The organism is Nostoc sp. CHAB 5836, assembly GCF_020829445.1.
Lineage (GTDB): Bacteria > Cyanobacteriota > Cyanobacteriia > Cyanobacteriales > Nostocaceae > Nostoc.
In genome coordinates this window covers 1-45901 of the sequence record NZ_JAIVFV010000041.1, presented here as the reverse complement: position 1 = coordinate 45901, position 45901 = coordinate 1, and the positions used below count along the sequence as shown (strand labels likewise).

The 45901-nt window shown below is 41.0% G+C and carries 32 protein-coding genes and 1 pseudogene; 8 read left to right on the top strand and 25 right to left on the bottom strand.

All coding sequences use genetic code 11. The features are described from left to right. A partial coding sequence (locus tag LC605_RS11000) for a cytochrome b/b6 domain-containing protein (RefSeq protein ID WP_229547582.1) occupies positions 1–588 on the top strand: 588 nt, incomplete at its 5' end. Between the two features lie 487 nt (positions 589–1075). Then, on the top strand, positions 1076–1255 hold the full coding sequence (locus tag LC605_RS10995) for a high light inducible protein (protein WP_069071239.1): 180 nt from the start codon (positions 1076–1078) through the stop codon (positions 1253–1255). A gap of 85 nt (positions 1256–1340) precedes the next feature. On the opposite strand, the gene LC605_RS10990 is transcribed toward LC605_RS10995, so the two are convergent. The 6 genes from LC605_RS10990 to LC605_RS10965 form a co-directional block, all read right to left on the bottom strand. Beyond that, a complete protein-coding gene (locus LC605_RS10990) occupies positions 1341–2432 on the bottom strand; it encodes a hypothetical protein (RefSeq protein ID WP_229547581.1) in 1092 nt (363 codons plus the stop codon). A 180-nt stretch (positions 2433–2612) separates the two neighbouring features. Next, positions 2613–5588 carry a molecular chaperone gene (locus LC605_RS10985; RefSeq protein WP_229547580.1) on the bottom strand — a complete coding sequence of 992 codons (2976 nt, stop codon included), beginning with the start codon at positions 5586–5588 and terminating at the stop codon, positions 2613–2615. 105 nt (positions 5589–5693) lie between these two features. Continuing rightward, entirely contained in the window at positions 5694–5993 is a 300-nt protein-coding gene (locus LC605_RS10980; RefSeq protein ID WP_309143261.1) for an Rpn family recombination-promoting nuclease/putative transposase, read from the bottom strand. Between the two features lie 8 nt (positions 5994–6001). Continuing rightward, positions 6002–6790, bottom strand: coding sequence for an Rpn family recombination-promoting nuclease/putative transposase (locus tag LC605_RS10975; protein ID WP_229547578.1), 789 nt, complete (start codon positions 6788–6790; stop codon positions 6002–6004). A 30-nt stretch (positions 6791–6820) separates the two neighbouring features. Beyond that, positions 6821–9364 (bottom strand): proteasome protein, encoded by a 2544-nt coding sequence (locus LC605_RS10970; RefSeq protein ID WP_229547577.1) that lies wholly within the window; start codon positions 9362–9364, stop codon positions 6821–6823. A gap of 641 nt (positions 9365–10005) precedes the next feature. Beyond that, positions 10006–11325 carry a response regulator gene (locus LC605_RS10965; protein ID WP_229547576.1) on the bottom strand — a complete coding sequence of 440 codons (1320 nt, stop codon included), beginning with the start codon at positions 11323–11325 and terminating at the stop codon, positions 10006–10008. A 590-nt stretch (positions 11326–11915) separates the two neighbouring features. Here LC605_RS10965 and LC605_RS10960 point away from each other — a divergent pair. Together LC605_RS10960 and LC605_RS10955 are read left to right on the top strand one after the other, a co-directional pair. Then, positions 11916–12953 carry a terpene synthase gene (locus LC605_RS10960; RefSeq protein WP_267868494.1) on the top strand — a complete coding sequence of 346 codons (1038 nt, stop codon included), beginning with the start codon at positions 11916–11918 and terminating at the stop codon, positions 12951–12953. A 52-nt stretch (positions 12954–13005) separates the two neighbouring features. After that, positions 13006–13245, top strand: a pseudogene (locus LC605_RS10955) (cytochrome P450); the annotation flags it as partial. A 396-nt stretch (positions 13246–13641) separates the two neighbouring features. Here the strand turns inward: LC605_RS10955 and LC605_RS10950 are convergent. Further along, positions 13642–19335, bottom strand: a complete 5694-nt coding sequence (locus tag LC605_RS10950; RefSeq protein ID WP_229547575.1) for an ATP-binding sensor histidine kinase — start codon at positions 19333–19335, stop codon at positions 13642–13644. Between the two features lie 290 nt (positions 19336–19625). Continuing rightward, positions 19626–20288, bottom strand: a complete 663-nt coding sequence (locus LC605_RS10945; protein ID WP_229547586.1) for a response regulator — start codon at positions 20286–20288, stop codon at positions 19626–19628. Between the two features lie 321 nt (positions 20289–20609). On the opposite strand from LC605_RS10945, the gene lipA reads away from it, so the two are divergent. Both lipA and LC605_RS10935 read left to right on the top strand, forming a co-directional pair. Continuing rightward, positions 20610–21539: a lipoyl synthase gene (gene lipA / locus LC605_RS10940; protein ID WP_229547585.1), complete on the top strand. Its 930-nt coding sequence runs from the start codon at positions 20610–20612 to the stop codon at positions 21537–21539. 208 nt (positions 21540–21747) lie between these two features. Beyond that, a complete protein-coding gene (locus tag LC605_RS10935; RefSeq protein WP_229547574.1) occupies positions 21748–21885 on the top strand; it encodes a photosystem I protein PsaX in 138 nt (45 codons plus the stop codon). A gap of 21 nt (positions 21886–21906) precedes the next feature. Here LC605_RS10935 and LC605_RS10930 read toward each other — a convergent pair whose 3' ends face one another. After that, entirely contained in the window at positions 21907–22773 is an 867-nt protein-coding gene (locus LC605_RS10930) for a branched-chain amino acid ABC transporter permease (RefSeq protein WP_229547573.1), read from the bottom strand. Positions 22774–22976: 203 nt separating this feature from the next. Between LC605_RS10930 and hrmK the strand changes: the two genes are divergently transcribed. Together hrmK and larE are read left to right on the top strand one after the other, a co-directional pair. Beyond that, positions 22977–24836 (top strand): hybrid histidine kinase/response regulator HrmK, encoded by a 1860-nt coding sequence (gene hrmK / locus LC605_RS10925; protein WP_229547572.1) that lies wholly within the window; start codon positions 22977–22979, stop codon positions 24834–24836. A gap of 275 nt (positions 24837–25111) precedes the next feature. Next, complete coding sequence (gene larE, locus LC605_RS10920; RefSeq protein ID WP_229547571.1) at positions 25112–25939, top strand: ATP-dependent sacrificial sulfur transferase LarE; 828 nt, start codon at positions 25112–25114, stop codon at positions 25937–25939. Between the two features lie 579 nt (positions 25940–26518). Here the strand turns inward: larE and LC605_RS10915 are convergent. From LC605_RS10915 to LC605_RS10840, 16 genes are all read right to left on the bottom strand, one after another. Further along, entirely contained in the window at positions 26519–27574 is a 1056-nt protein-coding gene (locus tag LC605_RS10915) for an SGNH/GDSL hydrolase family protein (protein WP_229547570.1), read from the bottom strand. 539 nt (positions 27575–28113) lie between these two features. Beyond that, the gene (locus tag LC605_RS10910) at positions 28114–28866 is read right to left on the bottom strand and encodes a GAP family protein (RefSeq protein WP_229547569.1); all 753 of its coding nucleotides are present in this window, start codon (positions 28864–28866) and stop codon (positions 28114–28116) included. 458 nt (positions 28867–29324) lie between these two features. Then, a complete protein-coding gene (gene ispD, locus LC605_RS10905) occupies positions 29325–30056 on the bottom strand; it encodes a 2-C-methyl-D-erythritol 4-phosphate cytidylyltransferase (RefSeq protein WP_229547568.1) in 732 nt (243 codons plus the stop codon). 261 nt (positions 30057–30317) lie between these two features. Continuing rightward, entirely contained in the window at positions 30318–30800 is a 483-nt protein-coding gene (ispF, locus tag LC605_RS10900) for a 2-C-methyl-D-erythritol 2,4-cyclodiphosphate synthase (protein ID WP_229547567.1), read from the bottom strand. An 85-nt stretch (positions 30801–30885) separates the two neighbouring features. After that, positions 30886–32073, bottom strand: a complete 1188-nt coding sequence (locus LC605_RS10895; RefSeq protein ID WP_229547566.1) for a 1-deoxy-D-xylulose-5-phosphate reductoisomerase — start codon at positions 32071–32073, stop codon at positions 30886–30888. A 100-nt stretch (positions 32074–32173) separates the two neighbouring features. Next, entirely contained in the window at positions 32174–32755 is a 582-nt protein-coding gene (locus tag LC605_RS10890) for an AAA family ATPase (protein WP_229547565.1), read from the bottom strand. Between the two features lie 32 nt (positions 32756–32787). Continuing rightward, the gene (gene ispE / locus LC605_RS10885) at positions 32788–33738 is read right to left on the bottom strand and encodes a 4-(cytidine 5'-diphospho)-2-C-methyl-D-erythritol kinase (protein ID WP_229547584.1); all 951 of its coding nucleotides are present in this window, start codon (positions 33736–33738) and stop codon (positions 32788–32790) included. A gap of 254 nt (positions 33739–33992) precedes the next feature. Then, the gene (locus LC605_RS10880; RefSeq protein ID WP_229547564.1) at positions 33993–35210 is read right to left on the bottom strand and encodes a 4-hydroxy-3-methylbut-2-enyl diphosphate reductase; all 1218 of its coding nucleotides are present in this window, start codon (positions 35208–35210) and stop codon (positions 33993–33995) included. Between the two features lie 306 nt (positions 35211–35516). Continuing rightward, positions 35517–36581: a Rieske 2Fe-2S domain-containing protein gene (locus tag LC605_RS10875; protein WP_229547563.1), complete on the bottom strand. Its 1065-nt coding sequence runs from the start codon at positions 36579–36581 to the stop codon at positions 35517–35519. 45 nt (positions 36582–36626) lie between these two features. Next, on the bottom strand, positions 36627–37544 hold the full coding sequence (crtE, locus tag LC605_RS10870; protein WP_229547583.1) for a geranylgeranyl diphosphate synthase CrtE: 918 nt from the start codon (positions 37542–37544) through the stop codon (positions 36627–36629). Between the two features lie 211 nt (positions 37545–37755). Further along, positions 37756–38463 carry a hypothetical protein gene (locus tag LC605_RS10865; RefSeq protein ID WP_229547562.1) on the bottom strand — a complete coding sequence of 236 codons (708 nt, stop codon included), beginning with the start codon at positions 38461–38463 and terminating at the stop codon, positions 37756–37758. A 284-nt stretch (positions 38464–38747) separates the two neighbouring features. After that, positions 38748–39971 carry a (E)-4-hydroxy-3-methylbut-2-enyl-diphosphate synthase gene (gene ispG / locus LC605_RS10860; protein ID WP_229547561.1) on the bottom strand — a complete coding sequence of 408 codons (1224 nt, stop codon included), beginning with the start codon at positions 39969–39971 and terminating at the stop codon, positions 38748–38750. A 554-nt stretch (positions 39972–40525) separates the two neighbouring features. Beyond that, positions 40526–42439 (bottom strand): 1-deoxy-D-xylulose-5-phosphate synthase, encoded by a 1914-nt coding sequence (dxs, locus tag LC605_RS10855; RefSeq protein ID WP_229547560.1) that lies wholly within the window; start codon positions 42437–42439, stop codon positions 40526–40528. 278 nt (positions 42440–42717) lie between these two features. Next, positions 42718–43185 (bottom strand): small multi-drug export protein, encoded by a 468-nt coding sequence (locus LC605_RS10850; RefSeq protein ID WP_229547559.1) that lies wholly within the window; start codon positions 43183–43185, stop codon positions 42718–42720. 99 nt (positions 43186–43284) lie between these two features. Continuing rightward, entirely contained in the window at positions 43285–44316 is a 1032-nt protein-coding gene (locus LC605_RS10845) for a fatty acid desaturase (protein ID WP_229547558.1), read from the bottom strand. 105 nt (positions 44317–44421) lie between these two features. Beyond that, on the bottom strand, positions 44422–45195 hold the full coding sequence (locus LC605_RS10840; protein ID WP_229547557.1) for a hypothetical protein: 774 nt from the start codon (positions 45193–45195) through the stop codon (positions 44422–44424). Positions 45196–45901: the final 706 nt, after the last annotated feature.

Genomic DNA, 45901 nt, shown 5'->3' with positions numbered 1-45901 from the left:
CAAATCGCGGATATTCAAGGCATTCACGGCACTTTTGCTTTATGTTTCTTGCTTGTTCTGCCAACTTTTGCCCTCTATAGCTTTCATGCGGGACAAAAGCGCTTGCCCCAATCTGATTTTTTACAGCAACTAACCCAGGTTGGCAAGCCCATTTGGTGGGTTAGCTTGCAACGTCTGGCAAATACTCTTATGCTCATTGCTGCTGTTTTGGCTGTGAATTCTGGCAGGATGATGAAAGAAGAGTGGCTCCCCACAGGGCAGTTCTATCATATTTGGTATTACCTCCACCTTGGTGCGTGGGTTGTCATGGTTTGCTGTGTGGCGATTCATCTTTTGATGTCTACCAAGGTGGGTGGTGCGCCGTTGTTACTCTCTATGTTTTCATGGAAGTTTCGCCCAGAAGATAGCCCTGGTCAATGGTCTAATCGTTTCCGTGCCTGGTTGACTACTTTACAAGCTAACTTTGGTGCGGGAATTAATAATCTTATGCAAAATAATTTTCCCCTCAGAATTATTGAGGTGATTGTGCTGAGTGGAATTGTGACAGCCTTTGTATTACCTATATTTTTTTCCGGTAGTGAGTCATAGGCAGGGCTATTTCATTCTAGACATAAACCACCCGGAACTGAAGTTCCTGGCTCATAGCTAAAGTTCGTTAAAACGGACTATAACCTTTCCTCAGTCGTCTTTAGACCAATACACTTGGGTTAAGCATTTCCTCCTTCTCTCTTCTCTCTTCTCTCTGTGTTCTCTGCGCCTCTGTGGTTGGTAAAAAAAAGAGTTTCAGCCCTTTTGTGAACCGTATTGGTCTAAAGACTACTTTCGCTATAAGAGAGGTTAATTCATTCTGAGGCGGGCTAGATGAGAATGAAATAGCCCTGGATTCCTAGGTAATTGGCTGTTGCTGCGTAGCTTGCTGTCGTAGGTATCGCAAACCTATTCGGATAAAACTACGTACTTATAATATATATTACTGAATAATATATTGAGTTTATGTTGCATTTTCGTAAAAATCTGTTACATTACTTTACAGGCAGTTATAACTGTTACAACATCAAAGCTCGGAGTATTATTTATGGCAGACGTTAAGAAGACTACGCCTTCGGTTTCAGAAGATCCTAATGCTTTGCGCTGGGGCTTTACTCCTCAGAGCGAAAACTGGAACGGTCGTTTTGCAATGATTGGTTTTTTATCTGCTGTTGCGCTTGAAGTGTTTTCTGGTCAAGGAATTTTACACTTCTGGGGCATCCTATAGATTTAAAAGTTTCTAACTTCATTAGATGATGAGGCAAGGCAGCGATTCGTAAAATCGTTTGCCTTTCCTTTTGCAGAGAATTTTCTTAGCGTGATGAGCGAAATATTACACGACCTGGAGATTCTTCCTGATTAATTCGCGCGTATATGCGAAGACAAGTTAAGACTTCGCCAGGAATACCACCACAGTCTAGTTGTAAGTCATCCTTGGATAAAGCACAGATATCTGCATAAAGTCCCGATAATTGGCGAATTCGCACTTCATTACCTGCATTATTTGCCTCATCAGTGACTTTCTTCAGGATACGTCGTGATTCGTTTTGTAGCTTTCCCCACCAAGAATAGCGTTCGGCCGGTGGTACAAATACTAGTGAATGTATTGCTTCGTCCATGTCAATCCAGGCACGCAGAATTAATAGGGGATCAGTATTTTTCTCTGCCTTTTGGATGCGTTGGAAGCGATCGCTTAAAGCCTCAATGTATTGATGGCGGCGTTCTGGTTTGGAGTGGAAAGAGATAATATCAAAGCTAAAAACGCTTTTTAAAGCATGATGTAAATCCGGGTCAATTTCAATAAATTTTATATATAAATATAGGAATCCCGCTAGTATATCTGATGTATTTCCTTGAGGAATTTGAGAATTTGAAAGTGCTTGTTGAGACAAGCTCAATCCTTGAGTTTTAACAGTACCACTAAGTCCAGGGTAGATAATTTCATCGCGGATAAAGGGAAGTTGATAGAGATTAGAATTATCTGCGATCGCACCAACTTCTTGAGCCAAATCCAAGGTGCGCTGTTGCCAAGATGCAGCCAAATCCTCTGGGACTCGCAGCAGTTTGCGTTGAATCTCATTCCACAAATCTGAGTCTGTTTGGCTTTGCAGTTGAGAATTACCCAGGTAATAACTAAGTTCTGAGTCAGAATTAAAAGCTTCTCGGAGGTGACTTAGCTTTAAATCATCTGGCGGATTTTCCCAGCTAGTATTTTGCTGTAGGGGTAAAGGTTGCAACAGGTTATGAAGTTCTTGCAGCACATCATCGCATACCTTGGCTCCTGGATCTAGTGGAAATTCTGTGCGAGCCTGATTTAAAGTAGCCTCCAGTCCATACAGACTAAATCGCAGTAACCGGGCTAACTCCGAGTTTTTTATTTCTAATAATTGACACAAGTGCTGCATGAATGTTACCTGAATGTGATTAGTAGCGAATTAAACTTGGCAAACCTCTGCGTTTCTTTGCGTTTACTTTGCGCCCCTTTGCGTTTAAAAATCTTAATTTTTTCAACGCAGAGGAACGCATTCGCGAAGCGTCTCGCAGAGAAGGTTAGCGCAGAGGAACGCAGAGGTTTAATGCAAGAGTTAATGTATGCCGCAAAATGGATCGCGTTCTTTATCAACTTCATTAGGTTGCAACTCTAATTCAGCACGATAAACACATCCTTCTTCTTTGAGACATTCTTGATTTTGTGATGTCCAGTAAGGGACTTCACCAGCGTGCATCCGCAAAATGCCTTGATCATCGAGGGTTACACGATATTGGCAAGGGTAATCTGTGGTTATATCTGGTTTACTGAGTGCGCCAATTCTTATCCATTTTTTGCTGTTGGTTTCAGCATCTGTTTGATAAACATAGAAAGTGTGCTGGCCAGTTTGTGGGAAGGGAGGTAAGGGATTACTAATTAACCCAATTCCTGGTTGTGTCACACCATCGCGCAAATAGTGGAATTTTTTAAATGTTCTACTACCATCATTTTCTACTTCAAATACAAGATGATAGGCATCTGGTTGATCAACGGTTGCTGATTCAATAACGTTGACGGCAATATCACCATTATTCAAGTTTTTATGGAAGCGTTCTACGGCGATATTCCAATTCAAGTTACCATCAGTAAATAGTGCTGATGTTTCTGAAACTACTGATTCTAAATCAATACCAGGAATGTCTATTAAATAATGAGGATTTCCTTGACAAAGTAAGACGTTAAATTCTAGGGTTTGGTCGATTTCAAACTGGATTTTGATTTTTTTCAGAAACTCTGCTTCTTGTATATCCAGTTGATTCATCAGGTTTTTGCCATCAAAGCTTCCCCAAAGTCGTAAATCTCCCTCTTCGTAGTCTTGACGGTAGATAATGTTAGTTAATTGTATGCCTTGCCATTGAGTACGAACTTTGGCGACAGTTTCCCAAGGTGCGAGTTGATATAGTTCTTGTCCGGCTTTGAATATAGTCAGTAAATCGTTGCTTTGGGTTTTGCGTTTGAAGTTACAGGGTAAATAATAAAACAGGTTTTTGACATCAATTTCTAGCTGGTTGGCTCCCTTACGCAGCAAGCTTTTGGACTCTTCTGGATCGAATCTCAATCTTCGCAGTTTCTCGGCATAGCAAGCCCCGGCGGAGGTGGCTAGCTTGGTAAATTCCAGCACAAAGGTAATCCGTTCTGGATTCCAGACAAAATATGGAGACTTACTAAATTCTTGGTAGATTTGGCGCTGAACTATATTGAGATTACAAGTTTTCCCAGACAAAATTAACCAATCAACTTTTTGAGAATTCCCAGAATCTTTAGTGATATCATCGGGACGCAAACGACTTTCCATCAATCCTTTGGCAATTCCGATCGCTTCTTTAATTCCGGAAGCGGCGGCTCGTTCAAATTGCTGGTTGTCTAGGGTGATGCAGATGCTATTTGGATCTTTGACTTGTAATTTAATACTGCTTTGGGTGAGCAGTTCGGAAATTTGCTGCTCAGAAAGTGTGAAGGTTAATAGAGAATTTTCTGCTGGTGCTTTTTGCCCAAGTTTCAGTTTAGCGGCTTCTGCATAATCCCAGAGAATATAAAAAGATTGCAGGCGTTGGGGTGCTTGTTGCCAACGGGTGGGTAATACTTTCTCGGCAGTATCTAGGGCATCTTTGTAAGCAATGTCACCTTCAGGATTTTCTTTATCTAAACATTTTAAAATACTGCCAGATTTAAATTTTCCTTGTTCTAAGAAGCGTTCGTTTAACTCAGAGTTAATTAAATCTTCTAGCTTTTCACTTTCTTGATCACCTGTTGTTACTGCTGTCAATAAAAAGTCTGCGATCGCCACTTTTAATAATCGGAAAATTCGCAGTGTAATTAACTCACCGCCTAGCTGTAAGTGACCAGATGAACCTAATAGTTTGGGGGTAAGTTTATAGTAACGTCCTCCCAAACCCCGGTCTTCATAATCAGCAAAAGTCGGGGTTTTATCTTCTAAAGTCAGTTCAATTAAAGCTAAGTCTGTAGTTCCGCCGCCAATATCCAAGACGAGGACATTTTGTGACCATTTGTTTCCTGCTTGGCGACAACGGGTTTTGAATGACTCAATACCAATGTTGAGATTACCGCCAAATTCTCGCCATAAAAAGAATATTGCCACAGAAACGGCTTCATCATAAGCAGTTTGCACATCATCGATCCCTAACTGCTCGACCAGTTCCTTAACTTCTTTGCGAACAACTGGTGGGGCGACAGTGGGATAGGTGACAACTGCTGTCAAAAAATTCCCTTCTGAAAATCTGCGTTGTGCGCGTTGGCGATAATCTTCAGTTAACTCGATTAAATGCGCCCAAGCAGATTGGATTAGCTGATTTGCAGTAATTGTTTCTTCTTCACCATCCAAAATAACTGAAAACGATCGCTCCTGACCAAAATAGCGTTTGGGTGAATGGTGAAACCTGCTGATAATTTCCTTTAAAGAACCGCTTGTACCTTGAGCGATCGCTTTTTTTCTGTTATCTCTAGCTTCCCTACCCATCCGCAGTTTTAAATCCCCTAACTGCGAAATTTCCGACTCGCTAGGAATTTCTGTATCGCGACGATCAATATCCAGCACAACTGGAATCAGATTTTGCGACTCTAGGGTAGGGACGCGGAACACTTCATGATAAATTTGGTAAAGTTTTTTGCTGACAGCACGGCGAAATCTCTCGCTGTTTCCTAAAGAAAGTTCAATTTGGCGAATTGCTTCCAAAAATCGCTCTTTATTATCACTTTCAAAAACTTCACTCAGCTTTGTTGGTTCTATCTCCAGATTTTTGCTAATTTCTGCGATAAACTTTGCCCAATCATCAGCGCTGACATCTGGTAAAGCTACTGAGGCGGGAGAACTTAGCCATTGTGATAAGCGATCGCGCAACCGCATTTCTTGTTCTTTGGGTAAAATTTCTGCGATCGGTACTTCAATTGGATCGAAAAGTGTGACTGTCGAATTCGACGTACCAAAATCTAAAGCAAACCATCCCGGAAATCTTTTTTGTTGTTTCTCGCTTGGTTCTTGATCGGTATAGTTGTTCAATTTAAAAGGGTTCATTATAGTATCAAATGATTCTGTTGAACGATCGCTTTTTTATCTAGGGCGATGCCTACGCTTTTATATGAAAAAGCGTAGGCATCGCTATGAAAATTCCACCAGTTACTAAGTTAATGTTGAAGATTTTTGCTCACTTGCAAGTCTTATCTGTTCCACTTGTTCGATAGTTAAATTAAGTATCCTCGCAACCTCTTCTATCGGAATACCATAAGCTAAACACCGAGGTATAAGTTCACGTTTTGCTTGTTCTCGTCCTTGCTTTATTCCTTCTTGTCGTCCTAGTTCTAGTCCTAGTTCTAGTCCCTCTTGTTTAGCTTCTCGATAAACCCTAGTTTCTTGTAACGTAATTTCAAACATTGCCTCTATCTCTTCACGGCTTAAGTTTACAAATTTATAACCAGTAATTGTTGTGATTACTCAGCTGCAAGTCTTACTTGTTCGATGGTTAAATTAAGTAATTTCGCAACCTCTTGCATCGACATACCAAGAGCTAATAACTGAGGTACAAGTTCAAGTTTTAGTTCTTCTCGTCCTTCTTCTCGTCCTTCTTGTTTCGCTTCTTGATAAACCCTAGTTTCTTCTAACTTAACTCCTAACATAGCCTCTACCTCTTCACGACTTAAGTTGGCAAATTTATAAACAGCGATGGTTGTGATTACATCTATTATCTCCTTCTTAGCTAAAACAGTTATCTGTTCTTGTTGCACCCGCTCAATTAAACGTTTCGCTTCTTGCACCATTTGAGTGTCTGAGGCAATAGTTAACTGCATCAAACTGATACCTACTCTTTGCTCATCAGGATTACCTAACTCATCTAAATAAATCCGTTGTACTTGGGAACTATTCAGTAGCGATCTGTGAATAGTAGTCTTTTCCGGTTCCAAGCTGCGAGACTGTAAAATAATTACACCGTACCAGTCATCGTAAAGCGACGGGTTACGATACATATACAGCATGGACTCGGTGAAAAAGCGATGATACAGTAACTCATCTTTCTGGAATTGTACCTCAGCAAAAAAGATCATCTGAGATGCTGCATCCGGTGGAGGTAAAAATACCCCATCAATCCGAAATGTTGGTTCTTTAACTTCAACTGATTCAAAGCGATAGCTACTAGCTTCGGCTGGGGGCTGTTCTACTAACTCGAAAAACAATCCAGGAACACGCTTGAAAATTGCATAAAAAATCGCATCACGTCTCACAAATACATCCTCATCACCGTAGCGATCGCGTCATCTAAAATCATCTGAGTAAGAAACAGCCGCCATTTCTGAAAGAATCTGTAACCAAGTAGGAATTTGTATCGCCGATGGCAATTCCCCAGCCGCCAAATATCTCAGTAAAGTTTCTTTTTTTGAAAGGTTTTGTAGACTAGGAATAATTTGATCCAAAATGCCTTCTAGTTCGGAATTAATTTGCTGATTAACTTCGCTGACATACTGCACAAGATGGAGGCTGGCGCTAGCAGTAATTTCATCTCGCAGTCGCAGTACTAAAAGTTGGTGATTACTCGATCTGGGTAAGCCTTGGCTTTTCTCTGGTGCCCAATCAAAAATTTGACCAACGCTGTGTTTATCATCTTGACGTGCTAGAGGAAAAATGATTTCAGATGCAACAGTTTTGTCTTTACTAGTAATTTCCGAGATGATTGCTTCTTTCCATTGGTTAGGATCGCATCCTAGTAATAATTTGTAAAAGAGATCAGCATCTTCAAACCCAAATTTTTCTTCGATTTCTTGTTCCATTTCTGGATGGAAAAATGCCTGCAACTGTTCGCGCTCTGGGGCTACATGAATTGACAATTGACTTAACAAATCTACCACCGCTTGATGGATGCGATCGCGGGCAAAATCTTCTACTTCTTTAACGGTTTTCTCAAATACTGGATAAAAATCATCGCTCTTAGTCGGAAGGGAAGTATTTACACGGTTTCCCCGATCAAATAATTTCCCGGCTGCACCTCTAGATTCTGCCAGAGCGATCGCTCCATTGTTGGCTTTGTTAAATAGTAAAGTCCACTGGTTCCAATTGAGGATTCTAAAGGTGAGTTCATCTTTAACTACATCGCTGACTACAACATTGCGCCGATCTTTGAGTGGTTCTTTCCCGATCTCTTTTTGGAAATTCCTGTAGATTTTATCCAAGCTTTCGACCACAAAGCGCAATTCGATAAAAGCGGGACTATCGCCTGTGGGGATACCTTGCTCGTGGATTTCATCTATGATGTCCTTCAGGTGATCTTGTTGCTGACTGACGACATCAGCAGCTCTTTTAGTATCTTCATACAGTTGCTTCAGACCATGAGTGGCTACGTGAGTTTGAATCAATTCCCGCAGCTTACTAAGTCCCCCATCTTGACTAAAGTAACCTAACTGTCTGCCTAAATAACTGCGGGTGTCAGATTCTAGTAGCCGTTCACTTAATAGCTCCCATTTCTCTTGTAATCGTTTAGACCGATCTAAATAATCAGGATAGTCTAAGTTAGCCAAAAACTCTGGTGAGCCGGCTTTGACTGTACTAGAACGTTTTGCTAATTCAGCCAACCCCAACAGTGGCGACAGTAAAACGATGCGGTCTTTTTGGGTTGTAAACGCTTCTGCACCGTCAATGGTAGTTTGCAGAACCTTGAGTTTTTGGAAAACCGTTTCTTCCTGCAAGTGTGGACTATCTTCAATCAGTTGGTCAAGTTCTCTTTCGCCACCCTCGCCCTCTAGGGGTAGTTGATCGAAACGACCCACACCAACGAGAATTAAATCTTTCAGGTCTTGTCCCGGTCGCTGCTGCTGCATCATGGTGAAGATTTTATTGGCGCGATCGCTCCCAGGAGATTTACCATTTAGCAATACCAAAATTGTCTGCACTTCTGCCAATTCCCGCAGTGACAAAAAAGTGTCCCTAGCCCCGGAATTAGCAGCCCCCAATCCCGGAAAGTCGATGAGAATAAATTTAGCGGCGTCTGCAAAATCCCAAATTTTCCGTGAGATTTTCACATCGATATCCACACGGCGGATAAGTGGGAAACTATTTTGCAATAACTTTGTTGGTAGTCTCTGGGGTGGACTCGGTAATCGAATATGCGTTGGGGGCAAATCCTCAAATTTCAGAGTTTGAATTGCCATTGGCTGTTCCACTAGCTGTAGCCCCTCGCGGGCAGTGATAGCATCAATGTGGTAGCGCCCACCACACATAACTTCCCCATAGGCTTGATAAGCCCGCAGGAATAATACCAACTCCCGGAGTAAATAACGTAACTCTAAATTATTACTACTATTCCATGCTTCCTCACACCAGCTAATAATATCTGTACCAGAGTTGAGTTTCGATACTGGTATAGGAGGAAGCCCTGCTGCTGTTGTCCGTTTATTGGCTTCCCCTAGCATGAAGCGTAGACACTCATGCACTCCTTCATGAGCAAGATACTCTACCGTAAAGTTACTTAATTTTGTTGTTTCAAAATCATCTTGCGGAATAATATGTATGGCGGTAACATTACCTGTAGTGGGGTTTTCACTGACTGGCAAAGCATCTGCATATCCAATTAAACTGCCTAAAAGTAAAGTTTTTCCACTACTGAATTCCCCCATCACCCCAATTTTCACAGGCGAAGTTGCAAGGTCTACAGTTTTCTGGGCAGCTGACCGCAAACGCAGGAGACAGTCATCTAGACTAGCTGGAACCCAATCTTCTTGTTTAGAAGGGTACTGGGGCACAGAATCTATCTTTCGCAGGATGAATTCGCCGTACTCCTTAAAACGGCCCAGTTTATCTGGTTCCATAGAGTAGTTTCCGCCTAACATGAATTTCTGTGAGCTTTATAACATATAAAATGCCATTACCAGCCATTGTTACAACCTGTTGATATCACATTTAGCATTTCTCTCATTTAATTTGCGATTTTGTTCTAAGAGGTTGTTTGAAAAGTGTTTAGCTGTGACTTTAGGCACTTTTAGATCCCTCCTAACCCACGCCAGTCGCTCCACTTGGCGAGACCCCTGTCCCCGCGCCTTACAAAGGTAGGTATTTTGTATTTGGTCATTTTTTGACTATTTCACCCGATTTAAAAATCCTGAAACGACCAAACCACGTTAAATAGTTGATAATTTTCTCAACTATTTTCGATATTCCAAAAAACCTACCCTTGAAAGGGGGATCTAGAAGTGCCTAAAATTACAGCCCACCACTTTTAGAGGTTGTTTGAAAAGTTTTTCACTGTGACTTTAGGCACTTTTCGATCCCCCCTAGCCCACGCCAGTCGCTCATGGGGGAAACCCCCATGCGCTAAAGCGTCTCCCCTTGGGAGAAGACCGCGCTGGCTCCCCGATAAATTGGGGGAAGAATCAAAGTCCCCCAATTTATCGGGGGATTTAGGGGGATCTAAAACGTTTTGTTCCCGACAAGAGGACTTTTAAAACATCCTCTAAATGGGAAGCTTAATCATAAACTCTGAACCTTGTCCTAATACTGAATTTACCTCCAGAGTTCCTCCATGTTTTTCGACAACAATTTGACGGGCAATTGATAATCCTAATCCTGTGCCTTGACCTACGGGCTTGGTGGTGAATAAATGGTCAAAGATTTTTTGCTGGACATCAACTGACATCCCTACGCCATTATCTTTAATCCGAATCAAGATATGATTTTTATCTTCAGTAAGATTGGTCTGAATCAAAATTTGATTAGGATTTGCTTGTATTTCAAAATAGGTACGTGCTGTATTAGACTCCTCTAAAGCATCAATAGCATTAGCTAACAAATTCATAAATACCTGATTTAGCTGCCCGATAAAGCATTCTAATTCTGGCAAATGGTCGTAATTTTTAGTTACTTGAATATCGGGTCGATCCTCCGATGCTTTTAAGCGGTGTTTGAGAATCATGATTGTACTGTCTATGCCATCATGAATATTGCAACAAACTTTGCGATCGCTATCTGCTCGAGAAAAGTTTCTCAGACTGCTACTAATGTTGCGAATGCGCTGAACACCCTCTTTCATTGAGGAAATTAAGTTAGGTAGATCCGCAAGCATATATTTCAAATCTATCGCTGCAATTTGCTCTTGAATTTCTGCAACTGGATTAGGATAATACTGCTGATAGAGGTTAATGATGTTAGCCATGTCTTGGAAATATAGTGAAGCGTGTCCAAGATTGCCATGAATGAAGCCAACTGGATTATTAATTTCATGAGCAACTCCTGCTACTAATTGACCAAGGGCAGACATTTTTTCTGTCTGTACAAGCTGAAGTTGAGACTCTTGTAGGTCTTTTAATGCCCTAGACAATGCTGCTGTCCTTTCTGTAACTCGTTTTTCTAAAGTTTTCGTAAGATTTCGTAATTGAAGATGGGTTTTAATTCTAGCTAATAATTCTTCTTCATGAAAGGGTTTGGTAATGTAATCAACTGCCCCCATGCTAAGACCCTTTACCTTACTATCAGTATCAGAATTGCCTGTCATAAAAATTACGGGAATATCACAAGTTGCTAAATTTTCTTTCAGCCTTTTACAGGTTTCAAATCCATCTATTTTCGGCATCATTACATCTAGTAAAATCAAATCAGGTAGTCTATCCTCGACCTGTTTAATTGCCCTTTGCCCATTGTTTTCTGTAATAACGTTAAAGCCCACATTAGTTAATATGTTAAAGACAATTTCTAAATTGGTAGTAGTATCATCAACCACTAAAATTAAACTCTCTTCTGGCTCATAAAAATTTTTCATATCTGGCTTGTAATTCATATATTTAAATTAATCTTACTCCTTGTTACTTATCCACTATTTACCCTGGGAACGATCGCAGCTAAGTCACCTCTACTTTGTTCACACACTGACTAATAAATTTCCGGTCTGACAATCCTATAGTTCCCAAAAACTCTGATAACAGCAACATTCCCACACTAAATTGCCCTATGGAACCACGGGAGCGATCGCTAGGGCATAGAGATTAACCACCAATCTTCACTTCCACGTGAGTTAAAGATCATCTTTCATCAAGGCGATCGCTCTGAAATTAGTCATTAGTACCCTTGTTTTTTATAAATGTAGCGCTAGCCCCAAACAATATTCTTGATACCATAAGTTCACTTTTTTAGTTAGTCAACAGCATTTATCATGAATATTCAGAGAAGTAACTATTTCTACAAGAAAATATAATTCCAGATATTTACGGTTAGTTTTTAATAAAAAATATTCAAGAATAGCTAGATAACTCTTGAAATATTCATCTATGTTTAGACATTATAAATAGTCACGGAATTATGCTTATACAGCTTTTTATGATGTTGGGCATTTGTGAATTTATAAATAACTCATAGCCATAGAAGTTTCAATTGTTTGCTCAATTATCTTTGTTTTTCCGCAACTCAATTTTTTCAGCACTTTTAAATAATAGAACTCTTGTGAAGCAATTACTTTGCCCTGATTTATACTGCCCATTTCCATCCCAGATCAATAAGCATATTGATGTTCTAGAAGAGTACGCTCTTGAATGGGTACTTCGCTTCAATCTCTTGGCCAATGAATCAACTTATAAGCGTTTTTGCAAGTCTAAATTCTTTTTCTTAGCTGCATCTGCTTACCCCGACAGTAATCTTGAAGAACTGAAGATTGCACATGACTGGCTGAGTTGGGTGTTTATTTGGGATGATCAATGCGACCTATCAGATTTAGGAAAAAAACCTAAAGTTCTAAAAGTTTTTCATCAGAGGTTTCTGGAAATATTAAACGGGGCACAAGTTACAAACCAAGATATAGCCGTGACTGTTGCCTTAAATAATCTCAGAGAGAGGACGCTCCAAAAAGGTAGCTTAACATGGTTCAATCATTTCATCTGTAGCTTTGAGAAATGGTTACAGGGATGTGTTGAAGAAGCAACTATCCGCGCACGGGGAATCGTACCAGACCTTGACACTTATATGATGATACGTAAATCAAGTGTAGGCGTCGATGCTTTTTTAGCACTGACTGAATTTTGCCATAATTTGATGATTCCCAATTATTTACGAAAACATGAAAAATTTATCCAAATGCAATTTCTTACAGGACATATTATTGCCTGTTGTAATGATATTTTTTCTGCATCTAGAGAAATCTCAAACGGCGATGTTAATAATTTAGTATTGGTACTGCATGAACAATTTAAAATTCCTCTAAACCAGGCAGTTAACCGTGTAGCAGAGATTCACAATACAGCCGTACAAAAAATGGTGGATTTAGAAACATCTCTTCCAAAATTTGGAGAAGAAGCGGATACTGAAGCTGCAAAATTCATATTAGGAATGCACTACTGGATACGTAGCAACCATGATTGGTATTCCCAGACAGGTCGTTATCAGAGTCTAGAAGGACTGGAACTAACACGAAATTAGATGTGTTGCTGATTGTGGGGATGATTTTTATAGAGGCAATTCATAAATTGCCTTTATAAAAAAAGTTGATGAATATGAATTTCTGCCCTTTGGTGGTGGTGTCCGTCGTTGTATTGGCGAGGCTTTGGCTATATTTCAAATGAAGCTAGTATTAGCAACCCTCTTGTCACACTATAACTTGGCATTAATTGATCGCCGTCCAGAGCGGCCTCAGCGTCGAGGTTTTACTCTTGCACCAGCAGGTGGAGTCAAGATGGTAATTACAGGGCGACGTGCGCGTCAAAAGTCTTGAGTGAACATGACAACTACATCCGTATCCTAAGCTGATGCGCAGTTAGTTTTGAGAGTTCATAATAAGAACTAAAGTTTTTACTATGAACTTGCTTACCCATGAATTTAAACTTGACTGATTACTAGTACAGCACGGCGGAAATCCAGCTATCATCTCAATATACATCTGGTAGAAATTAAATATGCGTTATCCAGAACCTTTGTAGAGACGTAGCACTGCTACGTCTCTACATTCTTTGTCGGAGATGTCTAATCTGACAATTCAGGTTATGTGGAAAAGTCCACCAAAAACCTAACCCCCTTCCCGGATCGGGAAGGGGGAAAATCAAAGTCTCTCTCCTTAAAGGAAGAGAGAAATAGAAGTGAGGTTTTCCAGATGACCTGAATTGTCAGATGTCTAATAGATGTCTGACTGTTGCATTGGGATCTCAATCACAAACTCAGTCCCCTTTCCTAACGTGGAATCACAGGTTAAACTACCCTTGTGTTTATCCACAATAATCTGATAGCTAATCGACAACCCCAAGCCCGTGCCACTTCCTACCGGCTTAGTGGTAAAAAATGGGTCAAAAATTTTCTGCTGCACCGCTTTTGTCATACCAGAACCGTTATCGGCAATCCCAATTATCGCCGTATTAGAATCTGTTAATTCAGTAAAGATGTGAATTTGTCCTACTTTATGAGAAGCTACAGACGCGTCTATGTCCTTTTTTATGTCATTTACCAATGATGGATCACCAATGGCAAATGACTCTTCTAAAGCATCGATCGCATTACTCAGGATATTCATAAACACCTGATTGAGTTGACCAGGATAACAAGTAACTTCCGGCAAATTCCCGTATTCTTTGATAATTTCAATTTCCGGAAAATCACTCTTTTCTTTAATCCGGTGTTGTAAAATCATTAAGGTGTTGTCTATTCCCTCATGAATATCTACAGGCTTCATTTCAGATTCATCTATACGAGAAAAGTTGCGTAAGCCTAAAACAATATTCCGGATACGCGAACTCCCCACTTTCATTGAATCTAGAATCTTTGGCAAATCTTCTGCTACGAAATCTATGTCAATCTCCTCAGCTTTCTCCTGAACTAAAGGCGAAGGATGGGCATATTCTCGCTGATAAACTGCTACCAAATCCAGCAAGTCTTTGACATACTCACTAGCATGATTAATATTGCCATGAATAAAGTTAATCGGGTTATTGATTTCATGAGCAATTCCCGCCACCATTTGTCCCAAAGAAGACATTTTTTCACTTTGAATCAATTGGATTTGGGTCTGTTGCAATTCCTGTAGAGTTTGTTGTAAACAGTGATTTTTGTCGTTGATTTCCTGCGTTCTTTCCTGGACTTTTTCTTCTAGAGTATGGTTGTATTCCTCCAAACTTTCTTTAGCTTGTGCCAAATTTTTATAGAGGATAGCATTCTCTAGGGATATTGCTGCTTGAGTGGTGAGTAGTTTGAGAACTTCCATGCGATCGCGTGTAAATGCTCCTGTAGTCAGATGATTTTCTAGGTAAAGAATCCCAATCAATTTACCTTGATTTAAAAGAGGTATAGACAACAAACTCTTAGGTTTTTCACTAATAATGTAGCTATCACTTGCTAGAAAATAAACAGTGATTGCATCATCAATAACTAAAATTTCTCTGGAACGTTTAACGTAGTTAATTAAGGTAATAGGAACATCGTAGCTTGACTCAAGGCAAGTTGATGGAAACTCAGTGTAGGTATGCTCAAAATTTGAACTTGAACAAACTGCCGTCACAGTTAATGCTAAGTCATCCCCTTCGCTCAAAATTAAAGCGCATTTAGAGGCTCCGGCATTCTCCATCACAACTTCCATTAAAGTAGAAAGTAGTCGCTCAAGCTCGATTTCTCCAGAGAGGGCTTGAGATGCTTTAATAAATGCGGCTAAATCCAGAGAGTCAGAAATACTTGTCCTTGAGCCAATAACAGTTTGTTGATTACTCAGGGTAGATAAAGATGATATAGATGTGCTATCGCAAGAAGTACTTTCTTCGCTGGAATGGATACTCAGTTTTTCTTGCTGAAATAGAGGAGCCAGTAATTGGGGATAGCGTTTTGCTAAATCGTCAACTTTGGCTAATGCTCCCCAGCGAATATAGCTATAGTAAGCATCTGTTAGGTAGGTTTGGGCAATCTTATGTTTACCCCATTCTAAATAGAATTTGGCAGTAAGTTCTTGAGCTAGGGCTTCTTCATTAATGTACTCATGTTCTTTAGCAAGAAAGATGGCGCGATCGTAGAATTCCATTGCTTCAAGATATTGACCACTAATCCGATAATATTCAGCCTCGACAAGATAATATTTGTGTAAATAATTCATCGGAGCATGATGTGCCCAATGCTCCATTTTTTGTTGATTCGCTTGAACTTTATTCAGAATGCACTTTTGCTCATAATCTGATGCATCAGGGTATACAGCCAGTCTTGCTAGTGAATCATACAAGTAGAAAAGAGGAGTCACTAGCTGTCCTATTCCACCTTGTAAATACTTTTCTGCTAAAGTAGCATTTTCCAAGGCCAAAGGATATTTCTGAAATAGGTAACATAGATGTAGTTTGCTTACATATAAATAGAAAATTCCCATGACATCATTGGTATCAAGGTAAAGCGGTAGCATTTTTTCTTCGTCATAAGCTTCACCAATTAAATGACAGGGATTTGCTACATTTCCTAGCAAATTTAAGACAGACTGTCGATGGATAGTAATCCAGTTAAAGATTGTTTTTTGGTTAATTTCTCTGATGACATTGCTGTAAGTTGCAATCTCACGTTCTAGCCCTGAGAGTTCTTCGCCAATGAAATATGAAGAGTAGGAATAAGCATTAAGATAATAGGCTGTATATTCTAAATCTCCTATTTCTATTCCAGCAGAGTAAGCCTCTAGTAAAGGTTTTAATATTAGCCTGGTGTGTTGCTTCCAATGCCAGATACTTGTATAAAATACAAGCATAATCTTAGCTTTAACTTCTTTAGCATTGAACTTATCTACCAAAGTTGCAGCTAGTTTACCAAATTGATAGCTAGACTCAATATCTCCTACTAACCCGGTGAGTATTAACCCGTAATTACTATAACCAAAGGCAGATAAAGGAGCATTCCCATGTTTGAGCGATAATTCGATTTGTTTTAGAACAATGAGCGGAAAAAGTTTAGGTGCAACTGTATAGGTGACAGAGATTGCAGTCGATATTATCCGCATTATTGCCAGAGCCTGAGCTTCGATCATTTCCGGCAAATTAATTAAGTCCTCAATGGGCCTCCCGTTGAGATTTGATGTTAACTCTGCCATTGCTAGCTGAATATCTGACTGGCCTGGATGCTCAGGAAACTCCACTCCCAAAAGTTTCAAAAAGGTTAGTGCAGTATTTACAGCCTCCAGTGCTTGGTTCTGCGCTCCATAAGCCTGAATTTTGACTTCATAAACTTTTACTTTTTCTAGCAGTGGTTTACGTAACAACACCACTTCTGCTAATTCCTCCATTTGTTCAAAGTTGCCAGCTAGGTATGCTGCCTCTGTCGCAGTCTCATATAAAGCCAGGGTAAGATGATGTTTTGTCTCCCAGCTATCATTTGCCAGCAGTTGGATGCCGGTAGTTAAATACTTAACAGCAGCCGGATAAGCTGTTGATGCTAAAGCTTTACGTCCAGCAATTAGATTCATCTGGGCCAGTTCATCTCGTTTAGCTTCATGGGAGATGAATTCCACTGCGATATTAAGCTGATTAACAAGCTCAAAAATCTTTTCTTCCTGTTGTGCAACTGGAATATTATTCAATAACAGTAGCCCAATTTTTAAGTGAATTGGCTTTTTTTGTTCTTCAGGAATCAAAGAATAAGCGGCTTGCTGCACTCGATCATGTACGAATTTATATTTAGGTAGCTGTAAATTAGAACTGGAAAATTCTATAGATTCCATCCGATGAACAATGAATTCTTGATCGGTATGATCTTTTGAAAATATGTTGTAATTTTCATTGTGTGGTAAAACTAGCCCGTCAAGTAATGCTTGCCACAAATCTGATGCTGTATCTACTACAGATTTTTCATTAACGATCGCCAGAGTTTTTAAGTCAAATTGATTCCCAATACACGCAGCCAGTTTCAGAACTTTTTGGGTAGATGTTGGCAATTTTTCTATTTGCAGGGCGATAAATTCTACTACATCATCGCTGAAAGCTAATTCTTTGACTTTTGAAATATCATACTGCCAATAACCAACATTCACATTTAATACAATTAGACCGTCATCGTATAAAGACTTAAGGAATTGAACGGAAAAGAAGGGGTTGCCTTTAGTTTTAGCAAATACCATCTGAGTCAGAGGAACGGCAACTACTTCAGGACAATGCAAGGTATCAGCAATGAGATGATTTAAATCACCCTGCTTTAACGGAGCGAGGGTAATCGTATTAATGATTGCTTTTGCTTTTTCAATCTCCTGTAGTGTCAAATAAAGCGGATGTGCCTGGGAAACTTCATTATCTCGATAGGAACCAACTAATAATAAACCCCCCTTGGTTTCCCGGATATTTTCTGTCTCTTCTGAGAGAGAAGACAACCGACTTTCACAACATATTAATAACTGAATTAATTTTAAAGAAGCTGTATCTGCCCATTGCAAGTCATCAAGAAATATAACTAGAGGATGATCTTTGCTCGTGAAGATTTTGATGAATTTTTGAAACAATAAATTAAACCGATTTTGAGCAGCACTGCCAGAAAGTTCTGTAACTGGAGGTTGCTTACCAATAATCTGTTCGAGTTCAGGAATTACATCAATAATTACCTGAGCTTGTGTACCCAATACCCGCAGAATTTGGGCTTTAAATTGTTGAATTTTAGCATCAGTTTCCGAGAGGAGTTGACCAATTAAGTCTCGAAAAGCTTGCACCAATCCTGATAAGGGAATATCGCGTTGAAACTGGTCAAATTTTCCTTTGATGAAATAACTACGCTGTCGCACAATCGGTTTGTGAACTTCATTGACCACAGCAGTTTTGCCAATGCCAGAGAAACCCGCAACTAATATCATTTCTGTTGCCCCCTCTGTCACCCGCTTAAAAGCAGCGAGTAGAGTTTCAACTTCACTTTGACGACCATAGAGTTTTTCGGGGATTACGAAATGGTCTGAGATGTCCCTCACACCTAGTTGAAAAGGTGCAATATTTCTTGTTGTTTGCCACTGGCTTTGGCACATCTCCAAGTCATGCTTTAACCCCAAAGCACTTTGATAGCGGTCTTCGGCATTTTTTGCCATCAGCTTGCTGATGATATCAGATAAAATTGGCGGAATATTGGAGTTAATTCGACTGGCTTGTAGCGGTTGTTTAGCAATGTGAGAGTAAATCAACTCCATCGCATTTTGGCTAGTGAAGGGTAACTGTCCGGTGAGGAGTTGAAAGAAGCTGACACCCAGGGAATAAAAATCAGTGCGGTAGTCGATACCTCGGTTCATCCTTCCGGTTTGTTCTGGGGAAATGTAAGCGAGGGTGCCTTCTAAGATGTTGGGATTCGTGACAAATTGAATTTCTCTTGGTAGGAGGGTGGCAATACTGAAGTCGCTGAGTTTTATTTCATCTGTGGTAGGGTTTATGAGGATGTTGGCAGGCTTGATATCTTTGTGAATGATGCGTAGGCCCAGCCCGCCGTAGGCATCGCCATGCAGTCCTTCTAAAGTAGAAGCAATTTTAATCGCGATGGGGAAAAACTCATTAAGGGAAAGCCAGTTTTCCTTCTTCTCCTTGTCCTCTAATCGCCATTTTTGGAGGGAAATGCCGCCAAAATCTTCCATCACTAAGACGTAGCTGTTACGGTAGTTTTCTAAGTTATAGGTTTTGACTATCCCAGGAAGATCAAGGTTTTTGGTGATGATATATTGATTTCGGAACTGGGCGATTTCCGCGAAGGTAGGATATTCATTCCGCATCAATTTGAGAACAACTGACTTTTGGTCTTGTTCTCTAATGCCCCGATAAACTAGGGTTTTACTACCTGAGTAAATTTGCTCAGTAATCCGATAGCCAGGAAAGGCATACAATGTATTTAATACTACTTCCATTGCGGATTATATTCATAATTATTCTCTCTATGGCTTAGTATTCCCGTAGTATAACTAGCAATATCATAAAATCAGATTTTTTTGTTTAATTGCAATGAGAATATGTAAGTAAGTTGCGCCCCTACAAATAGATATCTCTAGAAATTAATTATTCATTGCCTGAAACCCTTGTAGAGACGTAGCAGTGCTACGTCAAAACAATTCATTTTCAAAGATGTCCGCTTTTAATCGGACACCCGTTATTAGAGACGGGGTATTTTCGGCTGCGATAATAATAACGAACACAAATGCTACTTGATTTTTTGTTTAATAAAAGTCACAATCTGAGTTAGCTGTTTCTTCAAAGCATCAATTTCTGCTTGCATTTTGACAATTTTATCGTTCAACGCATTAATTTCTGCGTCGGAGGCCCCTTCGGTACTAGGAATTGCGATCGCAGTATTTGCAGCACTAAGTGCGATCGCAGTATTTGCAGCACTAGGGGCTGCTGCTGTACCATTGGCGATACCAGAAGTTGTAATTATGCTATTTTTGACAGCAGTTACTGCTCCTACGGAAACTAGTTCTGGGCGTGGTTGTTTCGCTTTGGCCATAGCTAGCTTAATCGCGCCAATTAGTTGCTTTTGATCAAAAGGCTTGCCCAGAAACTCAAAATATTCAAATGGTTCTGGGATTTTTTCAGTCACTTCTTCCTTGCGACCAGACATGATCACCAAAGGAATTTTCCTTAACTCTGGGTCGGCTTGAACTTGCTGGAAAACTTCCCAGCCACTCATTTTAGGCAAGAGAAAATCCAGCATAATCAGGCTGAGTTTTTCCTGAAGGATGAAATTTAGTCCTTCCAAACCGTCTTTTGCTTCCAGTACCTCAAAATTGCCCGGAGGCAACATTTCTCGTACTTTTACTCTGACAACTGTAGTGTCATCAATAACTAAAATCTTGTTGCTTGCCACGACTGTTTGCTCTAACAGAAACTTTAAGTGTAAATAGCGGCTTTGCCGGTTGTCCTTGAGAATCCTCCCACTATATACAAAATTTCTAGCAATTGGGGGATAGTATATTTCCGTATAAATTACATTGCTAGAGGTGTTTTGCAAAACTTTTGCTAGCGCTGTTTTCAATTTGTGTCATGGTGATATTTATATAGCGCTTCTCAATTGCATGGAATACAGACCTAACCCCCAGCCCCTTCCCTACAAGGGAAGGGGGGTAAGATTCAAAGCCTTGTTAATTGACAGACCACTACTATATATCCGCATCTTGCTTGGATGTCTATGATTTCGTCACAACAAGCCGAACTAAAGTCTGAAATTACGGCAATGCCTAGCTGGTTACGTCGCCCTATTGGCAAAGCCAGTGAAATCTCTACCGTACAACGCATTATTAAGCAGCGCCAAATTCACACGATTTGCGAAGAAGGGCGCTGTCCCAACCGGGGAGAGTGCTACGCTCAAAAAACTGCAACTTTCTTACTAATGGGGCCTACTTGCACACGCTCTTGTGCTTTTTGTCAAGTAGATAAAGGTCATGCACCAATGCCTCTTGATTTAGAGGAGCCCCAAAAGGTAGCACAGGCAGTGCAGCTTTTAGGATTGCGTTATGTGGTGCTAACTTCTGTAGCCCGTGATGACTTGCCCGATCAGGGTGCAGGGCACTTTGTGGAGACGATCGCCACTATCCGCCAGTTGAACCCAGAAACTCAAATTGAAGTGCTGACCCCAGATTTTTGGGGTGGTGCTGGTGTTGGAGAGTCAGGTCAACGCCAGCGTATAGCCATGATTGTAAAAGCCAAACCAGCTTGTTTCAATCACAATATTGAGACAGTGGAACGGTTAACTGGGCCAGTACGCCGGGGAGCTAAGTATGATCGCTCACTCTTAGTACTGGCTATGGTCAAAGAAATTGATTCGACAATTCCCACCAAATCAGGTTTGATGCTGGGACACGGAGAAACACTTGATGAAGTCGTTGAAGCAATGGCTGATTTAAGGGCTGTGGGGTGCGATCGCTTGACTATCGGGCAGTATATGCGTCCAACTCTTGAACATCTCCCCGTCCAAAAATATTGGACTCCAGAGGAATTTGATCAACTCGGCAGATTAGCATGGGAAATGGGATTCAATCATGTTCGTTCTGGGCCTCTGGTTCGCAGTTCCTATCATGCTGGAGAGGAGGGAGTGGGGGATGAGCGGATGAGGGGATGAGGGGGATGAGGGAGACAAGGGGGATGAGGGGGATGAGGGGGAATTATTGAACAAGTCTCTCCCCTCTTCCTTGACACCAATGCTCTTCTTCATGCCCCATGCCCAATGCCCAATTTTCAACTTCTCACAAATATTCTTAAAGAATTTGGGTATTTGGTACGCCAGTTTGGTATTTCTTAAAAAGTCCTGACATTAGGAGAATCGCATTATGACTGCTAAAGCTAAGAATTCCGCCGTTGCCGACAGTGGAGCTAAACCTCCCTACGCCTATCGCACAGGCTGGGCACTGTTCTTGTTAGCTATCAATTTCCTTGTAGCAGCCTGGTATTTCCACATTATTGAGTAATTAGAAGTGGAATGGTGCTGCTCAAATCGTTCCTTTGAATAAACCTTTGGGACGAATGAGCAGCACCAAAATCATGATTAACAGTGCTACACCTTGTTTATACTGTGAACCCAGCCAAGGGGTGCTGACTTCTTGGGCGATGCCAATAATAAAAGCTGCTGCGATCGCACCGTAAGGGTTGCCAATCCCACCAAGAATTACTGAGGTAAATAACGGTAAAATTAAGAACCATCCCATATTGGGACGCACGGCTGTAATCAAACCATACATACTGCCGCCTAATGACGTAAGAGTGCCAGCAATTAGCCAAGTCCAGAAAATTACTCGGTCAACATTGATACCTGAAACCCTGGCTAAGTCCAGATCGTCGGCAACTGCTCGCATCGCCTTACCAATTTTGGTATTTTGCAACAGGTAATGCAGCGCCAAAATTGCTAGTACCGCCAACCCCAATACCAATAATTGATTTTGCGGTATCTTTAAGCCAAAGATATCTAAAGCTGTGGTAACAGGTAAATTATAATTTTGGTTCTTGCCACCCCAGATAAAAATAATCCCATTACGAAGAAATAAGGCAAGTCCGATAGAAATAATAATCAGCGTAGTGGAACTAGCACGGATAGAGCGCATCTTTGACCACAGTAACTTTTCCGATAACAGCATGGCTGCTACTGTTCCCGCCGCCGCTAGGATCATTGACAGCCAAATATTAACTCCAATAGTATTTATCAGCCAGGTGAGATAGGCTCCTAAAGTTAAAAAGTCACCATGAGCAAAGTTAGATAACCGTAAAATTCCATAAGTAAGAGTGAGTCCGACTGCGGCTAGAGCAATAATGCTACCCACCGCAATCCCATTGACGATTAGTTGGGCAAATTGTATATCCATAAGTCTTAAGTTGCTTTTAAAAAAATTTATATCAGTGGTTAGAATAATTTTTTTGTTCTAGCTGCTAAACTCGACATCATAAGCTATGGTTTATAACAACATAGGTTATGGTTGATAAATAAAAAAGAACTATCCGCTAATATACATAGAATCCTTTTGGGATTTTTATGCGAAGCTAAATTTGTTCAGCTGTCTAGTTGACCATGCAGCAGTACTTAAGCTTACCAGACCAAAACTCACAGATAGATGCAACGCCAAAACTTTTGACAACAATTGAGCAACTTAGCGCCAAGTTGTGGCTGGAGAGCAGCTTGAACCAGTTGCAAAGTCGCCTTAATGATTGCCTGCTTTCTGCTTGTAACACTCTCCCCCAGGCAGGAACCGCACAAGCAGAAATTTTCCAAACAGTGGTTAACGAGATTAACAGTGCTGTTCACAGCAGTGATCTGGCGCTGACAGATTGTGCCGTAGGTATCGCTCTGTTTCAACCACAACAAACTGTGGCCACAGTTTGTTATGTTTCTCCTTCTCCATCCCCAAACTCACAACCTCGATTTCTAGAAGTGCTAACAGCAGAAAAAAAGCTGCTGTTGAGATTGCAAGAGGTCATAAAACTCGAAGATTTGCAACAGCTTGAGAATCAACAACTACCGAGCGCTTGGCGGCTAGCTGATGATTCTGGCAGCGTTATGGGCTGGCTAATTATCGCGGCTGCGCCCCTCAGATCTGATGGTGAATCGCTTATAGAATCACTTGCTCAACTCAGATCACAATTGATGGCAAGGTCTGCTAACTACTGTAATACAGCGTTGGCACAACTTAGACGCATCTTATTTTGGCAGCAACAGTATCAACAGTTAAGTAACTCTAATCAAGAATTGGAGCGAACTAATAAACTGAAAAATCAGTTTCTGGCAAACACCAGCCACGAAATTCGCACACCGCTTAGTTCTATTATTGGGTTTACCCATCTGCTTTTAGCCTCAGGATACGAACCAACTAAAGAACGCCAGCTAGAGTATTTGAATATCATCCAGTCTAGCGGCAAGCACTTGCTAGCTCTGATTAATGATATTTTGGATCTCTCTAAAATTGAAGCAAATCAGCTAGAAGTGCAGTGGGAAACAGTAGATGTGCCACTGCTGTGTAGCAATGTTTTGGCACTGGTGAAAGAGAAAGCCGCTAATAAGGGTTTGAAACTGTACCTAGAACTTGAACCCGATATTACAACTCTAACAGCCGACCCATTACGACTCAAGCAAATGCTGTTGAATTTACTCTTCAACGCCCTAAAGTTTACAAGTATTGGAAGTGTTGGGTTAGAGGTTGCTCCCAAAGGTGTATTTGTGCATTTTACAGTTTGGGATACCGGCAGTGGCATTTCCCAAGAAGACCAAGTTCAACTGTTTGAACCTTATTTTCAAATTGCCAAGGCCGCAGCTGGTGGTGTTGAAGGTACTGGTTTGGGTTTAGCAGTGACTCGAAAACTCGCCCAAATTCATGGTGGTTTCGTGAAAGTGGAATCTGAAGTAGATCGCGGCTCTCGTTTTACTCTTGTACTTCCCTTTAAACAAGGGGTGGGGGATGAGGGGGATGAGGGGGATGAGGGGGATGAGGGGGATGAGGGGGATGAGGGGGATGAGGGAGCAAAATACTGTTTATTTCCTCTGCATTTGACACCTAGTTGCTCTGTAGATATTTTGCTGGTAGAAAATGACTTGCTCAACGCTGATTTGATGCAAATTTATCTACGTAAATTGGGATATCGGGTAACTTGGGTTAAGAGTGCTGCCGAGATGTGGGAAGCTCTAACACGTGAGTTAGATCCGGCGGTGATTTTAATGGATGTTTATCTGGCAGATGGAAATGGCCTTAACTTGGTGCAAGAACTGCGAGGAAATCCGCAATATCAGACGATTCCGGTAATTGTTCAAACAGCAATGGCAATGAAAGGCGATCGCGAAACTTGTCTAGCAGCTGGAGTAAATGAGTATATTTCTAAACCGATTGATTTATTACTTTTAGCCCGTCTGGTGGCCAAGTACAGCAAACCGCCAATCTAAAGCGAAATTTGTTCAGTCGGCGGAGTGTCAAAGAGTATGTATAATATCGTTAATTTTAAAGAACAACATAGGCAGGCTATATTATCATTTCAATGAGCCATAGGAATACATTTAATAATCTGCTATAAACCAATACCCTTGGGTTAAGGCTAAAACTCTCAGTAAAAGTCAGTTTTTTTAACGAAGTTTGGGGGTTTAAGTCAAGAGTCTCTGTGCTGCTGTTTTTACTACAATAGGATTTGCAGAGTGCTATAAGGTTTTGGCAGGATTGGGAAATGATACTGATAGAAAAATTGGAGCAATTAAGAGCTTTATTTACGGAAATGGAGCAGGCGTTGATTGCCTACTCTGGGGGCGTTGATAGCACTTTGGTTGCCAAAATTGCTTATGATGCGTTGGGCGATCGCGCTTTGGCTGTCACGGCTGTTTCTCCTTCGCTATTACCAGAAGAGTTGGAAGACGCTAAAGTTCAAGCTGCAACCATTGGGATTCGTCATCAAATCGTCCAGACTCACGAGATGGAAAATCCCAATTACACTTCTAACCCTGTCAATCGTTGTTATTTTTGCAAAAGTGAGTTGCACGACACTCTCAAACCTTTAGCTTTAGAGTTGGGTTATCCTTATGTAGTGGATGGGGTAAATGCCGATGATTTGCATGATTATCGCCCAGGAATTCAGGCGGCTAAGGAAAGAGGGGCGCGATCGCCTTTAGCAGAAGTGGGTGTCACCAAAGCTGAAGTTCGCCAATTTTCCCAACAACTCGGTTTAACTTGGTGGGATAAACCTGCTCAACCTTGCCTCAGTTCGCGCTTTCCTTACGGTGAAGAGATTACTGTCGCTAAGTTACAACGAGTCGGTAGAGGAGAAATTTATCTGCGAAAGCTTGGTTGGCAGAATTTGCGTGTGCGATCCCAAGGGGATACAGCACGTATTGAATTACCACCAGAACAAATTAAAGATTTTGTCTTGACTAACGATTTACAAAAAGTAGTTTCTGCATTTCAAGATTTTGGATTTATCTATGTAACCTTAGATTTAGAAGGTTATCGTAGTGGTAAGTTGAATCAGGTTTTGAATCGGGAAGCCTTGGGCGTTAAATAATTCGTAATACCTCGACTTACTTACGATGTCGCTCAGTACAAGTCGCTACTTCGACGCCGCTCAGTACAAGTTCGTAATTCGTAATGACGCTCTCTAGGAGACGCTAAAAGGGTAGCTTGCTTCCCCGCAGGGGTACGCGGACTGCCTAACGCTGCGTTCGCGGAGCGTCTCGTAGAGAAGACAGTAATTACGTTTTATAACGCAATACAGTTCAGTTAAGGCTAAAACTCTTTGCAAAAGTCAATTTTTTAACGAACCGCAAAGGACGCAAAGGACGCAAAGAAAGAGAAGAAAGAGAACAAAGAAATGCTTAACTGAACTGTATTGTTTTATAACGGGGATTTAGCTTAGTACAATATTTCATAAATTCGTAGCGAATTCTCTTTGCGTTCCTTTGCGCTTCCCTTTGCGCCCCTTTGCGTTTAAATTTCAACCCTCAATTCACCACGAATTAATGCTGCATCTGTACTTAGGGACTTGCATGAAAATAAAGTATCAGTAAACCGAGTTTCAACTTTGCTCAATTCTCGACGGCTGAGGGTTGAGCGCAGCGATGCACTGTCGTCAAATTACGATCGCTCAATTCTGACGCTGAGTGAGTTGGTATTCTATCTGCTGTAGTGCCGATTGCCACACATCATATCCCTCTTGAGACAGGTGCAACCCATCTGTGGTCAACTCTGGGCGCATATTGCCTTCCATATCCGTAAACCAGCTATAAATATTTAGATAATTAGCGCCTTCTTGTTTGGCAATCACCGTTAGTTGGATGTTGATGTGACGAATACGACTATTGGAAATTTTTGCTAGGCGAGTAGGCAAAATTGATTGGACAATGATTTGAGTTTGGGGGTGAGTTTGCCGTAAACGACGGACAATCCGGCGATAATTACGCAAAATTACTTGATCACTAGCACCTTTTCGTAAGTCGTTAATCCCAGCCATGATGTAAATCACATCTGGCCGCGTTGCCGAAAATGCCCCCAATCTTTTTAAAACGCCACTAGAAGTATCTCCAGATATGCCTTGATTTAGCCACAATTTCCCAGTAGGCAGTTTTTCTCTAGGAAACCACATACTCAAAGAATCACCAACTAAGATACTTAGATGATTGACACCTTGACCTTGAGCGATCGCTCTCGCTTCTAAAGCGAGTAAACTTTTCCAGTCGTCATAAGTTAGTTGACGTTTCTTGATCGACTCCCACAATGATTGCAAATTATCACTATCTACGCGTGTATAAATCTGACCTGTTTTCAGAGCCGCCAATCTTTGGTAGTAAAGTTGATTGCCAGATGTCAGTGAGAGACCAGCTGTTTGGGCGCTAGAGTTGAGTGATGACTCTGTTGGCGCTGGTAATCCCTGAGTGCTGAATTCTGGTACGCTAGAGACGTTTTTCTCATCTACTGTTGGCTGCGAACTTTTTACGGTTTCCAACCCTTGACCGCTAAGTTTTGGTAAGGAGAGATCAACGCTCTTGATAATTTTTGTACTGACTATTGCCTGCGAACCTTGTTTTAAATCCCACAGGGATCTAGAATTTTGTGGCAGGACAATGGACAGATGTGGAAGAGCCGATGCTGGTATTGCCAATCCTGTTAACAAGCCTGCTGCCAACAGATAAGGGTCCTTCATCGCTTTCTCTCTCCTCTACTCACTGTTTTTCCCTATGACAGGATTATTTGCCTGTATTCAGGAAAATTTTACTTTGGTTAAGTTATTATTCTTATTTACACTGTATAGTTCTGTAAAGCGTGTTAAGGAGAATATATTTGACAATTTACGATCTCTTTAAAGTAGGGTTTTTGCGGTGGTATAGAAGTCTTATTTGTGAGAATACTTCTACTGAAAGCACTGTTTTCATCAGCCGACCACTTTCCCAAAATCAGTTGTCCCAACGATTGCGAGTCTTTGCAAACTCGGCAATTAGTAACTGATTTTGGAGGATCTCAGAAGAAAGGTTTTTGCTTTTGATGCTGCTATTATCGGAAATAAGTATAAGATTTCAGGTTTTCAGATTTCGGGAAATTGTGGCGATCGCATGAGAATTTGCTAAAGCGAGAAGCAACAATTGGCGACAAGCAGTTACTCTCAGCACTCTTTACTCCCTAAGTGCCGATACATAAGCGCACTATCCGAAAGAAATTGTCCCAGTTTAAATTTTCAATCGCTTACTATCGCTGTAGCAGGCAATTGAAAGCATGAATAGTAGAATCAACAACCAGTAATACACCAAAACAGACCATAAGGACTTGCAAAATTATGGGAAACCACTTCGCTATTTGTCTATTGATTCTTTCAAGCAGGACAGCACTTTTGTTACCCATCATGATGTAAATCCATAGCAAAACAATAAGTGGCAAGACAAAAATTAAGTTATAGAAGCCTAATACACCCATGAGTTTTAGCAGGTTTAGCTTTGCTCCAGCAATCCGCTCAATGGCAATGATATAAGGTAATGCTGTAGGAACATCCCATAAAGTGGCAACGGCACCCAAGACAAATGTACTCATTGGTTTGAGCGATTTCGGATGTTTTATAGTTGCTTGTTTACCAAAGGATTGATTGAGTGTGAAACCAACGATAATCAGTATAATACCGATAATAAATTGGATCACATAGATAAATTTATCAGCACTGTTAATCACATTTACAATTACCTTACTAAAACCAAGGGCAATCAATAAGCCAGCAGTCCAATATCCAGCAATGATTCCCAAGATAAAAGTTATAGAACGAACCAGAGGTTTTGGTGTAATTAGCAGGTAAATTTGAAGTGCTGTTGTAGTTGGGTTAAGACTATCAACAGCAGCGAGTGGTATCAGGGAAATTAAAAGTGTATTCACTGACAATACCTTATCATTGGTGTGCAAACTGAAAAATCCTCTGTGCATCGATACGGGAATGATGCACAGAGGATTTTGCACCCGATTCTCCGCTTCGCTGCGTCAGTCTCAACTTTTCTTTTTTAACTGGACAAAGTACTATTCGATAAATAACGCGATGTCGGGAGCAGTGCGATTTTGTTAGGTGCTAAAAATTAGAGGCATAAATCACCCAATTTAATACTGCGTAGGCGTAGCCCGCCGTACGGATTGCAGCATATTACATTCATTTTCAAAAGTTTGTGATTTACTGATATTTGCAAAAGTGACATAAGTAGAAGGCAGCTATGCTGAAGGTAAAAGCTGATCAGAAGCTGATTTCATTGGTTGGCATTTTATGTTTCATTGTGTCTACTTACTCCCAAATTCAAAATCTGGCATTGCATATTTGCATGGTGATATTTCTCACGCACAGAAAATGAGGAGTTTTAGTTTTCAATACGTAAAATTTCATCCCTTGATTCAGCAACGCCCAAAAGCCCATTTGTTTAAACGACTTGTCACCTCGTCAGCGTTGATATAGTGTCAAGAGATTGCCTTAACTGCTCTTGCAATCGTTGTCGGAGGATGAATTCGGCAAGGGCTAAATCAACAGGCGTTGTCACTTTCAAGTTCGTCTCTTCTCCTTGGACAATCTGCACAGGCAGCTGGCATTGTTCAAACAAGGTAGCATCATCTGTTACCTCCCAACTCTGGTAACGACCTTTATCATGACATTGTTGTAGTAGCTCCACTTCAAATCCCTGAGGGGTTTGGGCAGCCCAGAGTTGACATCTATCTGGTGTATTAGTAATCACATTTGTTTGTGGCTCTACAATTTTGATCGTGTCTTTAACAGGAACCGCAGCAATCAAACCTTGAGAATTCAGAATTTTAACAGCACATCGGTCAAACAACTTTGGTGTCACCAAACACCTAGCTCCATCGTGAATTAACACGCGTTCTGCCATTGGAGGTAAGGATTGTAAACCATTATAGACTGAATCCTGGCGGGTTGCTCCCCCTAAAATAAAATGCACTGGCTTAGTTAGCGACAAGTTTGCCACAATTTCTTGAAAATCTATTAAGTCCTCTGGCTGACAAATCACGCCTATCCAGTGAATCTGCTCAGAAGCCTCAGCTGCCTTGAGTGTCCAGGCAATTATAGGTTCATCTAACAAAGTGAGGAGCAGTTTATTTCGACTACTCCGCATTCTACGGCCTTGTCCTGCGGCTGGAATTAGTAAGTACATAACTTATCCTATAGAAATAGGGTTTAATATCGAATAGTACAAAGCCCGGATTTCTCACCACACCTTTTAAAGCCTGCGTTTGTGCAGGGGAGAAGTAATAAGTAATAAGTAATGAGTAAGAAGTAAGAAGTAAGAAGTTTTTACTCATTACTCATTACTTATCTTCTGCTCCATCAAACGCCTTGAGCTGGTGAGAAATGCGGCAAAGGTAAAGCCCTGTTAAAGTAGGGTGTCGAAGGCAGATTTTTACCCACACCTTATTCAATTAGAAGATACTAACAAGGCTACAGTATGGGCAGCAATCCCCTCTTCTCGTCCGACAGAACCTAGTTTTTCATTGGTGGTTGCTTTAATGCCCACCTGTGAGGCTTCCAGTTCCAAAACACTTGCGATTCGCGCACACATTGTTGGGATATAAGGTTTAAGTTTAGGACGTTCTGCCACCACTACAGAGTCAATATTACCGATTTGCCACCCTTGCTCCTGTACCAAGTGATGAACTTTAGTTAGCAAAACTAGACTATCAGCACCTGCCCATTCTTGATCGGTGGGTGGAAAGTAATGACCGATATCTCCCAGGCTTAAAGCTCCTAACATAGCATCCATAATTGCATGGGTCAGTACATCAGCATCACTGTGACCTAATAACCCCATTTCATGGGAAATTTCTATCCCTCCTAGAATCAAAGGGCGACCTACAACTAAACGATGGATATCGTAACCGTTGCCAATCCTAATATTCATGAGCCTATTAAATAATTAAACTTTTTCTCAAACAAAAAGAGAGGCAAAATAAAAAGCTGGATGTCTAAATGCTAAACAGAACTTTTTAGACTGCAATCATTGTCCGTTTTAAAGTCTGAGAAGCGGTAACAACTTCTTGTCTAGCCCATTGATCTGCTGCAATAATGTCGTCAAGAGTTGGGGACGAGCAGTTGTGAACTTGGTAGCGATCGCACGCCTGTTCAATCAAACACGGAATATCTAAAAACGGAATTCTTTTTGACAAGAATAAAGCTACAGCCTCTTCATTCGCAGCATTGAGTACTGCTGGCATACAACCTCCATCTCGACCAGCAGCATAAGCTAGTTGCATACAGGGATACTTTTTGTGGTCTGGTGCAAGAAAGGTCATCTCGCCTACCTTGACTAAATCTAACTGCTGCCAAGCAGTGTAAATTCGCTCTGGCCAAGACAAAGCATACAGTAAGGGCAGGCGCATATCGGGCCAGCCTAGTTGCGCCAACACTGAGGTGTCTTGCAGTTCGATCAGAGAATGGATAATGCTCTGGGGATGTATGACAATTTCAATATGGTCATAATCAATGCCAAAAAGCCAGTGAGCCTCGATGACCTCCAATCCCTTATTCATCAGAGTGGCGGAATCAACTGTAATTTTGCGACCCATTGACCAGTTAGGATGCTTCAAGGCATCAGCAACAGTGACTGTTGATAACTTATCAACAGACCAATCCCGGAATGCTCCTCCAGAAGCAGTCAGCATCAAACGCCGCAGCCCTCCATCTGGTACTCCCTGCAAACACTGAAAAATCGCTGAATGCTCTGAATCTGCGGGCAATAACTTTACACCGTGCTTTTGTATTAAAGGGAGGACAACTGGCCCCCCTGCAATCAGTGTTTCCTTGTTTGCCAAAGCAATGTCTTTGCCCGCCTCAATTGCTGCAATTGTAGGTAATAGCCCTGCACAACCCACAATGCCAGTCACGACAATTTCAGTTTCGTAGTAACGAGCCACTTCAATGACTCCAGCTTCTCCTGCTAAAAGAATCGGTTGGGGATCTAAGTCGGCGATCGCATTTTTTAACTCCGGCAACTTTTGTGTATTACCGATAGCTACAATCGCAGGTTGAAAATCACGAATTTGTTGAGCCAGCAATTCTACATTCTGTAAAGCGGCTAATCCCACAATCCGAAAGTCATTCGGATACTGGTTAACAATATCGAGAGTTTGGGTACCGATAGAGCCTGTTGAGCCAAGGAGAGATATTGCTTTCATAATAAAATTCCCAATGCAATAATTGTTGTCTAGTTTTAATACCAATTCTCTGTCACAGAGAGAAAGAGAAGGAGGAAATGCTTAACCCAAGTGTATTGATTTATAAACTAGCTGCTGTAAGAGGGTAAACTTCTTGTAATATTTCAGCCAGTAATGCTTCTAACTTTCTGTATAACTGGTATTGATTTCCATCATTAATTATGGTTATGTCTGCCATAGCAATTGGGCCTCCTTTTTCAATCCTTTCAATTTCCATGAAGTCTCTTCTCTCTGCTTCTGCAATTTTTAAAGGTCTTTCATGCCTAAACGTGAGCCGTTCATACCTGAGAGACTTAGGAGTGAAAATTGCTACAACGAGTAACTCCTTTTTAAATTCTATTTTGAGAGTTTTGTACTCGCTAAAACTATATAAACCATCAATCACAACTAATTGATGCTCTAACAGCGTTGATTTAATTATTGGTAAGGATAGTTTGGCACAGACATCCATCCCATACTTTTGTCTAATTTCTTCTCTCACTATTTGTTCGTTTTGTGGGGTGATTGCTAAACCTCGTTTTTCAACTTCATTCATAATAATTTCCCCAAAATGAATGATCGGAAAACCATTATTCTTAAGATACCCAGCTACCACGCTCTTTCCTGACCCTGGCATACCAACGATCGCAATGATTCTAACCATGTGTCCTCCTTGAGAAAGTTAAAATTCACAACTTAGTTATCAAAAGATAAAACACGAATACTGGAATTTGTAAATTGCGAAATCCAAAGTTCTAAATCAGGGTCAGAAATAGCAGCGTTTACAGCTTCAACAACTTGTTGCGCCTGAGCCTGCGATTTGGTTAAAGCAAACACAGTTGGGCCAGAACCTGACATTATTCCGGGGCATCCCAAGCGTTGGAATTCCTCTCGCAGTTGCTGCACCTGAGGATATGTTGGCAGTACTACTCGCTCTAGGTCATTATGAAGCAATTGGTAAATTTGCATCTGATTTTGGCGAGCAATTGCAGACACGATTTTTCCTGAGTATGCTCCTTGGTCAGGATGTCCTGTCATAGAAGTATTTGACACATTGGAGTGCAGATATTGATGACGATACGTCTGGTAAGCCCAAGCTGTTGAAACCGAAAGACTGCGGTACTTTGCTAATACCACATAAAAATTATCTATTGCTGGTAAAGGAGTGAGGTACTCGCCCCGTCCTGTTGCCAGTGTTGTACCACCAACAATACAGAAGGGTACATCTGATCCGAGTAAAGACCCCAGGTATTGTAATTGTTTGTGATTGAGTCCTAGTTCCCACATCAAATTTAGCCCAACCAAAACCGCAGCAGCATTTGTAGAACCTCCAGCCAGTCCCGCTCCAACAGGAATCCGCTTGTGAATTGTAATATCGACACCGCCATATTTGGCAAAAGCGTGCGGAAAGTGCTTTGCCATGACAGCTACCGCTTTATAAGCAAGATTACGATGGTCTTGAGGTACTTCTGGATGATTACAATACACCTGGATAGTATTAGTTTGAGTTGATCGCAGGTCAATTTGATCTGCCAAGTCAATACTTTGGAGTACCATTAACAGATCGTGGTAGCCATCCGGGCGATCGCGAATGATCTCCAAATACAAATTGATTTTTGCCGAAGCAAGTAAGGAGCAAGAGCGCATATATTTTTCTACTAAGGTTGTAGTTGATATGGTGGAATTGTTAGTCAGTAGAAAGGTAGTGCGGTAGACAGCTAACCCATAAACCACACACAACCTTTTTGGAATATGACCCTTTCTTACAGTTAGGAAAGTTCGACTAGTAGTCCACCACACTAACTTTGATTGGGTGAATAAGTTCGTAGTAAGGACTTTAGTCCTTGATTTGAGCGCTAAAGCGCTCACTACAAATCAAGCATTGTTGACTTGGCGGACTACTAGTTTAAAACACAGTTCATAGCGCCTTTGATGGCAAAAATTTTCTCAATAACATCAGAAACCACTTTATCTGGTGTCGAAGCTCCAGAAGTAATTCCTACAACAATTAGATCCGAAGGTAACCAATCTTCAAATACTTCAATGTCTTGATGCAATTTTTTATGTTGGATGCGGTTACCTGGCCCCAAGCGCTCTGCACTGTCAATGTGATAGGAAGGAATCCCGCGTTCACTGGAGATTTCGCAAAGGTGAGTCGTGTTAGAAGAGTTAAAACCGCCAACAACTACCATTAGATCCAACTTGTCTTCTACAAGCTTAAACATTGCATCCTGACGTTCTTGGGTAGCATCACAGATGGTGTTGAAGCTGAGAAAATGGTCATTGATATTGGCTGGGCCGTACTTACGCATAAGTGTCCGCTCAAACAACTTACCAATGTGCTCGGTTTCTCCCTTAAGCATAGTGGTCTGATTGGCGATACCCACCCATTCTAAGTCGGTATCGGGATCGAATCCAGGAGAATAAGCTTTGGCAAATTTGGCTAAGAATTCCTCACGGTTTCCACCATGAAGGATGTAGTTGCAGACATACTCTGCTTGTTGCAGGTTTAGGACAACAAGGTACTTATCTGCGTAGGAAGTGGTTGCAATTGTTTCTTCATGGTTGTACTTGCCATGAACAATTGAAGTGTAGTTACGTTTTTTGTGCTTCTCAACGCTATTCCACACTTTAGATACCCAAGGGCAAGTCGTATCCATAATTTTGCAGCCTTTTTGATTTAACAGCTGCATCTCTTCAATACTAGCACCAAAAGCAGGTAGAATCACAACATCTTCTGTACCAACAACAGAAAAATCCTTCTTTCCCTCTTCGTTGACTGGAATAAATTCAATTTGCATTTCCCTTAAGTTTTGATTGACAGAGGGGTTGTGAATGATTTCGTTGGTAATCCAAATACGCTCGGTGGGAAATTGCTGATGTGTCTCATAAGCCAGAGCGATCGCTCGTTCTACTCCCCAGCAAAATCCAAACGTTTCCGCTAGCTTAATTGTGACATTACCTTTTTGCAATGTGTAGTCGTTCTCTCGTATCTGCTGAATTAAGCTGCTTTGATACTCAGAGTACAACATCGTGTTGACTTCTGTTTGATGCCCAAATCCCTTACGATAGTAACGTTCGGAACTATGGAGCAATCGCTTAAATGCTTTTGTATTCATCTGCCGTTCTTCATTTTACAACTAAACTGCAATAGCCAAGGCTATTTCACTTTGACTCAAACTACAGGAATTAAACCAATTGGCAATTCGCTTTTTCGCCCATGACGCTACGCACAGTCGCTAACGCTGCGTTCGCTTTTAGCGTCTCGTAGAGAAGAGAGCAATTACGTTTTGTGACGGGGATTTAGATTTAGGCGTTCAATTCGCGCTGCCCTTCAAAGGCTAGGACTTAAACCTCCAAAGTTCGTTAAAATCTCCTGGACTAGCTGGATAACTAATAGCGCTAATCCTGGTTTTTGTGTCACATTACTCGACCTGATCAACCCATCTTTGATGGAATTCTCTATACTTCAAGACTGCCAGATCGTGCTTGACGTAAGCCCCCCCCACGTTTGGATTTATGTTGTCATAGATTGGCAGATCTTGCTTTGCACCAATTCTGTTTTCCAAACTAAAAACCACATAATGAAATATATCCTGCCAGAATTTGCCAGTTTTCTTTACCATTACCAAGATGTTCTGGACAGAGTTGTTTTCAGTAATAGGAGTCATGCCTACCAGCGTCTTATAGATCTCCTTACCATCTATAAAGGCCGTAACCTTCTGTCCACCGCACCAACTATCTATTAATAGCGTAAAGTTTTCAGCTTTAAACCCAAATGCCCGGGCTACTGGATCTAAACCTTCGAGTGAGCATTCAATTAACGCTGCAAACCTAGCTTCTTTTTGAATAGGTGGTTCGCTCTGTTGTGCTAGATACTGTTGGTCAGTTGTTAACAGAGTGATTTTAATGGGTTCAGAAACTTTTACATCGTGTAGTGTCACAAAATGATAATAGTCATACCCGTTTTCAAGCACACGTCGCGGTGTTGTTGTGGTTGGATCTGTAAAGCGGAAAGACATATAGTTATGTCTCTCGTCTTCAGCTGCTGGAAACTCAGGCAAAGGGAACAGAGGAGTCTCAGAACCGTACCACACCCAGATATAACCGTATCTTTCTGCCGTGGCATAATTAACCTGACGAGCTTTTGGAGGAATTTCGTTTAGACTAGTTACGAAAACACATTGCCCAGAGCTATCATAACGCCAGTGATGGAAAGGACATTGAATACAACCATCTACTACCTTACCAACCGCCAGACTAGCGCCCATGTGTGAGCAGTGACGTTGCATAATCACTGGCTGATCATTTTGATCTCGCCAAGCGACTAAGGGCAGACCAAATAACTCTATTTCTTTTGGCTTTTTACCTAAAGCTTTTGAGGGCAGAGCAACATACCAACTGGCAGCGAGATTCATTGCCTTTTTATTAACTTCTGTTTCCAGTTGAGTTAACTTTGAATTTTTGACTGTCTCAAGTTTGGTGTTCATTTATTTCTCCTTTGATACTTAATCCGATGCACAATTTTTTTGAAACTAGTGAGTTCTAGCTGTGATGTAGTCAGCGATCGCCATCAGAGGGATAGCTTTCTCTCCAAAAGGAGCGAGTTCAGCCTTAGCTTCCTCGACTAACTTTTTCGCCTGATATCTAGATTCTTCAATGCCTAATAAACTGGGGTAAGTTGCTTTTTGCGCCTGTAAATCTTTGCCTGCGGTTTTACCTAGTTGTTTTGCAGTTGCCGTGATATCCAGTACATCATCGATAATTTGAAAGGCTAGACCAATATTGTGAGCATAACGAGAAAGCCGTTGCAAAACCTCTTCATTAGCTCCCGTTAACAGCGCCCCTGTAACAACAGAAGCTTCCAACAAAGCCCCAGTTTTATGGGTATGAATAAAGTTGAGAGTTTCTAGATTAATATTTTTCAATCCCTCCGATTCTAGGTCAACAACTTGACCACCTACTAAACCTGTTGCTGCAACTGCATGGCTTAACTTCGCAACTACCTGCAACAACTGCTCAGATCGCACTCCCTTTGTCTGAACCAGAATAAACTCGAAGGCGTAGGCTAAAAGTCCATCACCAGCGAGAATAGCAATGTCTTCACCATAAACCTTATGGTTTGTCAGTTTACCTCGCCGATAATCATCATTATCCATAGCAGGTAAATCATCATGAATTAAAGACATAGTGTGAAGCATTTCTAGTGCACAAGCAGTAGGCATCGCCATCTCCACCGTACCTCGACATAATTCACAACTAGCAAGGCACAGAATCGGCCGCAGGCGTTTTCCCCCAGCCAGCAGCGAATACCGCATAGCCTCATAGATTTTTTCTGGATAAACTACAGCAATTGAACACTCAAGCGCTCTCTCAACTAAGGCTTGTCGTTCTGATAAATAGGTTGACAGATTAAAAGTAGCTCCTTGTGGAATTCTATCAGCTTCAAGCAGTTGTAATGATTTATTCTTGGTATCCGCTACCTTGATTTCATGACTAGATACTTGGCTTTGGTTATGTGTAGAATCTGGAAACGACAGTTCAAAAACTTTAGTATTCATTTAACATCTCTCCTCAATATTATGGCACTAAGTTTCATTGAAGTGATCCTTTTTTTCCTCCATTTGTTGGAGGAGAATTATTTTAAAATGTCAAACGATTAAATTACAACCTTGCCCAAAAATTAACCTTTTCCTCCCTAAGCTTGCGATACAAAAGTATGATATATAAAATATCAAAAATAAAGATGATAGGATATGAAATTTTAATCATTGGTGTTAATGGATAGCTATGATATGAAAAAAGCTCCGTTATGATTGCCGGAAAATTTGTTGGTTGCATTGCAGCAGTTGGTAACTCATAACATATATTGAGAAAAGCAAACAAGGTTCCAATAAACTTGAATAACGCGATGTAAATAGACTGACCATTTATATTATTGCGTCGCAGGAGCATATATACAAAAACAATCGACATTACCATGTTTATTACAAACCCAGTATACACTCCTTCTGTATCATTTAAATCCGGGAAAACATTAATTATGAAAGCAAAACAAATAGCTAAAGTTGCAAAAAATGTAATACGAAAAATATTCCTTGTAAAGGTAGGTGGAAAATCTTTTTCTCCATAAAGGAAACATTGCCAAGCGATTGGTATGTCGAAAAGAAACCAAGCAATACTAGAGTAGTGTAAATAGCTACTAAATGGTTGATAAATAAATGAATAGATTCCCTCCCACATAATATTTGCACAAAGAGCCACCATAGGCATCGCCAGTGAACGGTCTTTGAAGCCGCGCCAGATAATGGCGATATATGCAAATAGCCAAGAAATGTCACAAATTAAACCTAAAACTTCGCTTGTATTCATAAAACCTATACCTCTGAAGCTAGTTTCAAAAAATACCTTACTTAAGGAGAATTTTGTAGCTATGTCGTGTTAGAAGAGTTCAAGTCACCAATTACAACCATCAAGCCCAGAAAGTGTTAATTCAAATTGATGGAGCTAGTAGTCTGTCAAGAACTAATTGACGGATAAATTCCCTGTAGAGACGGCGATTTATCGCGTCTCTCTAACCGTCAAAATGAATTTGACAGACTACTAGATTCCTCTTCTAACTACGACTGGCTACATATCCAAGTTTTCAGCCTACTTTAAGGATCTATCCAGCGATCGTCTGCCTTAATTAGGTTAATCAATTCTTCGACACCCTGAGACTCGGGAACCTTTTTGATTTCTTCTTTACCACGATACAAAGAGATATAACCGGGCTGTTTACCAACATAACCGTAGTCAGCATCTGCCATTTCTCCAGGGCCATTGACAATGCAACCCATGACTGCGATATCTAGACCAGTAAGATGTTTTGTTGCTTCTCGCACTTTGTGCAGCACTTCTTCTAGGTTAAACAAAGTACGACCACAAGAAGGGCAAGCAACATACTCCACCATCGTTTTCCTTAAACCCAGTGCTTGCAAAATGCTGTAGCACACGGGAATTTCTTTCTCTGGAGCTTCTGTAAGCGATACCCGAATTGTATCGCCAATCCCATCAGCTAAAAGTGTGCCAATTCCAGCAGTGGATTTGATGCGTCCGTATTCTCCATCACCAGCTTCTGTCACCCCCAAATGTAGGGGATAATCCATACCTAGCTCATTCATTCGCTGTACCATCAGCCGATAAGCGGTTAACATCACTGGCACTCGTGACGCCTTGAGAGATATAACAAGGTTGCGAAAGTCTAGAGATTCACAAATGCGAATAAACTCTAGTGCAGATTCTACCATACCTTCTGGAGTATCGCCATAGGTAAAGAGCATCCGTTCAGCAAGGGAACCATGATTGACACCAATCCGCATTGCTTTGCCTCGATCGCGGAGAGAAACCACAAGGGGTTTTAGGGTTTCACGGATCTTCTCCCCAATTTCGTCAAATTCGGCCTGGGTATATTCGCTTCTGTTAGGTTTTGGCTTTTCAAATACGTACAAACCAGGATTAATTCGTACTTTATCAACATACTTTGCTACTTCCAAGGCAATTTTCATGCCATTATGGTGTACATCAGCCGCCAAGGGTACAGCAAGGTAGGTTTGGACTAATTTCTGTTTAATTTCACTTAAGGCTTTGGCGTGAGCCAGACTAGGCACGGTGACACGGACAATCTCACAGCCAATTTTGTGAAGGCGAATAATGGCAGCTACTGAACCTTCTACATCTAAAGTGTCTTCATTAATCATGGACTGCACCACTACAGGGTGACCACCGCCAATGGTGACATCACCAACACGAACGGGACGTGTTTTACGACGGACAATGGTGGTCTCAGAAAGTGGGCCAGAAGAGGTATTGACAATAGTGGGAGATGGAATAGTGAACATAGATTCTTGCCCTTGGATGTCAAAGTTTAGCTTCAAGTTCAATACTTTTAGGACTTACGCAAAATAATGAAAAAACGAACCGCAAAGGGCGCAAAGGACACAAAGGAATAAGAGTTTCACAGAGTTATTGCGTAAGTCCTAACTTTAAAAGAAACTAGTAAGTAGGTTGGCGCAATTAAAGTTAACTGGCTAAGGCTGTCATTTGTCATTGGTCATTAGTAAAGGTTTTAAGCTTATTTACGTTTCGTAACATACTTAACTTTTTTAGCACCAACGTACTTACCACTTTGCGGAATTTGGAATTTTGATACCGCAAGCGTTTCATTGATTTGCAATGGTGAGGCAGTCGCTCAGAGGGGGTTCCCCCCATGAGGAACTGCCGTTAGCGCAGCGTTAGCGAGCTTGCGTTCGCGCAGAGCGTCTCGTAGAGAGCGTCACCCGTTAGCGCCACGGAGAGCGAGTCTTTTCCCTTGGCGCTAGCCTCTCCCTTTGGGAGAAGGGGAGACGCTTTAGCGCAACGAGCGTCAGGGGTGGTCTATTTACGCCGTGCTGTACTAATAAACTTGAGAAAACTTTTTTACTGGCAATGTGACAGCTTGTCGTATTTGCTCGGCAATTTGTACACTAGTTAAGCCAATATCTGCCTTGGATTCCTCCGGAGTTGCGTGGTCAATTAATTTGTCAGGGACTCCTATGGGTGTTACTGATACTAATACGCCATGCTCTTGCAATGCTTCTGCTACAGCTGAACCAAAGCCTCCGATTACGCAGCCCTCTTCTAAAGTGAAGACTCGACCAATTTGTTGAGCTAGGGGCACAATCAATTCAGTATCCAGAGGCTTGACAAAGCGAGCATTCACTACAGTAGCTTGAATGCCATACTCACTCAAAAGTAGAGCTGCTTGCATAGCTGGGTGAACCATCGAACCATAGCCGACTATCAGAACATCATCGCCGGAACGCAGGATTTCGCCTTTACCGATGGGCAGAGGCTCCCAGCCTTCCTCCATCAAGGAAACACCATAACCACTACCGCGAGGATACCGCATAGCGATCGCACCTTTGGTGTATTCTATGCCAGTGACGAGCATCCGCTGAAGTTCGGCTTCATCTTTGGGAGCCATTAGTACGATGTTAGGAATGCAACGCAAATATGCAATGTCGTACATTCCTTGGTGAGTTGGCCCATCTGCACCAACAATTCCTGCTCTGTCTAGGCAGAAGAAGACAGGCAAGTTCTGAATGCAGACATCATGAATAATTTGGTCGTAAGCCCGTTGCAAGAAAGTAGAGTATATTGTCACGACTGGGCGCATACCTTCACAGGCTAAACCAGCTGCTAGAGTAACACCGTGTTGTTCGGCAATACCTACATCAATATATTGATTGGGCAGCTTTTCGTGCAGTTTGTCTAAACCCGTTCCGGTTGACATTGCAGCAGTAATACCAATGATTTTGGGGTTTTGTTCTGCAAGTTTCACCAAAGTGTGAGCAAAAACTTTGGTATAAGCGGGAGGCTTAGGTTTGCTGGAAGGGATGGCTTTGCCGGTAGTGAGATTAAAAGCGGTTTGAGCGTGGTAGCCTACTTGGTCTTTTTCGGCTAATTCGTAGCCTTTACCTTTGACAGTGGCTACATGGACTAAAACTGCTCCTGTTATCTGATGTGCCTGCTCAAAAGCGGCAATTAACTCCTCAAGATTATGACCATCTACAGGCCCGATGTAAGTAAAGCCTAGTTCCTCAAACATGGCTCCTTCTTTGGTCACTGCCAAACGCTTCATCCCTTCTTTAAGACGTCCAAGTTCTGGCGAAAGGGAATCCCCTACAATAGGTAAATGCTTGAATTGTTCTTTGAGGTTGTCTGATAAAAACTGTACTGATGGATTCAAGCGTAACTTATTGAGGTAGCGAGAAAGAGCGCCAACGTTTGGGGAGATGGACATTTCATTATCGTTAAGAACTACTAACAGATTAGTGTTAGGTAAGTGACCTGCATGGTTAATCGCTTCTAATGCCATTCCGCCTGTTAGCGCACCATCACCAATCACAGCTACCACTTTAAATTTTTCACCTTTCAAATCTCGTGCGATCGCCATACCTAGAGCAGCAGAGATACTTGTGGAAGCATGTCCTGCGCCAAAGTGGTCAAACTTGCTTTCACAGCGCTTGAGATATCCTGCAACACCGTTTCTTTGCCGCAGTGTGTGAAATGAATTGTAGCGACCAGTAATCAGTTTATGCGGATAGGCTTGGTGACCCACATCCCAAATGACTTTATCGCGTTCTAAATCCAGGGTTTGGTAAAGTGCTACCGTGAGTTCTACTACACCTAATCCAGGACCAAGGTGACCACCACTAGCTGCTACGGTTTCTAGGTGCTTTTGTCGAATCTGAGAAGCAATTTGCTGAAGTTCTTGAATTGACAGATCGTGTAATTGGTTAGGATGAGTCAAATCTTTCAGATGCATATATATCTCCTGTAAAAAGCAAGTAATTTCAAATGCTTAATAGTGCCCGCGCATTATTATGAACTTAGTACAATATTTCATAAATTCGTAGCGAATTCTCTTTGCGTTCCTACCCTACGGGAAGGGGTTCGCGAGTGCGTCTCCAAGAGTTGCGCCTATGGGCTTACCTTTGTGCCCCTACCCTGCGGGAAGGGGTTCGCGAGTGCGTCTCCAAGAGTCGCGCCTATGCGTTTAAATTTCAACCCTCAATTCGCCACGATTTTATGCTGCATCTGTACTTAATCTGTTACACCAATTATCATTTTGTAGCCATTTGCAGCCAAATCTATTCCGGCGTATGTAAGTGCTGTTAGGCCAACGGTAGATATAACCACGGTGATGAAAGAGTAAACCAAGAATAGTCCAGAATCCATTTTTAAAACTTTCATTGTTACACTCACAACCCACACACCAAGCAATGGAGTTATTAGTAGAACAAAGCCAATTCCGTAAATATCTATCCAATTTCTAAATCGTTGGGATGAAAAACGGTCGAGCCATGTTTTGACTTGTGGTATTTGACTAAAACGCTCATAACCATAGTGTATTAGTAGAACAGCAGTGTAACTACCTGCGACAGACCAAACTACAGTTGAATAGTAATCTAGACCGAGAGCGATGCCTGAAGGAATAGCTACATAAATTTCTGAAGCCGGAAAAAATCCCAGGAAACAAACCAAAAATGCCTTTAAAATGTACTCTATCATCTTTGTCCTTTTTCCAGGTTAATGAATGTTGGTTCTGAGCTTATCGATACTTAGCATTCATAAACTTGTTATAGGGGTGCAAGTTTCTGTAACAGAGTATCAAGCCTTTACTAGAAAAGACACACCAATAGCACCATAGAAATTATTGAGTTCCAAATTACCCTGCTCATCTACTGCTGTACCTTGACCTAAAAAAAGACGGGCAATGCGAAAGCGGTGATAGTTTTTGAGCAATTGTGATAGTGTCAAATGATGAGTTTGTTGCCGCCCCGCGAATAAATTCCTGTCTAATTCATGGAGATTATGCCAAGAGCATTTCATCAGTGCGTGATGGGCGTTATGGTAGCCAAAGTTCAACACGAGCAAATTCAACCACCAGTATCGGTGAGAAATTAAGGTTGTAAAGGTATTAGCTTGTTCGTAAGCGTCATTACGCTTGGGGAAAGGCAAACCAACGGGATATGTCTCATAAGTGTGCTGAAAGGCATCCATGAACCGCAATATGGTGATCATGCTACTGTATGCAAGAAAGTAAAGTACTAATGCTTTGAGTGACATTAATCCCAACAGGGTAAACAATAACCCCCGCACTATAAGCAGGATAATGACACGCATCCTTTCATTTCGACGCTTTGGATTCCAAAAAGGAGCAGTCAATGCCCAAAATTGAAATATCAAAGAAATCACCGGAAAATATAGCCACTCTAGGGCTAGAATCAGGCTGCGTATTGGTCTAGGAAGATTGTTAATAAAGGCAGGTAAGTCAAAAACCACAGAATCCAGTTTATTAACATGATGAAAAATATGCTCTTGCGCCAAATCTTTAAATCTGGCATAACAACCACCATTTAGCCACAGCATGATGTTGCCACCAACGACATTCCAACGCATATTATTGAAAATCGTGCCATGCATAAACTCGTGGGAAAAATAGGCAGATAGAGCCAAACTATGGGTGAATAATATGACTCCCAAAATGTTAAGCCCAATATTAGCTACTACCAAGAGTACTAGGCCACCGCAATAGGCACTCAAGATGTAGAAGAGAGCAATAACATTCCACAAAGGTTTTTTTCGATTGATGTAATAGGAAACGACGATGTCTTTTGTTGAAAAAATCTTCATCACCATAATTACTACTCCAGCAAGAGAATCAGTTTCCTCTTCATAACAACAAGTGAAGTGGTTAAAAACACAATATTTTGGGGTGGTAAAAAATCATTAGTTATTTATCAATTATTGAGCAAATTGCTCAATAATTGGTTCAGGAATAGCTGAAAAATGATGTTTGCGAAAATGAGAATATATTCCCATCAATCTTTGTTTCTCGTCATCTACAAAATTAGCTAACTTCTCTTGAAAAAGATTTTCGTAATGTGATAATTCTGCTTTTATATATTGAGGTGCTTTTTCTTTGTAAAGTGCCACAAACATACGATAAGTGTTATAGCTGTTTTGAGCAACGTCAGCAGCATAATTCTTGAAATCGTCCTCAATATCAGCAATAATTTCTACTAACCAAACGAGAGCTAAAATATTTTCATCATATGGCTTTCCTAGCATTCGGAATAAAATGAGATGAAGAAGGCGAACATCAGAAGAACGTAATTCTGCAATACGCATAACATCTGAATATCTTATTAATCCTTCAACCATTATCTTGTTTTCTAGGTGAATAAATTCTTCTCCTTTTGCTAATTCTTGCTCAATTACTGAATCGTAATAATTAAGCTCTTTTAAGAGATTAATTAAACTATATCTTAAAACTTGTAAACTACTATTATCGTCATTTGGGCTGTGCATAATTTTTGAACTTTGCCCTTGTTCCATAATCAAATCAGCTTGATAGATCGTAGCTTCCACACACGTGAGAACAGGGTAAAAAGTACAAATATCATCTGGAGAAAGACAATGAATCGGAAAATAAAACTGATAAACGTATTTAATGATCCGAGCCGATTTTTGCATTGCTTCATAAGAAATAAGAGGTGTTTGAGTAGTAGCCAACATTGTTTATCTCCTAGTGTATAAAACTTACTGCATTTGAAAATATTGGTGCAGTTACTTATTCAGATTTTTTCATTTACTAAAAGTATTACCCTAATAAATTAGAGAACCTAATCGGGTAAGTTATTAACCCAAGTTGCGGGTTATCGAAATTCATTTGCTTTGCGTTATTGAGATTTATGCGATCGCTAATTACAAATTGGCAGTTGGGCTATGACCAACTGCAACTTCAACTCAATTATGACCAACTAAAGCGATCGCCTGAATCAATAACGAGCAACTTGGGTTATTAGTAAAAGACCTGGAGAGTAAGTATTTCTCAAAGGCTTTGTAGATAATTATTTATCTAAAGACTGGTTTTAGCCAGTTAAAATAGAAAACTTAAGCTAAAAAGTTTATATTTTTAATTGGATCTTACGTAAGTTCTGAATCGAAATGCTTTTTAGCCGATAGCGAATGTAGATCGTTTTGCTAACTTTGCTAAAATTTACATTGCGAGTATATAATACCAATTCTGCATGAAGGTGCGCTAAATTAAGAAATCAGGGTGCATTCCCTAGCTGTCTATAGCGGTTCTCAATCGCATGGAATACAGACCTAACCCCCAGCCCCTTCCCTGCAAGGGAAGGGGAGTAATATTCAAAGCCTCTCTCCTTTTAGGAGAGAGGTTTGGAGAGAGGTCAAACTGTATTGCATCCAAGCGAGAACC

What these genes read in the sequence shown, in the direction of transcription:
- ispD (WP_229547568.1), bottom strand. Translation starts at nt 30,056, where the DNA reads ATGTACTTACTAATTCCAGCCGCAGGACAAGGCCGTAGAATGCGGAGT.
- ispF (WP_229547567.1), bottom strand. Translation starts at nt 30,800, where the DNA reads ATGAATATTAGGATTGGCAACGGTTACGATATCCATCGTTTAGTTGTA.
- ispE (WP_229547584.1), bottom strand. Translation starts at nt 33,738, where the DNA reads ATGCGCTCTTGCTCCTTACTTGCTTCGGCAAAAATCAATTTGTATTTG.
- LC605_RS10970 (WP_229547577.1), bottom strand. Translation starts at nt 9,364, where the DNA reads ATGGAACCAGATAAACTGGGCCGTTTTAAGGAGTACGGCGAATTCATC.
- LC605_RS10995 (WP_069071239.1), top strand. Translation starts at nt 1,076, where the DNA reads ATGGCAGACGTTAAGAAGACTACGCCTTCGGTTTCAGAAGATCCTAAT.
- LC605_RS10850 (WP_229547559.1), bottom strand. Translation starts at nt 43,185, where the DNA reads ATGATAGAGTACATTTTAAAGGCATTTTTGGTTTGTTTCCTGGGATTT.
- LC605_RS10935 (WP_229547574.1), top strand. Translation starts at nt 21,748, where the DNA reads ATGACTGCTAAAGCTAAGAATTCCGCCGTTGCCGACAGTGGAGCTAAA.
- LC605_RS10840 (WP_229547557.1), bottom strand. Translation starts at nt 45,195, where the DNA reads ATGTTGGCTACTACTCAAACACCTCTTATTTCTTATGAAGCAATGCAA.
- lipA (WP_229547585.1), top strand. Translation starts at nt 20,610, where the DNA reads ATGATTTCGTCACAACAAGCCGAACTAAAGTCTGAAATTACGGCAATG.
- LC605_RS10985 (WP_229547580.1), bottom strand. Translation starts at nt 5,588, where the DNA reads ATGAACCCTTTTAAATTGAACAACTATACCGATCAAGAACCAAGCGAG.
- LC605_RS10895 (WP_229547566.1), bottom strand. Translation starts at nt 32,073, where the DNA reads ATGAAAGCAATATCTCTCCTTGGCTCAACAGGCTCTATCGGTACCCAA.
- LC605_RS10915 (WP_229547570.1), bottom strand. Translation starts at nt 27,574, where the DNA reads ATGAAGGACCCTTATCTGTTGGCAGCAGGCTTGTTAACAGGATTGGCA.
- LC605_RS10875 (WP_229547563.1), bottom strand. Translation starts at nt 36,581, where the DNA reads ATGAACACCAAACTTGAGACAGTCAAAAATTCAAAGTTAACTCAACTG.
- LC605_RS10890 (WP_229547565.1), bottom strand. Translation starts at nt 32,755, where the DNA reads ATGGTTAGAATCATTGCGATCGTTGGTATGCCAGGGTCAGGAAAGAGC.
- LC605_RS10865 (WP_229547562.1), bottom strand. Translation starts at nt 38,463, where the DNA reads ATGAATACAAGCGAAGTTTTAGGTTTAATTTGTGACATTTCTTGGCTA.
- dxs (WP_229547560.1), bottom strand. Translation starts at nt 42,439, where the DNA reads ATGCATCTGAAAGATTTGACTCATCCTAACCAATTACACGATCTGTCA.
- LC605_RS10930 (WP_229547573.1), bottom strand. Translation starts at nt 22,773, where the DNA reads ATGGATATACAATTTGCCCAACTAATCGTCAATGGGATTGCGGTGGGT.
- LC605_RS10965 (WP_229547576.1), bottom strand. Translation starts at nt 11,325, where the DNA reads ATGAATTACAAGCCAGATATGAAAAATTTTTATGAGCCAGAAGAGAGT.
- LC605_RS10880 (WP_229547564.1), bottom strand. Translation starts at nt 35,210, where the DNA reads ATGAATACAAAAGCATTTAAGCGATTGCTCCATAGTTCCGAACGTTAC.
- LC605_RS10950 (WP_229547575.1), bottom strand. Translation starts at nt 19,335, where the DNA reads ATGGAAGTAGTATTAAATACATTGTATGCCTTTCCTGGCTATCGGATT.
- LC605_RS10990 (WP_229547581.1), bottom strand. Translation starts at nt 2,432, where the DNA reads ATGCAGCACTTGTGTCAATTATTAGAAATAAAAAACTCGGAGTTAGCC.
- hrmK (WP_229547572.1), top strand. Translation starts at nt 22,977, where the DNA reads ATGCAGCAGTACTTAAGCTTACCAGACCAAAACTCACAGATAGATGCA.
- ispG (WP_229547561.1), bottom strand. Translation starts at nt 39,971, where the DNA reads ATGTTCACTATTCCATCTCCCACTATTGTCAATACCTCTTCTGGCCCA.
- LC605_RS10845 (WP_229547558.1), bottom strand. Translation starts at nt 44,316, where the DNA reads ATGGTGATGAAGATTTTTTCAACAAAAGACATCGTCGTTTCCTATTAC.
- larE (WP_229547571.1), top strand. Translation starts at nt 25,112, where the DNA reads ATGATACTGATAGAAAAATTGGAGCAATTAAGAGCTTTATTTACGGAA.